We start from the raw sequence: 54756 nt of genomic DNA on the forward strand, positions 1-54756 counted from the left end.
GATCGCGCCCGTCTCCTTAAAGCTCTCGGTAAAGAAATGCGCTTCCTCAAAGGTGATACCCATCGCCGCAAAGACAACGGCAAACGGTTCGTCCGTGCCGCGCACCTTCGCCTGTCTCGCAATCTGGGCTGCCAGATTCGCATGCGGCAGACCGGACGCCGAGAAAATCGGCAGTTTCTGACCGCGGACCAGTGTATTCAGACCATCGATCGCGGAAACACCCGTCTGGATAAACTCCTGCGGATAGCTTCTCGCCGCCGGGTTCATCGGCAGACCATTGATATCGCGGCGTTCCTCCGGCAGGATCTCCGGACCGCCGTCGATTGGATTGCCCAGACCGTCAAAGACGCGTCCCAGCATATCCTCCGATACGCCAAGTTCCATCGTTCTGCCTAAAAAACGCACCTTACTATTTGAAAGGTTGATACCCGTGGAACTCTCAAAAAGCTGTACCAGCGCATTGCCGCCGTCGATCTCCAGCACCTTGCAGCGTCTCTTTTCACCGCTCGCCAGCTCAATCTCGCCTAACTCGTCATAGGTAACATTTTCCACGCCCTGCACCAGCATCAGAGGACCTGCAACCTCCTGTATGGTTCTATATTCTTTCGGCATTTAGAATGCCCCCTTTCCAGCCGCATCGGCAACCTCTTTCGCAAGTTCTTCGAGGACTGCCTGATACTCTTTCTCCACGTCTTCTGCCTTCGTATATTTAAAACGTCCGATCTGTTCGCGCACCGGCATCTTGATGAGGTTCTGGATGGACGCGCCGCCTTCCAGTGCCTTCTTCGACTGCTCATAGAACGCCAGCACCAGCTTCATCATGCGGAACTGTTTCTGCAGCGGTGTATACGTGTCAATCTCATGGAAGGAGTTCTGATGCAGGAAATCCTCACGGATCGAGCGCGCCGCTTCCATTTTCAGGCGGTCGATCGGGGACAGTGCATCCATGCCGACCATCTTTACGATCTCCTCCAGCTCTGCCTCTTCCTGCAGAAGGCTCATAAGACCCTGGCGGCAGCTCATCCACTCATCCGATACATTCTCATCAAACCATTTTCCCAGATTGTCCACATACAGGGAATAGCTGGTCAGCCAGTTGATCGCCGGGAAGTGTCGCTTGTACGCCAGCGCCGAATCGAGTCCCCAGAATACCTTGACGATACGCAGCGTCGCCTGAGAAACCGGCTCGGAAATATCGCCGCCTGGCGGAGATACGGCTCCGATCGCAGACAGCGCGCCCTCGCGTCCGTCCCTGCCAAGCAGATAACATGACCGGCACGCTCATAGAACTGTGCCAGACGGCTTCCTAAGTACGCCGGATAACCTTCCTCGCCCGGCATCTCTTCCAGACGGCCCGACATCTCTCGCAGCGCCTCCGCCCATCGGGAGGTGGAATCCGCCATCAGTGCCACCGAATAACCCATGTCGCGGAAATACTCTGCGATCGTAATACCCGTGTAAATTGATGCCTCGCGGGCTGCTACCGGCATATCCGAAGTATTGGCAATCAGCACAGTCCGCTGCATCAGGGAGTGACCGGTCTTCGGATCCTTTAGCTCCGGGAACTCATTTAAAACATCCGTCATCTCGTTGCCGCGCTCGCCGCAGCCGATGTAAACGACGATGTCCGCCTCTGCCCATTTCGCTAACTGATGCTGGATGACAGTCTTGCCGCTTCCGAACGGTCCCGGCACGGCTGCCACGCCGCCCTTGGCGATCGGGAAAAATGCGTCAACGACACGCTGTCCGGTGATCAGCGGTTTTATCGGCGGCAGCTTCGTCTGGTACGGACGTCCGCGCCGAACCGGCCATTTCTGCATCATTGTAAGCTCTTTTTCACCGTTTTCCGTCTCAATGACCGCTACAGTTTCCTCCACCGTAAATTCACCGCTCTTGATCTCTTTGACCGTACCTTTTACACCATACGGCACCATAATTTTATGCTCAATGATCAGCGTCTCCTGCACGGTACCGATGATGTCGCCTGCTTCCACGCTGTCGCCCGCTTTCACGGTCGGCACAAACTGCCATTTCTTATCACGCTTTAAGGACGGAACCTCAACGCCGCGCTTTAAGTTGTTGCTGCCCGTCTCCTTCATGATATCGTCCAGCGGTCGCTGGATTCCATCGTAGATACTCGTCAGGAGCCCCGGTCCCAGTTCAACCGAAAGCGGCACATCCATCGACTCTACCGGCTCGCCAGGTCCTAAACCGGAAGTCTCCTCATATACCTGAATCGACGCTTCATCTCCGTGAATCTCTATGATCTCGCCAATCAGACGTTCGTCGCTGACGCGGACGACGTCAAACATATTGGCATCCCGCATCCCGCTGGCGATAACCAGCGGTCCTGCTACCTTCTTTATCGTTCCTTTGCTCATTGGAAGGTTTCACCCACCTTTCTATCATGCATCTCCAAACAGAATATCCGATCCGACTGCCTGTTCCACCGAATGCTTAACCGACTCCACGCCCTTTCCCGTATTCCCGGAAATCCCCGGAATCAGGATCACGGACGGAAGCGGCTGTTCCCGGTAGCGGTCAATAGCTGTTTCAATCCCGGCAGCCGCCGCCTCGGTGATATAGATCACCGCGTAGGAACCAGAAGCCAGTTCCAGAAATACTTTCTCCGTCTCTTTTACATCGGACACCGGAAATGTCTCCAGTCCCAGCGCCGCAAATCCGTAGATGCTGTCGTAATCTCCGACTACTGCAACCTTATACATACATCTCCCTTATCCTTTCCCGAATCTGTTCCTCCTCAAGACCGTTCAGACGGGCGGTCAGGATGATACGGACCGTTTTAATCTCATTTTCCTTCGCCAGCACATAGGCAACCAGCGGTCCCGCCGTAAACGGGTTGTATTTCTGCGGCTTGATCGTCTCGATCAACTGATTGTCACACCACCGCTCAAACGCCGACGGCGATTCCTTTAATGCCTGCGCGCCGCCCGCATAGCGGGTTCCTTCCAGATACTCGCAGATCGCGCCGGCGCCGCCAAGAGCCGCCTGTGACAGGCGCTCGATATTCAAGCTATCGCACGGTGCCATCGCGCGCCGCATAAAATCCAGATGTTTTCCTGTCTTCTGGGATCGCACCGCTATCTTGATATCCGCCACCGCGACCGTCGTCTCGGCATAATCGCGGATGATCGCGTCGGACGCATTCTTTCCGCACTCATAGATAGCTGCGAGCGCCGCCCGGTCAACGATGATATCGCAGAGCTGCCCGTCGCTCGTATGCAGAAATGTCTCGCTGGCTTCCTTCGCCGCCTCCCGCATATGTGCCGGAAGCGCCTGCCAGTCCTTCTCCGCCACGATCTTCGCCATCCGCACGCCGTCCACCTCACAGTCGTCAAAATAGACATTGCCGTGGCTGCCCGGCGCCGCCGCATCCTTGATCGCCGCCTTTAAATTGTGGTAGAGATCCCCGTAGGAAAGCACTGCCAGGATCGCGTCGTCGCCCTTCAAAAGGTCGCGGACCGTCTCCCAGGTTTTCGTCTTCTCCCGGGTCAGGATCGCCTCCGCGCTGAGCGGTGTATCTGCATCCCCCCAGCCGTGTTCGGTCAGGAAACGCAGTGCCCCCTCGTAGCTTTTTACGGACAGCAGCTGTTCAATCTGTGCGGAGGAAAAAAGCCCATTTTCCAGTGCCCGGATCCGGGCGACCGCGTAGGCATATTTTGTATCAGACATATAAGCCCTCCTTACCTTCTCCCGCCGTTATCCAAACAGCATCGCATGTACCTTGTCCGCCAGCTCATCCCGCTGCGACGCAAACAACGCCCCGGCAGAACAATTTTCCTCGACACCGCCATACACCAGAACAAAGCCCCCGTCGATCTCCCTTGGTTCTTTTTTCAGTACCAGGCTTCCGCCCTTTTCCTGCGCCGTCTTCTCTATCTTTGCCGGAAAATCATCCGGCATCCGCTCTAAATCACGTTTTGAAACATAGATTTCTCCTGCCCGCTCCGTCACGAACCGGGAAAGAAGCTGCTCCATCCATGCAAAATACGCCTCATCCGGCTTTGCCAGCAGCTCCTTGTGTGCCGCCGCAAGCATTTCCTCGATGATCGCCTGCTTTGCCGCAAGGATCGCCTGGCGCTTCTTTAGCGCCGCCGAAGAACGAAGCCGTTCCTCATAGCTTTTTTCACGCTGCGCCGCCGATTTCGCCTGCTCTTCCTCCAGCTTTTTTACCTTTTCACCGGCTGCCGCAAGGGTCGTCTCCGCTTCACCGGCTGCTTTTTCCTGAATCGCAAGCGATTCCTGCTTTGCATCGTCAAGGATCTGAGCAATAATCTTATCTAATCCATTCATACGCTTCACTCCTTAACTGATTTTGATTCTTTCCGCCGTGCCAGATTACAGTGCATTGATTGCCAGAATCGAAACCAGAAGTGCCAGAATCGCATAGGTCTCAACCATCGCCGGGAACAGCATCGCTTTACCAAACTGTTCCGGTTTCTTCGCTACGATACCGATGGAAGCAACCGACGTTCTTCCCTGATGTCTCGCCGATACCAGACCAACCACGCCGATCGGAAGGCATGCTGCCAGATATAAGAGTCCCTGGGAGATCGACATGCTCATGTCAGCGCCGCCGCCAAGAAGACCAATCTTAGAAAGAGCGATGAAACCAACCAGCAGACCGTAGATACCCTGGGTACCCGGAAGCAGCTGGAGCAGAAGCACCTTCGCGAATTTATCCGGATCCTCGGTTACGACTCCGGCTGCTGCCTGACCTGCCACGCCTACGCCGTAGGCTGAACCCATACCTGCAAGAATAACCGCCACTGCAACTCCCAACAATGCAAATACAATTCCGCTCATATTTAATCCTCCTTGATTTCCACGTATTTTGTTATCTGCTTAAACGGACGGAACGCCTTTCCGCCACCCTCATAGAACTTTCCGAAAAACTCGACGTACTGCAGACGGCAGGTATGCACATACGCGCCGAGCAGGTTGATCGCCAGGTTAAACAGGTGTCCGAAGCAGAATACCAGTATAAATACAATCACGCCAAATACATTATTTCCAACCATACTTCCCATCTGGTTGATAACCGATGCGATAACGCCGGTTGCCAGTCCGAGCGCCAGAAGGCGCGAGTAGGAAAGCACATCCGACACCCATCCGGTAATATTGTACAAATCATATGCGCCAAGCGCCAGCCGCAGGAGCGGATTCTTCTTGTCGCGCGCCGACATCACCAGAATTCCCAGCGCGCCCACGATCGCCATTCCCTTTGCCAGCGAATTAAGCACCGGCGGGAATACGATATTCATCTGCGCGATGGAACCAAACAGTTCCGTCGGAAGCAGCATCAGGATCAGCCCCAGAAGCAGGAGGTACCAGAGTACCACGTCGCAGATAAAATCCACAACCTTGCCATCCTTTAAGAGCATATATCCTTTCAGTCCCAGCCCCAGGAATAAGTGAATCACGCCAAATAACATCGAATAAACCAAAAGCTTCATCGGGTCATTTAGCGGGACAAACCAGAGCGCCGGTATCGTCACCGTATGTCCAAAATATGTCCGGCTCACGATGTCCACCGCATCTCCGAAATAACCGCCGAACATGACGCCCCAGAACAGGGTCGAAAGTCCGCAGTACATAAAGAGCCGCAGTGATTTCCGCAGGTTTTCTTCCATCCTTGGGAATTTCTTAAGTGCCAGGAAGCACATCAAAAATACAATAAATCCGTATGCCGCATCTGAAAGCATCAGACCAAACAAAAATACATAGCACGCTGCCATGATGCCGGTCGGGTCCATCTCCCCCTTCGCCGGTAAGCCAAAGGACGCGGTCACGCCCTCCGCCGACGCCGCGAAGGTTCCGTTGGAGAGAAGCACCGGTGCTTCCTCATCCTCCGGCACATCCGAACTTTCCACTGCAAGTTCAAACCGGCTATTCAGCTTCTCCTCCAGTCCTTTCGCATCGCGCTTCGGGATAAATCCCGTGATCATACACGTTTTTTCCGACTGTAAGATCTCGCCGAGCGCCTCATACTTCTGTGCCCGCAGGCGGTAATAGTCGGATAACAATTTCAAATCTTCCCTCGCCGGAGCGCACTGTTTCAGTTCTTCTTCCGTCGCTGCCGCGCGTCCCTCATGCTCTGCCGCCTGCACTTTGAGTTTCTTAGCGTAAGCTGCCGGAACTTCCTCCACCGGACGCGCCGGACGGGCAAATCCAATCGACCGGAGTGCTGTCTCCAGCTTCTCCTCGTCCTCTTTCAGGCAAATTACCGCAATGCAGGTCTGGTCGGCGTCGCTTCCGACAACCTCCAGCTCCCATTTTTCAAGCTGCGGCTCCTGTTTTGCCACCGAAGCGTAAATTTCTTCCTGCGTATAAGCGCCTCCGCCGACCGCGCCGGCTAAGATAGCACACCGTTTCGTCTCCTGATACGCAAGTGGAATCTCCAGCTTCTGCCACGGTTTCAGGCTTTCCGCCTCCGCCAGCAGTCTAAGCGCCGCAGTCTTTTCCTCCGTGATCTGCTTTTGCAGGTTCAAAATGCGTTCCGCCTGACCTAAAAGCGCCTCTGCGTTCGCCTCCGTCTCCCGGTACGCGCCTGCCTTTGCAAGTGGCTTTCCGGCAATCCCAGCAAGCATCGATGTTTCCTCCGGAACCACCGCGGCAAGCACTTCCAATGCGCGGTCCGCCGTCGCCGCATTCCGCTCAAACTTCTGCCGATCCTCCAGCGTGTCCGTCCGCTTAAATACCTCGTCCGGCTCCGCCTCCGCTGTCAGCTCCAGCACTCCGGCAGCCTGCAGAAACTCCATCAGGGACTTACGGTCCTTCTTCAGGGCACAGATACATAGCTTTTGCATCTGCAATACTGCCATATCTACATCCCTCCATTCACTAGACCAGTTCCGCTATGAGCCGGTCAACCACCTCCGGTTTCCGTCTGTCCGCCGTCTCTCTGAGCGTCTGACACTCCGCCTCGGCTTCTGCCAGTGCCTGTTTTACGTACTCCTCCCCTCTGAGAGTCAGTTCTTCTTCCTGCTTCACAGCTGCTTCTTTCCCCCTTTTCTGTGCATCTGCGAGCATTCGATCCGCTTCTGCCTCCGCCTCCGCCTTAACGCGGCGTGCATCCTCCGAAGCCTGCGCGACCAGTTCCGATGCCTTCGCCTCTGCGTCCTCGACCGCCTGGATCGTCTCCTTGATCATTGAACCACCACCTTTTCCCCTAATTTTTTTTCAACAATAATGCAATATCCTTATTATGTTTCACATCCTCCCATTCCATACAATTCGCTGATTCGAAGCATCAAAAGCACATGGAAAATAAATAAGTTTTCTCGCATTTGTATACTATTATAACTTTTTCAATCAGTTTTGTCTATTAAATGTTTTAATTTTGAAAAGATTATACATACATCTTAATTTATGAAAAAAAATTTCGGTTCTCATGAAAAACAGTGTTTGTTTATACAAAAAAGCTGCCAGACAATTGTTGCTCTTCCACAAACCACTGTCTGGCAGTCCCCTATTATATATTTATTTTTATGCGAGCCATCCGATCGAATTAAGGAAATAGACCCACAAAAAGATCGTCACAACCGAGGCGACCGTGCTCAACACGACAAACTGTCCCGCCAGCTCGCCGTCGCCGCCCATGTTCTGCGCCATCGCATAGGACGCCGTCGCAACCGGAGTCGCGTACATTTCAAAGTAAACAAAACGTTCCACACCGGAAAAGCCGAGCAGCGTCGCAACCGCCAGAATCACTGCCGGCAGGATCACCATCTTGACGGTCATCGACGGAACCACATATTTCAGATTGCCGCCGATCGCATTGAAATGCAGCGTTCCGCCCAGTACGAACAGAGCCAGCGGCGTTGTCAGATTGGCAAACTGCTTGATCGGTCCTTCCACGGAAACCGGAAGTTTAATCCCCAACATATGGAAGATAAAGCCCATGAGCGCACCGCGGATCATCGGATTTTTCAGGATATTCTTAATCAAAACGAAAACCGGGACCTTGCCGCCCCGGAACAATTCCAGAATCACGACCGCCGTTATGTTGTAGACCGGAATCACGATCGCCACCATCATCGTCGCCAGCAGTGTTCCCTCCTCACCGAACACGCTGGTTGCCAGCGGAATGCCGAACAGGACGAAATTGCTGCGGTAAATCGCCTGGATGATAACGCCGCGCCGCTCATTTTCCTTTACCAGACGCGGAACCACAGCAAGCAGAACCGCCTGCAAAAGCAGCACGCTGATAATGGCGACTGCCACCAGACGCAGATTTAATGTCATTCCCTCCGGAATGGAATACAGGTTGTTAAACATCAGAATCGGAAAGAATGCCTGAAAGATCACTTTATTCAGGCGCTTCATAAAATCCTCATCCGCCAGCCCCGACATCCTGACTCCATATCCAAATGCGATATAGAGCAGAAACGGAAGGACTGTATTAAGTGCAAATAAAAAATTTTCCATATAATTCCTGCCACTTTCTTCTTAATTGCTTTGTTCTGGACGCGGTTTCTATCCAGTCAGGCCGCCCCCCTTTAATCACCAGATTTATTATATACCCCATCCAAGAAATCGACAAGAAAAATTCAAGCGCGCCAGCCTCATAAACAGTTCCGAAAAAGTTTCGAATTATGTAATACTCGTTTAGATTTATTTTAGATATTGGTCAAAATATGGACACAATTATCCAGTATTATAATGGCATAACATCAATGAGGCAGATGGCACTAAGGAATGCGCGCAATTGTTATCTGGCTCGACTAACAACAATTTCCTTTATATAGATATTTCTTCGCAGTCTTTTATCCCCCTTCGGCTGTGAAGAACACCCACCTTGGGTACAAAAAAGAGACGGTTTGACGCCGTCTCTTTTTATGTACTCTGCAAACTACCAGGAAAGCACCTCATGGCCATCCTCGGTTACCAGCACCTGAATCTCCCACTGGGCGGATGCTTTTCCATCCTTCGTGTATACACTCCAGTCGTCGTCGCCATCCACGAATACTTCCTCGGTTCCCTCGTTGATCATCGGCTCGATCGTGAACATCATGCCCGGTGCAAACATCATGCCGGTGCCTCTCTGACCAATATATCCAACCCACGGGTCCTCATGGAACTCGATGCCAACGCCGTGACCGCCGATCTCACGAACCACAGAATAGCCATTTTCTTCCGCATGCTTCTGGACCGCTTCCGCCATATCGCCCATGAAGCCCCACGGTTTTACCTGCTCCAGACCTAATTCCACACACTCTTTGACAACGTTCACCAGTTTTTTATGTTCCGGGCTGACATTTCCGATACAGAACATACGGGAAGAATCCGCATAATAGCCGTGATAAATGGTCGAAACATCCACGTTGATAATATCGCCATCCTTTAATACGACATCCGCCGACGGAATGCCATGGCAGACCTGGTCATTGATGGATGTGCACACGCTCTTCGGGAATCCTTCATAGCCAAGCGGCGCCGGAATTCCGCCCATGCGGGTCGTCTCATTGTATACCCACTGATCGATCTCCTCGGTTGTGACGCCAGCTTTGATATGCTCAGCCACATAGTCCAGAACTGCCACATTGATCTTGCAGCTCTCGCGGATCCCCTCGATCTGCTCCGGGGTCTTGATCATGTCGTGATCCGGGATCTGATATCCGGCATCCGCCGCCTCCATCAGCTTCTCATCAAATGCCTCATGGCAATGTTTGTACTTCTTTCCACTTCCACACCAGCACAGATCATTTCTTCCTAATTTTTTCATCTTATTTTCATTCCTTTCGCCCTGCACTCCGGCAGCCCGTTTGTCACTCTCTAACAGGCGGGTCAGCCTGCTTCCCTCAATCGGGAGACTGTTTGGAGTTTAACACACTGACGCTGAAAATGCAATGAAATCGCCCTTATCCAGCCAGATTCTCAATAATTGTGTTACTGTTTTTATCCCAAATTTTCACGATTTTTTCAACTTTTTAACAGTCTTCCTCTCTATTTTTCAGAAGAAACATTGTATAATAGAAGCATCCATATGAATTTTTTGAAAGGAGACTTTCTTTATTTAAATGAAACATTCAAGTAAACCTTCTGTTTCTGGAACTTCCAATGAAACTTTCCTGAAAACAGAATCAGCCAGCAGCCTTCAAGGTTCAGCCGAACCCAACTCTCCGGATACCAGCACTTCCAATGGCAGCGAAACATATCCACACAAAATTGACGCCTTAAAAAATTGGTTCCGGACCCGCCCGATCGTTGAAAAATTCTGTGCGCTTCCGACATACATACAGAGCTGGGGACTTACCCTGTTTTTCATGGGTACCGCCACGATCATCGCGTTCTGCTTTTTTCATGCGCTCAAAAATCCGACTGCCAACATCGCGCTAACATACATTCTGGCGGTCTTTTTGGTAGCGCGTTTTACGGACGGATACAGCTTCGGTCTGTTCTCCTCCTTTGTCGGCGTTGTCTGCGTCAATTTTCTGTTCACGTATCCGTATTTCGCGCTGGATTTCACGATGGCCGGCTATCCGATTACCTTCGTGGCAATGTTTTCAATTTCCAGCATTACAAGCGCCATCACAAGCAACATGAAAACACAGGCGCGCGTGCTGGCAGAACGTGAAAAGATGCTGATGGAAGCGGAAAAGGAAAAGATGCGGGCGAATCTGCTGCGGGCAATCTCCCACGACCTCCGCACCCCACTTACCAGCATCATCGGTTCCAGTACCGTATATCTGGAAAATGGAAGCAGCCTCCCGGAGGTTGAGAAAAATGCGCTGGTGCGCCATATTCTTGAGGACTCTAACTGGCTCTTAAACATGGTTGAAAACCTGCTCTCCGTCACGCGTATCAACAATGAGACGGCAAAGGTAACTAAGACCTCAGAACCGGTCGAGGAAGTTCTCTCCGAGGCGATGATCCGCTTAAAAAAGAGACTTCCAGATGCCAATATCCATGTGCGCGTGCCGGAGGAATTCCTGATGGTCCCGATGGACGCCGTCCTCATCGAACAGGTTCTCATCAACCTGCTGGAAAATGCCGTTGTCCATGCTGAAAGCACCGAGCCGATCGAGTGCTATGTGGAATCACTTTCCGACTATGCGATTTTCCACGTGCGCGATTACGGCGTCGGCATCCCGCCGGAGAAGCTGGCAACCATCTTTGACGGCTCTTCTTCCACGACCAGCACTTCGCCGGATGGACGAAAGGGCATGGGAATCGGGCTTTCCATCTGTAAAACGATCATTCTCGCCCACGGCGGCGAAATCAAGGCAATCAACCACACGCGCGGTGCCGAATTTTACTTTACCCTTCCAAAGGAGGACAAATAACATGACACATAAACTTTCTATTTTATTAGTAGAAGATGAAAAAAACATCTGCGACTTCATCTCCACCTCCCTGTCCGCACAGGATTACCGCATTTCCACCGCACACACGGGAAAAGAAGCACTTCCGATCATCACGTCCCAGTGCCCGGATCTGATTCTCCTCGACCTGGGGCTTCCAGACATGGACGGCATAGAGATCATCCGCCAGGTCCGCACCTGGTCCAGCGTCCCGATCATCGTCCTCTCCGCCCGCACGCAGGAACAGGAAAAGGTACGTGCGCTCGACCTTGGCGCGGATGATTATCTGACCAAGCCGATCGGCACCTCCGAGCTTCTCGCGCGCATCCGGACTGCCCTGCGCCACAGCAACCGCTTAAACACAGCTTCTCCGCTTTATAAGCGCCCATTCCATGCAAAGGGACTGACGATCGATTTTGAAAAACATCTGGTATCGGTTGATGGAAGGGATGTCCATCTGACGCAGATCGAGTTTAAGATTATCTCCCTGCTGGCACAGAATTCCGGCAGAGTCATGACGTATGATACGATTATTTCGAATATCTGGGGTCCCTATGCGGACGATGATAACAGTATTCTGCGCGTGAATATGGCACATATTCGAAGGAAACTGGAGCAGAATCCAGCGGAACCGCAGTATGTGTTTACGGAGATCGGGATTGGGTATCGGATGATTGAGGATGAGATGCAGTAATAGATTGATTGATTGTCGTGATGCAGAAAGAGGCGTCCGGGAATCTGCGCCGCCTGCGTCTCCAATTATCATTGTTCGCTTGCTTTCGCTACATCTGTTCGTCTGGATCGGACAAAAATGTCCGCCCCAGCCGGACAGCTGGCGTGGGATGCGTACAATCGATAATTGGAACGCTGGCTCTACAGATTCCCGGACGCCACTTTCCTCTTGTTATGTTATGGATCGCTTTTGCCTGCCAGCCTTTGCTTTGCTCGGCTGGCTTTTGATTGTCTATTTTTGTTTTTGTCTGTTTTTTATTCTACTTCGCTTTCAATGACTCCATCATATAAACCAATTAAGTCTTCATAGCCATCCGTGGATGGAAGTGTCACTACGACCGGCTCGCCCGGGTTCTGGACTTCGGTCTCCATCAGGGTGATGCAGGTCATCGGCTGGTCGAGGACTTCCATGTTGTATACGATATAGTTTGTCATATAGATAATGTAATCGTTGTCATCCAGCACGTAAGCGCCTTTCATTTCCTGGATGTTCATGTCCAGATTGACATCGGTGCCGAGTGTGTTCATCACGGTTCCGAGGGCTTCTTTGACGTTCTTGTTTAGCTTCTTTGGATTTGCCTCATATGCCAGCACACGTTTTCCATTGACCTCGTTTAAGGAAATGCCCTTCATATAGCTGGATTCCATATTGCTGGTGTTGACTCCGGTCTGGACGGAGGATATGATCTGCTCTAATGGCATCGGGTATTTCAGTTTGACACCGTTGGCATCTACGTAATAGTAGCCGTCCGTATAAAAAACCTGTGAATAGCTGTCCTGTCCCAGAATCGAGGAAGCGACCTGTGCCAGGTACTTGAGATCGGTGGTATCCTGCATATCCATCTCTGCATGCATCGCCATATCAACTTTCATCTGACCGTCCGGAATGACATCCTTTGCAAGTATGACCGAATGGACGCCGCTCTGAATCTCCGCGGACTGAATCGTATTGTTCTTCTCCATCACCCGGTCAAATACCTCCGCCGGATTTTCGGCTGCAAATGCGGTTGTTGACATCGTCATAATGGCTGCTGCACTCACAAGTGCGGTTGCTAATTTTTTCATCCCTGTTTCCTCCTGTCTGCTGCCGGGCTTATGTCGTATTTCCCTATATAACTTTCTGCCCTATCTATAACCCATTTTCGAGCTGTGTCGGCAACCCAGCTTTTGTTCCTGAAATTCACGTTTCTGGACACGAAAACCACTCCGACTTTATCTTCAGTATATATAATTTGGCATCGCTTGTAAACCATATCGGCGGATACTTTCCCTTACATTTTTATTACATCTGACGGCTCTTTCGATTCCAAAAGTGCCTGCTTTTGAGTATTCTTTCTTTTCCGGTTATTATATACAAACATGAAAATTGCCATCAGGCAGATAATTCCATATCCGAGGAAACTCCAGCCGTCCGGCACCTGCCCGAAGATAAAGAAACCGAGCATCGTCGAGAAGATCAGCTGCGAATAATCGTAGATGGAAATACGGCTCGCCGGGGCATAGCGGTATGCCGCCGTGATCGCAAACTGTCCGCCCGCCGCCACGCAGCCCGCCAAAAGCAGGATCCCCATCTGCTGCCAGGTCATCGGATGATAGTCAAAAATCAGCCACGGCAGCACAACCACACAGGAAAATACCGAGAAAAACAGCACGATCACCGGTCCCTTTTCTCCTGCCTCTCCCAGTTTCCGCACCATCGTGTACGCCGCGCCCGCGCAGATGCCGCCGAAAAAGCCCAGCAGCGACGGCACAAGTGCCAGATTGGAGAATGTCGGCTTTACCACGAATATACTGCCGAGAAACGCACCGAAGATCAGCGAAAGCTGAATTGGCATAACTTTTTCCTTTAAGATCAGCCAGCTGAACAGCACTGTAAAAAACGGCGACATTTTATTTAGAATCGATGCGTCCGCCAGCACCAGATGATCCACCGCATAAAAGTTACACAGCACTCCCATCGTGCCGAAAATTGACCGCATCAGAAAATACGGCAGATTTTCCCTGCGGATACGAAACGGCTCTCCCGCCCGCAAAAGCAAAACAACCGCTGCCAGCGCCGCCACAAGATTGCGAAAAAAACTCTTCTGCATCGACGGCAGATCGCCCGCCAAATGTACAAACATACTCATCAGCGCAAAACAGAACGCAGACAGCACCAGGCAGGCAATTCCGCGGTATTCCTGCTTCCGGGTGTCCGGATGATTTTCTACCATGTTTTCATTCCCCTTTCCGTCTTCCTATCTTCCAGTATACGCACATCCCACATTTTTGTCTATTCTTGACACAAATTTGTTTCCATACTAAAATAGAGAAACCATTAACAACACTATCTTTTGTAAGGAGCCTGTTATTTTGCTGAAATTATTCCATTCCCTCGATTTAAAACTAAAATCCTGCCTGATTGCACTGTTTGGAAGTGCATTTCTGGCATTTGGCCTGTACCATGTCCATTCCTTTTCCGGTGTCACCGAGGGCGGTGTCTTAGGAATGACGCTTCTGCTTGAGCACTGGTTCCATATCTCCCCATCCGTGTCCGGCTTCATCATGAACCTCGCCTGCTACGCGATGGGATGGAAACTTCTGGGGCGGCAGTTCATCGCCTACTCCATTCTTTCCAGCGCCAGCTTCTCCCTGTCTTACCGGATCTGTGAGCAGTTTCCGCCCCTGTGGCCGCAGCTTGCCGATATGCCGCTTGCCGCATCCCTGCTCGGCGCGGTCTTCGTCGGCGTCGGTGCCGGGCTCTGCGTGCGGATCGGCGGTGCCCCGGGCGGAGACGATGCGCTTGCGATGAGCCTTTCCCACGTGACGCACATCAAAATCCAGTGGATCTACCTCCTGTCCGATTTTGCTGTACTGGTGCTTTCACTGAGCTACATTCCGTTAAACCGCATGGTATATTCCATCCTCACGGTACTCCTGTCCGGACAGATCATCGGGTTTGTGCAGACCGCGGGAACACATCCAGTGGAAAATATGGAACTTGATCGTTTTCATACGGTTCTCCCGGTTTCAAACGTGCCTACCCGTGAACAGTAATGAATTTTCTATATTTTTTGATTTTTTTAAAAAAACGCTTGCCAAATCAACCGACCTATGATATTATATAACTCGTTGAAGCGATGCTTCAGAAATGCGCGAGTGGCTCAGTTGGTGGAGCGCGACCTTGCCAAGGTCGAGGCCGCGGGTTCGAGTCCCGTCTCGCGCTCTTTTTATTTATAGCGGAAACCTTTTCATTTTCATGAGGGTTTCCGCTATTTTCGTTACTGGTCACAGTTACACTTTTTCTTTTTCAAGGGAGTATTTTACCATGATACAAAAAGTAAGTTCTTTTCTCAAAAAGGATACCGTTTTAACCATCGCCCTGGCTCTGGCTGTCCTTTCCATGTTTATCATACCACCGTCTGCCGGATACCTGGGATATCTGGATCTGCACACACTGATCCTGCTCTTTGGCCTGATGACAGCAACCACAGGCCTCCAAAACATCGGTTTCTTTCGACAGCTCGGGGAATTACTGCTGCTTCGAATCCATTCACTCAGGCAGCTGGAACAGCTTCTGATTCTTCTGTGTTTCTTTTCCAGCATGCTGATCACCAACGATGTGGCCTTAATTACCTTCGTTCCATTCGCTCTGGAACTACTGCGGATGGTAAACCGCAAAGACCGGATCGTTCCGGTTGTCGTCTGCCAGACACTGGCAGCCAACCTCGGCAGCATGACAACTCCGGTGGGGAATCCCCAGAATCTGTATCTGTATTCCCACTTTGAGCTTTCACTTGATACATTTATCCGGAGCATCGGTCCATTTTCGCTGCTTTCATTGGTTTTGCTGCTGCTCGTCACAATGTTTACACCAAGGGAGACTATCTCACTAGATACAGCCGGTAGAGATACAACCTCCGATGAGACCTTTCCTAAACGCTGCCTTTTCTGCTGTCTGGGAATGTTTTTCCTGTGCCTTTGCACCGTAGCCGGTCTTCTGCCTCTTCCAATCCTGTTTATCTGCATTCTGGCGATTGGCTGTCTGGCAGACCCGAAGATCTTCTGTCAGGTAGATTACTCTCTCATCCTGACTTTTATCGGATTCTTCATCTTCATCGGGAATCTGAAACACATTCCTGCGGTAAGCTCCCTGCTTTCCAGTATGATCACGGGACACGAAGTGATAGTCTCCGTTCTGGCCAGCCAGGTAATCAGCAACGTTCCGGCCGCCATCCTGTTGTCCGGATTTACCGAAAAAGGAGTTTCCCTTCTGATCGGAACTAACCTCGGCGGTCTCGGCACCCTGATCGCATCCATGGCGAGTCTTATTTCTTACAAATATATCGTCCGCTCCTGCCCAGAGAAAAAAGGAATCTACTTCCGCTGGTTCACAATTGCAAATGCGGGATTTCTAGCAGTCCTGATGGCGGTATATTTTCTGGTTTTTTATAGCATCTGATAAAAAAGAATGTGCCTTGGCACATCCGGGCGTCTCGCGCGGTCGCTTGCGACATGTTTCTGCTTCGCGCGAGTGCGCATCCTCGCGGAGCGTTTTTTGTTTCATAGGACGTAATTTCCTATGAAACAAGAAAGCCCCCAGAGCGGCAACTCTGGGGGCTTTCTTAATTTTAGACAACAAAAAGCGGGTGATGGGAATCGAACCCACGTATCCAGCTTGGAAGGCTGGTGTTCTACCATTGAACTACACCCGCATGATAAATTATGAAATTGTAATGCCCAGAACCGGAATCGAACCAGTGACACGAGGATTTTCAGTCCTCTGCTCTACCAACTGAGCTATCTGGGCATCCTGAGGAATCCTGTGATTCTCATGTTCGCTTTCGTCTTTTGTTCAGCGACATGTGTTATTATACTAGAGGGTCTTTTAAATGTCAACTGTTTTTTTTATTTTTCTAAACTTTTTCAAAAACTTTTTCAACTTGCTGTTCCTGCCGCACAGCCAGCGTCCACATCTTCATCTCCAAATTTTCCGTAAACAACGGAAAAACAGACCTTTTTTCATTTTCCTGCATCTTTTTGATTTTGATGGTTGACAAATCCTTTTGGGTGTGTTTATAATGCATGTAACGAAGAACACAGATAAACCGATGAGGAAGAAGAGTATCTGACCTATGTATCGCCACAGAGAGTTCCGGATGGTGGAAACGGAACGCCTTACCGTCAGTGAATGGACTTCCGAGGGCAGCCTTGAACGATTGTGAATTGTTTCAGTAGGGGCTGACGGGACCCCACCCGTTATCCATCGGGGCACGTATGATGGTACGTGTAAGCGAGTGGACATTTTCACAAATGTCAATTTGGGTGGTATCGCAGAAGTTTACGCTTTTGTCCCATGTATAGGGACAGGGGCGTTTTTTAGTTTCTGGAAACACATTCTCAGTAAAATCTTTCATCACGGCGCGCGGCGCCAAACCAAAGAGAATCTTCTTTCCAGACACATTCTTTACTCTGCTCCGGCAAGGCAGACTGATACATCTGCCATCCAAAACAAATATCAAAATAAGAATAAAGAATGGAGAAAATGACTATGAAAAAGAATCTGAAAAAATTATTTGCACTTGGATGCACCGCAGCCCTGACACTGACAACCGCAGGATGCTCTTCCAGCACATCCAGCAACGCTTCCGAAGCAGACACCACCGCTGAAACCTCTCAGGAAGCTTCCGCGGACAAAGAAATTTATAATGTAGCGATTGTCAAACAGCTCGACCACGCTTCCCTTGATGAGATTGCAAATGCAGTCGAGGCAGAGTTAGATAAAATCGCCGAGGATAACAATGTAACCATTCACTACGAGCTGTACTCCGGCCAGAATGACCAGACAACCTTAAAGCAGATTGGTGATCAGGCGGTTGCTGACGGTGTTGACGCCATCATCCCGATTGCGACCCTGGCTGCACAGGTAGCGACCGTATCCGCACAGCAGACCCAGACACCGGTTGTCTACGCCGCTGTTTCCGATCCGGAAGCCGCTGAGCTGACCGGCATCGACTATGTAACCGGTACCAGCGATGCGCTGAACACCGAGAAAATCATGGATATGATTTTTGCCGCAAACCCAGATGTTAAAAATGTGGGGCTTTTATATTCCTTATCCGAGGCAAACTCAACCAAACCGATCGCGGATGCAAAGGCATACTTAGACGAAAAAGGCATCTCCTACACCGAGCAGACTGCAAATACCAACGACGAAGTAATTACCGCTGCCTCCTCCCTGGTTGCTGACAAAGTAGACGCTGTCTTCACTCCTACCGACAATGTCATCATGGCAGCTGAGCTGGCTATCTTCAAGGATCTGGCCGATGCAGGCATCCCGCACTATGCCGGCGCTGATTCCTTCGTCCGCAATGGTGCATTTGCCACCTGCGGCGTCAACTACACGGCTCTTGGTACACAGACCGCTGACCTTGCTTATCAGGCAATCACCGAAGGCATGGACGGCATGGAAGACTACTACACCGCAGAAGGCGGCATCGTAACCGTAAATACCGAGACTGCCAAAGCCTGAATATCGACACAGCTGTATTCAAAGATTTTGGCGATGTTGTAGAGGTTACGACCACCGAGGACTAATACCCCTCATCCGGCGGCACTTTGATTTTCATTTGACTGACTTTCATGTACTCTCAGAACCGTAAGACAGACCAGACGCCAGCCGTATCCCCCGCTTACCACGCGGCTGGCGCATCTGCCTTATGAACGTTCTGGGAGTACCGATCATTCTACGGAGGTAATTTCCCATGCTTCATATTTTACAAACCGCTCTGGAACTGGGATTTCTGTATGCGCTGGTGCCGATGGCGCTGTTCTTGAGTTTCCGCATACTGGACATCGCGGATATGACAACGGACGGCTGTTTCGTCCTCGGCACAGCGGTATCCGTCACAATGGCTGCGGCAGGGCATCCATTTCTCGCGGTTCCGGCTGCTATGCTTGCAGGCATCTGCGCCGGATTTATCACCGCATTTCAGCAAACCCGTCTCGGCGTGCCGTCCATTCTCGCCGGTATCATCACCAATATGGGGCTCTACACCATCAATCTGATGGTAATGGGCTGGAGTGCAACGTGAGTCTTTTAAAGACAGAGACCATCTTTTCCCTGCTTCAGAAAACCGGTATCGGGGGTGACTGGTATGAAGCACTTCTGGCAATCTGCGTAACTATGCTTGCGGGCGCACTGCTCGTCTATTTTCTCGGTACCCGTCTGGGACTCTCCATCCGGGCAACCGGCAACAACATTGACATGGTGCGCGCCTCCTCGATCAACCCGACATTTACCATTACGGTCGGCTTATGCATCGCCAATGCGCTGACCGCACTCTCCGGCGCAATGGTCGGTCAGTACCAGAATACCGCCGACATCAACGGCGGCACGGGTATCGTCGTGATCGGTCTTGCCTGCCTGATCATCGGTGAAACCGTCCTCGGACGCCGCGGCGTGGCAAGAGGTGTCATCGCCACCGTCATCGGTTCGATTATTTACCGTTTTATCTACGCTATCGTCCTGTATACAAAAATCATGCCTGTACAGGGGCTGAAACTGGTCACCGCTGTGATCGTAGCGCTGGCAATCGCATTTCCGACGATCCGGAAATGGGCGGCATTCCAGACACGTAAAAATGCAGCGGCACGCCGGAAGGGAGGACACGGAGCATGTTAAATATTCAGTCGATATCAAAAACCTTTAATCCGGGAACTGTCAACGCCAAACAGGCGCTCTCCGGGCTGTCCCTGCATCTGGATCACGGAGATTTCGTGACAATCATTGGCTCCAACGGCGCCGGAAAATCGACCCTGTTCAATGCGATTGCCGGCAGCTTCTACGTCGATGACGGCTTTATCGAGCTGGACGGCGAGGATATCACCTATATGCCGGAGCACAAGCGCAGCCTGATGGTCGGCCGCCTCTTCCAGGACCCGTTAAAGGGAACGGCGCCGGGCATGACGATCGAAGAAAATCTTGCCCTCGCCTATCTGCGGACTGCAAAGGGGAAATCTCCATTTTCCCGCATTTCCAAGAAAGATAAAGATGCGTTCCGCGAACGCCTCTCCCTCTTAAATATGGGGCTTGAAGACCGGATGACCCAGCCGGTCGGACTTCTCTCCGGCGGTCAGCGCCAGGCGCTCACCCTGCTCATGGCAACCCTCATCACGCCGAAGCTTCTGCTGCTCGATGAGCACACTGCCGCCCTCGATCCGGGAACAGCTGAAAAAGTACTGGAGCTGACGAAAAATATCGTTGCTGAGGAGAAAATCACCTGCCTGATGATCACCCACAATATGAACCAGGCTCTGGAGCTCGGAAACCGCACGCTCATGATGGCAAACGGAAATATCGTGCTCGACGTCGGCGGCGCAGAGCGCGCTTCCATGACTGTCGAGGATCTGATCGCCCGCTTCAAGACCGGCGCAGGCCACGCGCTGGATAATGACCGGATTTTATTGTCGGAATAATTTTAAAAAAGCAAAAAATTCAAAAAAGTCCCATCCTTTCAGATTTGAATCTGCATAAGGATGGGACTTTTTTATATTTCTCTTATCCAATTTCTATTTCCCAAGCACATCCGAAAGCGCTGCAAACTGCGCCAGCGTCAGCGTCTCGCCGCGCACGGACGGGGAAAGTCCCAGCGACTCGATTGCGGCTGCGATCTCTTCCTTGCTAAAGGAGAGATCCTGCGCGTTGGAAAGCCCGTTCTGCAGGGTTTTCCGGCGCTGGTTGAAGGACGCGCGGATGAGACGGAACATTAAATCTTTATCCTTTACCTCCACCGGCGGCTTCGCATGGCGGGTCAGACGGATGACCGCTGAGCCGACATTCGGACGCGGAATGAAACAGTTCGGCGGCACATTTGCCACGATGTATGGCTCGGCATAATACTGAACCGCCAGCGACAGCGCGCCGTAATCCTTCGAGCCCGGACCAACCTGCATCCGGTCTGCGACCTCTTTCTGCACCATAACCGTAATATTGTCGATCGGCGCACCGCTCTCAAACAGCCCCATGATGATCGGGGTCGTGATATAGTACGGCAGGTTCGCCACGACCTTAACCGGACGTCCGCCGCCTTTTTCTTCCGCCATTTTTTTTTATGTCAATCTTTAAAATATCTTCATTGATAACAGTTACATTTTCGCAGTCCTGAAGCGTATCTTTTAAGATCGGAATCAGATTTGTGTCGATCTCCACGGCGATGACCTGTCCTGCCGCCTGTGAAAGGCGCTGTGTCATCGTACCGATGCCAGGACCGACTTCCAGGACGGTGTCCTCCTTGGTCATGCCCGCCGCTGAGATAATCTTGTCCAGCACGTGCGTATCAATCAGAAAATTCTGACCGAATTTTTTCTGGAAGGCAAAATTGTATTTCTGTATTACTTCGATTGTATTCTTCGGGTTTCCAAGATCCATTCCGAAAATCCTTTCCCGGAGTCCGGAACCTGACCGAGACACCACCCAGCCAGATTCCTCCTCTCTTCTTTACATTAACCGGTACAGCCTCCGCGCATTCTCTTCAGTCGCACGGACGATCTCTTCCGGTGTACATTTCTTGATTTCTGCCAGCTTTTCCGCCACATATGGCAGGTTCAGTGAGGAGTTGCGTTTGCCGCGGTTGGGAACCGGAGCGAGGTAGGGGCAGTCGGTTTCGAGTACCAGACGGTCGAGCGGCGCCATCTCGGCTACTTCCAGAAGCTTTTTCGCGTTCTTGAAAGTCAGTACGCCGCCGATGCCTAAGTAAAAGCCCATCTTTAAATACTCTGCCGCCATCTCTTTTCCATAGGAGAAGCAATGAATCACACCGCCTATCTCCCCGGAGTGCTCCTCCTTCATGATATCGAGCGTATCCTTCGCCGCGTCGCGGCTGTGGATGATGACTGGAAGTTTTAATTCCCGCGCCAGATTTAACTGGCGGTGGAACCATTTCTTCTGGGTCCCATGATCCGGCTCTTCCCAGTAATAGTCGAGACCGATCTCGCCGATCGCCACGATCTTCCCGGACTGTGCCAGCACACGGAGTTCGGCAAATTTTTCCTCGTCAAGCTCCGCCGTGCTGCTCGGATGGACACCTGCTGCCCCATAGATAAACGGATATTTTTCCGTCAGGGCAATCGTCGTCTTCGTACTTGCCATATCTGCGCCGACATTGACGACCGTGCCGATCCCGCCTGCTGCCAGACCGGAAAGCAGTTCTTCCCGGTCCCCGTCAAAGGCTCATCATCGTAATGAGCGTGTGTATCAAATATCATATAAGTTATATTCCTTTTTTTCTTAGCAGATCTCCGCACCCGCCGGCATCTCTTTCTCCGTTGTCATCAGGGACAGCTTTCCGTCTGCATCCTCGGCACACAAAATCATGCCCTCGGAGAGCAGACCTGCCAATTTCGCCGGTTTTAAGTTGGTCACAACCATGACTCTCTTGCCGACCATCTCCTCCGGGGAGTAGGAATGCTTGATGCCGCTGATGATCTGGCGCACCTTGCTTCCGACCTGAACCTGGGAGCAGAGAAGCTTCTTGGACTTCGGAACTGCCTCGCAGGAGAGGATCACGCCAACCTGGAACTGCAGTTTTGCAAAATCATCGTAGGTAATCTCTGCTTTCGGCTCGATATCGATGCCCTCGGCTTTCTCGTCCTCTTCCTTCTCCGGCTCTGCCTTTGCAGCAACTGCCTTCTTCTGCTCTTCCTGGATAACTTTGACTTTCTTCATCACATCGTCGAGTTTCAGGCGGGCAAAGAGAACCTCCGGCTCCTCAGTCACCTTATTTCCGGACGGATAACGGCCAAATTCATCCATCTGTGGCAGTTCACGTTTTACGGTATTTAATTCTTTTAAGATCTTCTCAGAGGTCTCCGGCATGAAGGATTCAAGCAGGGACGCACCGATCGTGATAGACTCAACCAGGTTGTAGAGAACAGTCGCAAGACGATCCTGCTTGTCCTCTTCCTTTGCCAGAATCCACGGGGTTGTCTCGTCAATGTATTTGTTGCTGCGGCGGAAAATATTGAAGATCTCGGTGATCGCATCGGCAACGCGCAGCTTATCCATCTTCTCATCAACCTTGCGGACTGCTTCCAGCACTACCTTCTTCAGATCCTCGTCCACCGGCTCCGTCACGCCCTTGTCGGCTACCACGCCGCCAAAGTACTGGTTCGTCATCGATACCGTTCTCTTTACGAGGTTGCCGAGGATATTTGCCAGATCCGAGTTCAGTCTCTCTACCATCAGCTCCCAGGTAATAACGCCGTCGTTCTCAAACGGCATCTCATGCAGAACGAAGTAGCGGACTGCATCCACGCCAAAGAAATCAACCAGTGTATCGGCGTAAATCACATTTCCCTTGGATTTACTCATCTTGCCGTCGCCCTGTAACAGCCACGGATGACCAAATACCTGCTTTGGAAGCGGCAGGTCGAGTGCCATCAAAAAGATCGGCCAGTAAATGGTATGGAAACGGATAATATCCTTACCAATCAGATGCAGGTCTGCCGGCCAGTATTTCTTGAACAGCTCGCCGCTCTCGCCGTCGCAGTCATATCCAAGACCGGTGATATAGTTGGTCAGTGCATCCAGCCATACATATACAACGTGCTTCGGGTCGAAATCAACCGGAATACCCCATTTAAAGGAAGTACGGGAAACACACAGATCCTGCAGACCCGGAAGCAGGAAGTTGTTCATCATCTCATTTTTACGGGAAACCGGCTGGATGAACTCCGGGTGCTCATTGATATAATCGATGAGTCTCTGCGCATATTTGCTCATACGGAAGAAATATGCCTCTTCCTTCGCCGGCTGTACCGGGCGTCCGCAGTCCGGGCATTTGCCGTCTACGACCTGGGACTGGGTCCAGAAGGACTCGCACGGGGTACAATAAAGTCCCTCGTAGCAGCTCTTGTAAATATCGCCCTGATCATAGAGCTTCTTGAAAATCTTCTTTACCTGCGCTTCATGATCCTCGTCGGTGGTGCGGATAAATTTGTCGTAGGATGTATTCATCAGATCCCAGATCGTCTTGATCTCACCCGCCACGTTATCGACAAACTGCTTCGGCGTGATGCCAGCCTCAGCTGCCTTTAACTCGATCTTCTGACCATGCTCATCGGTGCCCGTCTGGAAACGCACATCGTAGCCCTGCGCTCTCTTGTAGCGCGCAATGCTGTCCGCCAGCACGATCTCATAGGTATTTCCGATATGCGGTTTGCCCGATGTATAGGCAATCGCAGTTGTTATATAGTAAGGTTTCTTACAGTTCTGACACATTTATCATGCCCTCCTTATTAAAATTGCGCTTTAAATTGTGTTCTTCACAAAAAAAGCCTCTAACCGCCCATGGTTTTCCATCTGCGATTAAAGGCAAGCCACCTTCTTTTCTCTGCCTTTTCTTCATATATAAATATATAGATTAAGTCTATCTGTTTTGCATCCCTTTGTCAAGTATGGTATACTTGCAGACATATATATTTGTTTTGGAGGTATTATATTATGCAGAAACGCTTTTCCTTCCCGCCCCTGCCGCGCACAGCGCTCGCGATCGCTGCAGCTGCTGCCCTGGCGCTCTCCGGATGCGCTGGTTCTTCCGGCTCAGGAACCCCCGCCGAATCCTACGCCGCTTCCGGGCAGACTGGTTCTCCTTCCAATGCATCGTCCGATGCTGCCAGCGAACAGGCGCGTTTTGATGCGTTTCTGGCACACCAATTTCAGGAAAGCGTGCAGGACGATCCGCTCTCCCTTCATTTTCTTGTCCGGAATCCGGAAAATTACGGTATCACCGAACCGGAGATGAAATTTCCAGAATATTCCCTGGAACAGCTTCAAAAAGATTCCGAAGAAAACGCGGCCGTTCTTGAGGAACTTTCTTCCTTTGATACCTCTCTCTTGACCTCCGACCAGCTCTTCACATACCGGATGATGAAGGACACACTGGAGACGGAAGCCGGCTCGAAGGGACTGGAACTCTACAATCAGCCGTTAAGCGCCCTGATCGGCACGCAGGCGGAACTTCCGACCTTATTAGCCGAATATACATTTTACAACCGTGCCGACATCGACCATTACCTGGCACTGCTTTCGCAGATCGACACATATTACAAGCAGCTCGCAGCGTATGAACAGGCGCAGGCAGACGCCGGTCTCGCACCGTCCGACGACACCATCGACCGGATTTTAAAATCCTGTAAAAGCTACCTCATCCGCCCGGAAAACAGCCTGCTGACGGAAACATTTGCCTCCCGCTTAAATGCAGTTGAGGGCTTAAGCAATGCAGAAAAGGCGTCCTATAAAGCAAAACATCTGACCATTTTAAAGGAACACTTTATCCCGGCATATACAAACCTCTCTAAAGCACTGGAATCGCTCAAGGGCTCCCATCCGGAGGCAGGAGGACTTAGCACCTACGAACACGGCAGGGAGTATTATGCCTATCTTGCGGCGGCGCTGACCGGCACAGATTCTTCGGTCGATGCGCTCAAAACGCGGATTGAGAAGCAGATGCAGGCAGATTTATCCGAAATCCGCGTCCGCTTAAAGGAACATCCGGAACTCGTCCGGCAGATGACCGACTCTGCCATCACACTCTCCGATCCGGATGAGATCCTTCAGAATTTACAGACGCAGATTCAGGATGATTTCCCGGCGCTTACAGATACCTCCTACACGCTCAAATACGTCCCGGAAGCGCTGGAATCTTCCCTGTCCCCGGCGTTTTTCCTCGTACCGCCAATCGATTCCGACGGTTCCAACACCATTTACATCAACGAAAAAGCAAGCACTGAGCAGAACCTCTACACCATGCTGGCGCACGAGGGCTATCCGGGGCATCTCTACCAGTCGGCTTATTTCAATGACCGGGAGCCGGTTCCGGTACGGCGGCTTCTTGCCTGCGGCGGCTACAACGAAGGCTGGGGACTCTACAGCGAACTGTACGCCTACTCCTTCGACAACGGACTGCCGGAAGCGGTCAAACCGCTGATGCGCTGCAGCGAAGCCAGCAGCTACGGGCTGTACGCGCTTCTCGACATCTGCATCCACTATGATGGCTGGGATCTCGCCACAACCACCAGTTATCTGGAAAATTCCTACGGATTTACGGATCCGGAATCCGCGCACGAGATATACCTGGCAATCATTGATAATCCGGGCAATTACCTGAAATACTATACCGGCTATCTGGAAATTCTGACCATGCGCCAGGAAGCCGAGGAGGTACTTGGAAACAAATTCAACGCCAAGAGCTTCCACCAGTTCATCCTGAACATGGACGGCGCTTCCTTCCGGGTCATCAAACCGTATTTTCAAACATGGCTGATGACGGAGAAATTGCACGTATAATGGAAAAAGAGCGGAGTCTCCCTGTATGCATCCGCATACTTCAGGGATCCCGCTCTTTTCGCATTTTCATGCTTTAGTTTACTTTCTTGTAATTCTTCTCAAAGCTCATCGGACCGTCGCCGATCTTCTCGCCTGCTACGCTCAACTCCAGCGTCTTTGCCTCGTAGTTCTGGATAAATGTATTGGCAATGGCCATGACAACCAGCTTGTCAGAGGACTCCTTTAAGGAGGAGAGATCCAGCGTCAGGGCGCCGTCCTTCTGCTCAAATTTATCCACGGTGATTCCCTCTTCAATGACGCCCACCTCTGCCATCTTATCAAGCAGTTCCTGTGCATCCAGCTCATCGCCGTCAATGCCATCCATATTCTGTTTTAAGCCGCTCTTATCAGATTTTACAGAATATACGCAAACGGTTACCGTCGGATCTGCATCCGTTACCACCATGCTTTCTTTCTCAGCCACGCCGTCTACAGTCTCCTGCTGCGCCGCACCTGCCGGGGCAGTTCCATGTTCGCTGGTTTCTCCTGTATTTCTTGCCGTCGGCGCACATGCGCCCAGAACAGCTGCCATCATAAGACCAGCTGCCATTACCATAAATTTCTTCATAATGTACCTCCTTGTATTCTCCTCGCAGCAGTTGCTTCACGGTTTTCGCAACCGTTTTTGTCTTTCACACCTGTTTCCATCCAGTGCAGACTACATCCATTCTTTTTACCGCTGCCCATCCTTACTCCTAAACCACTGATTCAGCTTCATCAGCGCCTTTACCAACGTCTGCATCTCATCTTCCGACAGATCGCTTGTCAGGCTCTCGATCATCTCCCGGTGGAACCGGGCGTGATGCCCATACGCTTTTCTGCCCCGCTCTGAAAGAGAAATATATACGACCCGCCGATCCTCGAGTCCCCGGCTTCGTTCCACATAGCCCTTTTTGACCAGGCTGTTCATGGCAATCGTGAGCGTTCCCACCGTAACGGACAGTTCTCTGGCGATCGATGACATATTTTTCGGTTCACCAATCCCGATCGCTTCGATCACATGCATATCGTTATTCGTGATGTCTTTAAACTCCGGCGTAATGATTACCTTCTGTTCTATGTCCATCACATCGCGGAACAGCGTCACCAGAAGCTCATTCAGCGTCTCATAATTTCCCACAGTTTTCCCTCTCATCCTTGGTTTCAGCGCGCAAAACGGCAATTTACCCTACCGATTATACAATATTCTGTGCGGCAAGACAACTAGCAAATTTCTTACATCTTCTCTTATACCATAGCACTTGTTACTGTTCACGCACACGTGCCCAGTAACGGAATTTGCCGTGGCTTCGCATTTAAATACGGCAAATTCCTGCTGCCACCACGTTTTCTTACGGCACTTTCGGTTCCAAAAGTGCCTACCCGTGAACAGTTACCATGGCACTACATAAGATACTCGCCACAAGCCCCGCGAACGTTGCAATCAGCGCCCCCGCAAGCGTCCATCGCGTCTTTGAGATCCGCACGGTCAGATAGTAGACACTCATCGTATAAAAAACCGTCTCCGTGCAGCTCTCAAGAACCGACACCATCATGCCGAGCCGCGAATCGGGTCCATACGTTTTAAAAATATCTAAGAGCAGCCCCGTCGCCGCCGAACTGGACACCAGACGCACCAGAAGCAGCGGAACCACCTGTGCCGGTATATGCAGAAATGCCGCCGGTCCCGCCAGCACCCCGGAGAGGAAATCGAGAAAACCGGAGGTCCGAAGCACGCCGACCGCCGCCATCAGTCCCACCAGCGTCGGCAGGATTCCAGCCACCGTTTTAAGCCCCGCAAGCGCCCCTTCGATAAAATCATCAAAAACCGGGCGTTTCTGAAGCACCGCAAACCCAACGATATAAAACAAAACAACCGGAACCAGGTATTCAGAGAGGTAATTGATGCAGCGCATTCGACGGCTCCCGTGTCTATACTTGTTTTATATGTATGGTTTGAATCCGCGTTCTATGATAACGGATCTGTTTCCAGAGCCCCTTATTTTAACAAGGGCATTATAGGGGATAAATTTGTTTTTTGTGTGAAATTTTCCCCCTACATGACGCCAAATTGCGTTTTCTATTTCCAGCCATCCTTTTTTATTGATTTATATTGCTTTCTCCTGCACATCACGCGGCACACCGCCACTCCCGCCAGCGTGCTGATACAGGTCGCCAGGAACGCCGGACCGGCCACTGCCAGCGGATGCGCCGATCCGTACTGGCTCCGGTAGGCGATCATATTGATAGGAATGAGCTGCAGCGATGAAATATTTACGACCAGAAACGTACACATTTCATCGCTCGCCGTTCCCTGTGTGACCGCCGCCGGATCCCCCTCCGCTCTCCGTTCCTCCTCCAGTTCTTCCAGCTCCTTCATCGCCGTAAGCCCCGCCGGGGTCGCCGCCCAGCCAAGCCCCAGCATATTGGCAATCATATTGGCGGCCATCGAAGAAAGCGCCGGATGACCCGCTGGAATGCGTGGAAAGAGGAAATGAAGCACCGGCCGCATCCCCGCCGACAACTGCTCAATCAGCCCCGCCCGCCGTCCGATCTCCAAAATTCCCGTCCAGAACGCCATCACCCCCAGCATCGTGATTCCCAGCGAGACTGCATCCCCCGCCGCTGCAAGCATTCCCTCCGTCACCGCCCCCAGCGTCCCATGCACCGCCGCCCAGCCAAGCCCCGTAAGCATCATAAACGCCCAGAGTGCATTTAACATGCATCTACCTCCCTGCTGTCATATGGTACGCTCAGAACATTTTATACTCAGACAAGTATAAAAAGACGCCAAATATACACCATCATAAATAGATACAATTATATCGTTTCTTTTCGTCCATTCCGCTTGCATTTCAGAATTTGGATCTTTAAAATAAGAACTATCATCTCCTTCACATGACAGACATTCTTTGAAAAAGGCCATTTTATATGGATTCTCCTGCCAAAAACCGTGAAGACATTGAAATATGATTTAATATTATGAAAACGAGGTATTCAAAATGAAACAATCCGCAGATTTAAAGCGTCTCCTCACCTCCATCGATCACAAAAGCTATCCGGCTTACAAGGACGTGCGCGGCGCTTATGATTTTAATACGTATATTTTATCCATCGACCATGTACAGGGTGACCCGTTTGCGTCCCCTTCCAAGGTCAGTATCCAGGTCCGCCACGCGAAAGCCGGATTTCCGGCAGAGCTCTTTGATACGCCGTGGAAAAAAACAGCGCTTGAAGATTACCTGCTCCGCTGTTTTTCCCGTGAAATCGGTCGTCTTTCTTTCAAGGCAAAAGGTTCTGGAAAAAGTGGTCTGATCGCCACCAGCCGCCCCGGTCAGGAGATCCTCTCCCGGACCGCCTGCGAGATCGGGAGAAATGAGATTACAGCCCGTTTTGAGGTTGGTTTCCCGGCATTCGGGCGCACCATCAACTCCGGTGAACTGATCCGGATTTTCTTTGATTTTCTTCCAGGCTGTGTCGAAAACGTCTTTTTCTACCGCCGCCAGAACACCGCTGAAATCAAAAAACGCATTACGCTGGCAGACGATCAGCATTTTATCCGCAATGAGCTGAAACGCTTAGACCTCATCTCCTTCGTCGCAGACGGCTCAATCCTGCCGCGTGAAACCGGCGTCTCCGACCGTCCGATGAAGGGCAGTGTGGCGTTCCATTCCCCGGATTCCTTAAGAATCACTCTGAATCTTCCGGGACACGGTCCGATCTCCGGCATGGCAATCCACCGCGGCATCACCCTGATCGTGGGCGGCGGCTACCACGGCAAATCCACACTGCTAAAAGCGCTGGAATCCGGCGTCTACAACCATATTCCAGGGGATGGACGTGAATATGTCATCACCGATGAAACCGCAGTCAAGCTGCGCGCCGAGGATGGACGCAGCATCAACCACGTTGATATTTCCCTCTTTATCCGGGATCTGCCGAACAAAAAAGACACCACCTGCTTTTCCACCGCCGATGCCAGCGGCAGTACCTCCCAGGCGGCAGCGTGATCGAAAGCATTGAAGCAGGAACCCGCGCTTTCCTGATCGACGAGGACACCTCCGCTACCAACTTCATGCTGCGGGACGACCTGATGCAGCGCATCGTCAGCCGCGATAAAGAGCCGATCACCCCGTTCATCGAACGCGCCCGCGATCTCTACAAGCAGGCAGGCATCTCCACCGTCCTCGTAGCTGGAAGCTCCGGCGCCTACTTCTTCATCGCAGACACTATTATCCAGATGGATGCATACCGCCCGTTTGATATCACGGAGATGGTAAAAAATGCCTGCGAACAGGAGGCTTCCAAACCCGCCATCCAGGCACCTGGGTTCAAGCTCCCGACGGCTGGACGGAAGCTGGCGGCTGACGGAACAGGACGGGCTGTGGGCGCGATGGCGCTGAATTTTGGCGACAACCGCGCAGAAGCAGGCGGTGAATCTCAGGAAGAGGGCGAAAACAGCGGTCGTTCCGGACGGTTTGGCAATCGCGGCGGCAGCGCCTCCGATGCAGGACGCTTTGAACGCGGTCGCGGAGGACGCCGCGAAGCTGACCGAAATTCCGACCGGAACACGCGTATCAAAGTCCGTGTCCACGACAAACACTCTTTCCAGGTTGCCAAAGAGCCGGTCGATCTGCGCTTCGTCGAACAGCTTGCCGACAGCGAGCAGACCGCCGCACTCGCCCAGATGGTGCGCTACTGCCTGGAAAAAGGGCTTCTGGAGCGCTGCACCGTACAGGAAACGGTTGCCACACTCTTAAAAGCCTATGAAGCAGACGGGCTCTCTGTGTTCAGCGATGCTTCATATGCGGTCATGGGACTGGCAATGCCGCGCGTGCAGGAAATTTATGCTTGTTTGAATCGTTTTAGGGGATGATTTTTAAGATAAATATAAAAAGAGGGCTGCATTTTGCAAACCCTCTTTTTATATTTTTGCATCTTATATCAAACTATTTGCAAGTTTCATCTTGGCTTATCCCTGAACTCTGCCAAAATCTATGGTGCCAAGATCTATCCTACCCTTCGCACAGCGCCCGCATCACGCCCTCAACCGTCTCGATTTTCTCTGCTCTCCACGCGTTTCCGCCGCAGAAAATCAACGCATGATCTTCATCACCGCGGGCGGCATTGACGAGTGCCTGCGTGATGCAGTATGGGATCTTCGCCGGATCACAGTGTTCCAGACACTGGTAACAGTGTGTCACTGCCTGTCTTCCTTTTTCCAGTTCTTTTAAGAACGCATTCTTGATCGCACGTCCCGGCATGCCGACCGGACTTTTGACAATCACGATGTCCTCTTCCTTCGCATCCAGATATGCCTGCTTATATGCCATCGGTGCATCGCATTCCTCGGTTGTCACAAAACGGGTTGCCACCTGCACGCCGTCCGCGCCAAGCTCCATTTGGTGCATCACATCCGCATGGTCGTAGATGCCGCCAGCCGTCACAACCGGAATCGATTTGCCATATTTCTGCGCGTATTTTTTAACCAGCGCGATAATTCCCCGCACTTCCTCGTCATATTCCGCCTGATGGAATGTCTCGGCTGCGTGCGGCGTGTCTACCTCCAGCTCGGTCAGCTTCTCACGGTCAAATCCCAGATGTCCGCCCGCCAGAGGTCCCTCAACGACCACCAGATCCGGTGCGGTCTGGTACTTGCGGTCCCACATCCGACAGATGACCGTCGCCGCCTTAACGGAGGAAACGATCGGCGCAATCTTCGTCGCCGTCCCTTTCACATACTCCGGCAGGGAAACAGGAAGTCCTGCGCCCGATATGATCAGGTCAGCGCCCGCCTTGACCGCCGTTTTAACGTACTCCGCATAGTTTTTCGTTGCCACCATGATATTAAAGCCCACGATGCCGCCCTTCGCGATCGCGCGCGCCTTCTGTAACTCTGAACCGATCGCGCGCAGGTTTGCCTCCTGCGGATGTTCGGCAAAATCCGGCTCCCGGAAACCGATCTGGGCAGTGGAAATAATGCCGATGCCGCCAGCCCCCGCCACGGCTCCTGCCAGCGAGGACAGGCTGATGCCAACCCCCATACCGCCCTGGATGATCGGAAGCTTCGCCGTCAGATCACCAATTTTCAGCGGTTTTAACTGTGATAAAATTGTACTCATACGATCTCCTATATTCACAAAGGGGACCGCCGCGCGGCAACCCCCTTTCAATATCTATTTTTTAGATTTTTCTAAAACGTTCATACCGCTGCTCCGCGATCTCATCCGGTGTCTTTTCCGCGCAGGACTGGAAGAACTCACGCATATGGCGGTCGATGATGCGTCCGATCTCCTCGATGTTGTCATCGGTTGCCGGCTCATCCTCGCAGATAATGCGCTCGATCATGCCAAGCTCATACAGATCCTCTGCCGTCATCTTCATGACCTTCGCCGCCTCGCTGGCTCTCTTGGCATCTTTCCACAGAATCGAAGCAAAGCCCTCCGGAGAAAGGATCGAGTAGGTCGCATTCTCCATCATCCATACCTCGTTGGAAACCGCCAGCGCCAGTGCGCCGCCGCTGCCGCCCTGACCGGTGATAATCGCCAGAATCGGCACCTTCATATCCGACATCTCAAAGAGGTTGCGGGCAATCGCCTCGCCCTGGCCTCTCTCCTCTGCCTCCATACCCGGGAATGCACCTGGCGTATCGACAAAACAGATGATCGGACGGTTAAATTTCGCCGCCTGTTTCATCAGACGGAGCGCCTTTCTGTATCCTTCCGGAGACGGCATGCCGAAGTTGTGCTTCATGCTGTCTTTCGGGGATTTACCTCTCTCCTGTCCAATGACCGTGACCGGCATTCCATAGAAGGATGCCACACCGCCGATGACCGCCATATCATCGCCATAATACCGGTCGCCGTGGAACTCGGTAAAATCGTCAAACAGGATCCGGATATAATCGCTGGCGTTCAGACGTCCGGCGCTACGGGACTGGCGTACTGCCTCCCAGGCGTCTCTCTCTCGACCTGCGATCTTATTTAAGGTCTTCTGGCGCATGATACCGGAGAACGGTGCTTTCCGGCTCTTTAACTTGCCTTCCGCCACAGAAGCTGCTTTTTCTGCCTTGGATGCAGATGCCGCTTCTGTGTGGTTCTCCGCCTCGTCGTTCCATTTCTCCCAGCCATGCTCCTGGCTGTGAAGCTTCAAAATCTGTCCCAGAACACGCTTCTGATCTTTTCTTTCCACGATCTGATCCACAAAACCGTGTGTCAGCTGGAACTCGGCTCTCTGGAAGCCCTCCGGGAGCTTCTGGCCGATCGTCTGCTCGATGACACGCGGACCCGCAAATCCAATCAGCGCTCCCGGCTCTGCCAGGATGATATCGCCCAGGGACGCAAAGCTTGCCGTTACGCCGCCGGTGGTCGGATCTGTCATAAAGCTTATGTAGAGAAGTCCCGCCTCGGAATGACGTTTTAAGGCTGCGGAAGTTTTCGCCATCTGCATCAGGGAGATCATGCCCTCCTGCATTCTCGCGCCGCCGGAAGCCGCGTAGATGATAACCGGAAGCCGTTCCTCGGTCGCACGCTCTACCGCACGAGCAATCTTCTCTCCCATGTTGTGACCCATGCTGCTCATCAGGAAACGGGAGTCGCAGACCGCAATCACAGTCTCATAACCGTGAATCTTTCCCTTACCAGTGACAACCGCCTCATTTAACTCAGTTTTCTCTCTGGCTGCCTCAACCTTGCCTCATAGCCCGGAAATGCAAGCGGATTGACCACAGACATCTCCTTATCCCACTCTTCAAAGGTACCTTCATCGATCAGCATCTCAATCCGGCGGTACGCATGCATCCGGAAATATCCGCCGCAGCGCGGGCACACATACAGGTTGTCCTTGACATCCTGCACCAGAATTGGTTTCTCACATTTATTACACTTACGCCATAAAGAACGCAGACTTTCCGGCGTCATCGCCGTCGGACGGCTCGGAATCTTCTCCGGTTTTTCCTGTGCTGCCTCTGCCGCCCTTTTATCTGCTTTCGCGCTCTCCGCACGGCTTACGCCGGCAGAACCGTGGTCGTTTGTATTGATCGAAGTATACGATTTCTTAAACAGATTTTTAAACATCTCTTATTCAACCTCACTTATTAGCCAATCATAAACGTCAGCTCTGCGGAAACAGCCAGCTTGCCATCGACGGTTGCCGTCGCACTTCCGATGCCGACCGGTCCTTTTCTCTTGATGATATGGCACTCCAGCTTTAACTTGTCGCCCGGAACTACCTTTTTCTTGAATTTTGCGTTGTTGATTGCCCCGAAATATGCCGTCCTGCCCTTATTTCCTTCTTCACTTAAAATCGCAACCGCGCCGACCTGCGCCAGCGCCTCCACGATCAGGACGCCCGGCATGACCGGCTCCTGCGGAAAATGACCTGCAAACCACGGCTCGTTGTATGTTACATTTTTATATCCAACCGCACCCTCGCCCGGTGTCACTTCCTCGATACAGTCGATCAAAAGAAACGGATGACGGTGCGGGATGATCTCCTGGATCTCTTTAATTCCCATCATAATTTCAGTTACCTCTTTCGCTTTCCCAGACATCATTTTTGTATGCTGCAAGTCTCTTCCGCCAGCTCCAGTGCGCTGCTTCCAATCATTCAATCATCCACACAAAAACGTCCTCAAATTATATTTAGTCCTCAAATTTCTTGATTACCAGGCTGGCATTGACACCACCAAATCCCAGGGAGTTGGTCAGGGCATAGTGGATATCCATCGGAACACCCTCGCCCATCGTGTAATCCAGATCGCAGCCCTCGCCTGCCTCTTTTAAACCTGCGGTTGCGTGTACAAATCCATCCTCAATGGATTTCACGCAGGCGATAAACTCAACACCGCCCGCTGCACCTAAAAGGTGTCCAATCATCGACTTAGTGGAGTTAATTTTTACCTTGTAAGCGTGGTCGCCCAGCGCTTTTTTCACTGCCATCGTCTCGAAGAGATCGTTATGGTGTGTACTGGTTCCATGTGCATTGATGTAATCAATCTTCTCCGGTGCGATACCTGCATCCTTGAGCGCCATCTCCATCGCATACGCTGCGCCGCTTCCATCCTCTGCCGGGGAAGTGATGTGGAATGCATCGTTGCTTCCGCCGTAGCCGACTACCTCTGCCAGAATCTTTGCGCCACGCTTCTGCGCGTGCTCTAAGGACTCCAGAACTACGATACCAGCGCCCTCGCCCATGACGAAACCATCGCGGTCCTTATCAAACGGACGGGATGCCGTCTCCGGGTCATCATTGGTAGAAAGAGCCGTCAGAGCCGCGAAACCTGCCATACCGAGCGGTGTGATCGCAGACTCGGTACCACCGGCTACCATCACGTCTGCCTCGCCGTACTGGATCGAGCGGAACGCCTCACCGATAGAGTTCGTACCGGTCGCACAGGCAGTTACCACGTTGATGGATTTGCCCTTTAAACCATAATGCATTGCCACATTGCCGACTGCCATGTTGCTGATCATCATCGGAACGAGCAGCGGGTTCACGCGGTTCGGTCCTTTTTCCAGCATTTTTTTGTGCTCACGTTCCATCGCCTGTAAGCTTCCGATACCGGAACCGATGCTGGTTCCCACGCGGAACGGATCCTCTTTTTCCATATCCAGACCCGCCTGTGCGATCGCCTCACCAGCTGCCGCTACCGCATACTGGGAAAACGGCTCCATACGTCTCGCTGCCTTCGGATCCATGTATTTCTTCGGATCAAAATCCTTCACCTCGCCTGCCAGCTTTGCCTTATAATCGGTTGTATCAAAATATGTGATCGGCGCGATACCGACTTTTTTATCCTTTAATCCCTGCCAGAAGCTTGCTACGTCATTTCCAATCGGAGTGATCGCTCCCAGACCGGTTACTACTACACGTGTCTTATTTCCCATCTAAAAACCTGCCTTTCTATCGTCACAGTTCACACGTTGTGCAAACTGCGACACGATTTTGCCGATGCTTCGCATTCCAAATCGGCAAAATCTGCTGCTACTACGTTATCGTACGCCACTTTCGGTTCCAAAAGTGCCTATCTGTAAAGCACCTTTTCCCTACATCGCCATTCCGCCGTCCACGCACAGAACCTGTCCTGTGATGTAGGCTGCGCGGTCAGAAGCCAGAAATACGGCTGCCTGCGCTACATCCTCGGTCGTACCGAAACGTTTTAACGGAATCTGCTCGCCCATCGCCTTCTTCACATCGTCCGGAAGAACGGCGGTCATTTCCGTATCAATAAATCCCGGTGCAATCGCGTTGACCGTGATACCACGGCTTCCAATCTCCCTTGCCACGGATTTAGTCAGTCCGATCACGCCCGCCTTGGACGCACAGTAATTTGCCTGTCCTGCATTTCCCATCACGCCGGAAACGGAGGAAATATTGATGATGCGTCCGCCCTTCTGCTTTAACATCTGGCGGGATACGTGCTTAATGCAGTTAAATGCGCCCTTTAAGTTCGTATCGATAACAGCATCAAACTCTTCCTCGCTCATCTTCATCAGAAGATTGTCACGGGTGATACCCGCATTGTTTACCAGAATATCAATTCTCTTATAGCGGCTGATAATGTCCTTTAAGAACGCCTCTGCCGCGCTGTAATCCGATACATTGCACTGAACGGCTTCCGCCTGTCCGCCTGCCTCGGTAATTTCCTTCACAACGTCCTCTGCCTTTGCCGCAGAGCCATTATAATTGACGATCACCACAGCGCCCTCTTTCGCCATCGAAATAGCGATCTGACGGCCAATGCCGCGGCTGGCACCTGTCACAACTGCTACTTTTCCATTTAACATCCAAGCGCCTCCTTTACTTTGTCGATATCTTCCAGTTTCTCTATATTGAACGCCTTCGCGTTTTTGTCGATTTTACGCATGAAACCAGTCAGGGTCTTGCCCGGTCCGATCTCAATAAATGTGTCCACACCGTCTGCCAACATCTTCCGAATCGTCTGCTCCCAGCGGACGGAGGAAGAAACCTGCTTCATCAGAAGCGGCTTTACATCGACTGCATCGGTCACATAATCTGCCGTCACATTCGCAATATACGGAATCTCCGGTGTATGGATCTCAACGGTATCGAGTACCTTTCCAAGCTTCTCGCCAGCTCCCACTAACATCTTGGAATGAAACGGTCCGCTTACCTTTAACGGAAGAACGCGTTTTGCGCCCGCTTCCTTCAATTTCTCTCCTGCCTCGGCAACCGCCTCTGTCTTACCGGAGATAACGATCTGTCCCGGACAGTTGTAGTTGGCAATCTGCACGCCGTCGATTGGCGCAATCACCTCTTCAATCTTCTCTGCATCCATCGCCAGTACAGCAGACATGGCACCCTGACCAACCGGGACTTCGCCCTGCATCAGGATACCTCTCTGCCGTACGGTACGGATGGCATCTTCGTCAGACATAACGCCTGCAGCTGCCATTGCAGGATATTCTCCCAGGCTCAGACCCGCAGCCACATCCGGGCGGATTCCAGTACGTTCCATGAATACACGCATCATCGCAAGGCTGGCGGTTACCATCGCCGGCTGCGTATACTCCGTGATATTCAGACGGTCCGTCTGCTCTGGATCAAAGCAAAGATCGGTCATTGAAAATCCAAGGATCTCACTTGCTTTCTCAAACATCCCGCGTCCCGTTTCCGTTTCCTGATAAAAATCCTGTCCCATGCCAGTGGTCTGTGCGCCCTGACCCGGAAAAATAAATGCAATTTTGCTCATAGCGTTACACTCACTCTCTACTTTCTGCCCAAAAGCGCCTCCGCCTGGGCCATCATTTCTTCAATCATTTCCTTGCAGGTCTGCTCTTTTTTCACCATACCTGCAATCTGACCAGCCATGACAGTTCCGTTGTCCACGTCGCCTTCCATGACTGCTTTCCGAAGTGTACCAAGAGTTAAATACTCCAGTTCTTCAAAGGGGCGTCCCTCTTTTTCTAACTTCAGATACTCTCTCGTCATCTTATTTCTAAGACAGCGGATCGGATGTCCGTGACTCATACCGGTTACGGTTGAATCAATATCCTTTGCCCTGATGACTCTGTCCTTGTAAGCCTGGCTTACGATGGATTCCTTAGATACGACGAAGCGGGTTCCCATCTGGACCGCCTCTGCGCCCAGCATAAATGCCGCCGCAATGCCGCGTCCATCTGCGATACCTCCGGCTGCAATCACCGGAATCGAAACCGCATCTACCACCTGAGGAACAAGCGTCATCGTCGTCGCCTCGCCGATGTGTCCACCGGACTCCATGCCTTCTGCAACGACTGCATCTGCGCCGCTCTTCTCCATCAGACGCGCCTGTGCAACCGAAGCGACAACCGGAATCACTTTAATGCCGGCTTCCTTCCACATACCCATGTATTTGCCCGGAATACCGGCGCCGGTCGTTACAACCTTGATGCCTTCTTCCACAACTACCTTTGCCACATCGTCCGCATGCGGGCTCATCAGCATGACATTGACGCCAAACGGCTTCTTTGTCAGCTCTCTCGCCTTGCGGATCTCCTCGCGGACAACCTCACCCGGTGCATTGGCGCCGCCAATTAAGCCCAGACCGCCAGCTTCAGAAACGGCTGCTGCCAGGTGATGTTCTGCCACCCATGCCATGCCGCCCTGAATAATCGGGTATTCAATCCCCAACATTTCTGTGATCTTTGTTTTCATTATGCCTCTACACCTTTTTCTTTTAAGTAGTTCATAACATCGCCTACCGTTGCCAGGTTCTGCAGATCCTCTGCCGGGATCTCTACGGAGTACTCATCCTCCAGAGCCATAACTAATTCAAACAGATCCAGGGAATCAGCGCCCAGATCATCCTTGAAAGAGGAAGCCTCGGTAATGGAATCTGCGTCTACGCTCAGCTGCTCTGCAATAATTTCTTTCATTTTCTCTAACATCGTTCATCTCCTTTTTAAATGAATTTTCTTTTTGTGACCGCAAAAATGCAATCACTGTTCTTATATTTTATCAAAAAATAGAATAATGTACATTAGTTTTGCTATATATTTTTTGCTTCTCCAGGCACCTACCAGGTCATCAATGCCGCGCCCCAGGTAAGACCCGCGCCAAAACCTGCCATCACCAGCGTATCGCCGCGTTTTAATCGTCCGTCCCGGTGCATTTCATCCAGGAGAATCGGAATAGAAGCCGCCGATGTATTGCCGTAGCGCTCGATATTGACCGGAATCTTATCCATCGGAACCTTCAGACGACGGGACGCCGCTTCCAGAATCCGGATATTCGCCTGATGCAGCAGATAATGCTGTACCGCCTCGCGGTCCGTTCCGGTCTCCTCCAGAATCGCATTCACAATCTCCGGTACTTTCTTAACCGCAAACTTGAACACCTCCTGACCGTCCATCTGCATAAAACCAAGCTCCGGTCTGCCGCCCGTCAGGCAGTTTTCAAGACTTCTCGCCTGGCAGTACAGAACGTCGTTCTTCGTTCCATCGCTGCCGACCAGCGTCTTCACCACACCCGTCTCGTCCGCCCGAACAACCGCCGCGCCCGCGCCATCGCCAAATAGGATGCAGGAACTGCGGTCCGTCCAGTCTAACACCTTGCTCAGCGTCTCCGCTCCGATGATCAGCGCCGTCTTATAGATGCCCGCCTGAATAAATCCCTGCACAATATGTAAGGCGTAAATAAATCCGGAACATGCCGCCGTGATGTCAAACGCCACCGCATGTTTCGCCCCGATGGCTCCCTGTACATCCGCCGCCGCACTCGGGAACGCCCGATCCGGGGAAGACGTCGCCACGATCACGATCTCAATCTCCTCCGGAGAAATGCCCGCGTCCGCGATCGCGCGCTTCGCCGCCTCTGTCGCCAACGCCGAGGTTCCCTCGCTCGTCGAGATATGTCTGGCTCCAATACCCGTCCGTTCCCGGATCCAGGCATCATTTGTATCAAGAAATTTCGTCAAATCCTGATTCGTCACAACCTGCTCCGGCGCATACGCGCCGATTCCAATGATTCTAGCTGTCATTTTCTCGTTTAACTCCGCTTCTTCTATAAAAGATAGTTTTAATTTCAAATGGTTTGATATTCAAATTAATTTAGAGTGTAGCGGAGAATCTGGGGTTTGTCAAGGATAACTTGTAAATGAACGGCAGGATTCTGGTGAGAAGACGCAACCCGGACAGAGAAGAGCCGCCCCCAATCTTCCGGAAAACGCTCTCGCTCTTGCACTCGCTGCAGCGGACACTAAGCTCGAAAAAACCTCGCTAAGTGCCGGCGCGAGTGATGTTTCCTACAGATTGGGGGCGGCTCTTCTCCTGAAATACGCATCACTTGAAATACATAAAAATTAGGATACCGCGGTTTCCTTTTTCGTTGTATAATTATAAGACATAGGTATCTTTATTGTATCTATACAGAAATTTGTATACTATATTATCTATATATTACCCTATTAAAAGGAGGAGTTGCTATGCAGAGTATTCTTGTATGTGACGATGACAAACAGATCGTGGAAGCGATTGACATATACTTAACCGGTGAGGGATTTGAGGTTATCAAGGCATATGACGGCGCGGAGGCACTGGAACTTTTAAAAACGCACACCGTGAATTTGATGATTCTGGACGTTATGATGCCAGGGTTAGATGGCATCCGGACGACGCTGAAGGTGCGTGAAACCAGCAGCATCCCGATCATTATTCTTTCCGCGAAGTCTGAGGATGCGGACAAGATTCTGGGCTTAAATATCGGGGCAGATGATTATATCACGAAGCCGTTTAACCCACTGGAACTGGTCGCCCGCGTGAAATCTCAGCTCCGCCGCTACACGCAGCTGGGAAATATGAACAATCAGATGGGCAACCACGTATTCAAATGCGGCGGCTTGCAGATCAACGATGAAAATAAGGAAGTAACCGTGGACGGCGAACTCATCAAGCTGACACCGATCGAGTACAACATCCTGCTTCTGCTCGTTAAAAACGCCGGAAAAGTCTTCTCCATCGACCAGATCTACGAGGCGATCTGGAATGAGGAGGCGATCGGCGCGGACAATACAGTTGCGGTTCATATCCGCCATATCCGCGAAAAGATCGAAATTAACCCGAGGGAGCCGCGCTATCTGAAGGTTGTCTGGGGTGTTGGATATAAAATTGAGAAGCAGTAAAAATGTGAATCATCCATCTAACAGAAGTTAGGAGTTGCAAAATTTATGACAAAACTCTCACATATTCCGATGCAGATCCAGAAATGGATCGCCAGCCTCGCGCATCTGTTTTTCCTGATTCTGGGACTCATCGGTATCAGCCTCATGTATATCAATGGAAATTTCGGGCTGGGGCTGACCGGCATTGGCTCGGTTCCTTATGAGGACACCGCGGAATTTAACACACAATTTAATAACGATCTGAACGATATCTTCCTATATATGGAATATCAGGACGTCTTCGGTGCCGACAGCTCGATCGACCTCTCGCGCCGGATGCTCAAAATGACCTTTGGACCAAGCGAGACCGAAAATTTCTCCCTGTCCTCCCTGATTTCCTATCTGGAATCCATGGGGTACCAGCTCGACGACGACTTTAACTGCCAGAAGGTTTCTGAACCGGCAGACGGCGTCAAGAGCCGCGAAGGCTACGTCGAATGGTCGGTTCAAGAGCCGCAGCGGATCTACAGCTACCGTTCTGCCAGCCGGAAGCGCAGCACATTGGAGGATGCGGCGGTCGAGATCATGGACACACTGCATCGTTATTACACAGTGTATAACCGTTTCGTCGCCAATCCATCCAACCTGCATTTTAAAATCCAGTACACGGAGCCAGATTCGGATCAGAGCGAAACAACCCAGTTTACAAACACCGATTCCCTGACACCGGAAAATGTCAAGGAATACGGGCGCTACGCGTACCTGCCGGGCAATTCCGTTTTCTACGACACCAACATGAAAGCGATCCCGCTCAGCAGCATTTCCGCACTGGCATCCAATAACCCGTACACCGGCAGCGACTATTATCTGCTGATCGGAATCGATACAAATTATCCAGTCACTGACCTTTACGCGCGCACGCATACCGCATACCTGCACCGGCAGCACCTGTATCTGACCGGATTTGCACTGACAATCTTTGCAACGATCGGACTGCTTTTAAGCTTCCTGTTTCTGTTCCGGGTGTCCGGCTACCAGAGTTACCGCAGCTTCGACGTGACGCTGCACGGCTTCGACAAGAGCGGCACTGAAACCGGCATCGTCTTTTTTGCCGCCATGACCGCGATCGCCCTGGTTGTAAGCGACCTGATTCTCATCCGCATCCTGCATCTGGTCATTCCATCGCAGTATTGGTACTTCTCCGATCACAGCCTGCAGGCGCTGGTCCTGTATCTGGGCGGACTGCTGCTCTTTTTCAGCCTCCTGCGCCGCTACCGCGCCGGTACCCTGTGGACCTCCAGCCTGATCTGCCGGATTCAGAAGAAAATGTTGATCCTCAAAACACGGCAGAACTTCCGCAGCCGCCTAGGCATCGGATTTGTTCTCTATCTTGCAATCAACACAGCGCTTATCAGCCTTGCCTGGTATTTCTGGGACCGCGTGTATGCAAATTTATACGTTGTTTACCTGCTGACAGGTCTGACTGTGCTGGTATTTCTGCTGTTTAACCTGTGGATCTTTTACATACTGTTCCGGCAGGCAAGCGAACAGGAATCCATCCGCGATGCCGTCCGCCAGCTCTCCGCCGGGGAGACCAGCTATCAGCTTGATCTCGATGAATTTGACGGTCCGGAGCTCACGCTGGCAGAGGGACTCAACAACATCAGTTCCGGTCTTGAAACCGCCCTTCAGGAGAAAATGAAGAGCGAACGCCTCAAAACCAACCTGATTACCAACGTTTCACACGACATCAAAACGCCGCTGACCTCGATTATAAATTATGTAAACCTAATGAAACGGGAACATATTGAAGATGCGCGGATCAACGCCTATCTTGATGTGCTCGACCAGAAATCACAGCGTCTCAAAACACTGATTGAAGACCTCGTCGAGGCATCCAAGGCAAGCTCCGGCAATGTGAAGCTTGAATTTACCGACATTGACCTCGTCCAGATGGCATTTCAGACCAACGGCGAATTTGAAGAAAAACTGGATGCCAGACATCTGCAGCTCATCATCAATGCCCCGCGGGAACCGCTGATGATCCGCGCCGATGGACGCCGCCTGTGGCGCGTACTTGAAAACCTGTACAACAATGTCTGCAAATATGCGATGGAGGGCAGCCGCGTCTACGTAGACCTCGCCCGCGTTCCCGGAAATCCAGAAACCGGTACTGCTGGCCAGGCAGTCTTCACCATCAAAAATATATCTGCCAATCCGCTCAACATCCGTGCCGACGAGCTGACCGAACGTTTCGTGCGCGGCGACGTCGCCCGCACCACCGAGGGAAGCGGGCTGGGACTATCGATCGCCAAAGATCTGACGGAATTGCAGAACGGGCAGTTTAGTTTGTATATCGATGGGGATCTGTTTAAGGCGCAGGTAACGTTTGATTTGGTGGAGAAAACGACGGAGAAGGCGGTGGAGGACGCAGAAATAATAGAAGAAACCGATGCTTCCGAAGCGGCTGAAAAGCCGAAAAAGGACGATGAACTGAAAAAAACAAATATACCGGAAGAAGCTACTATTCAAAAAGAGGTAAACGGCGAATCTTCCGAAAATGCTATCAATGAAACCATAAACACTACGGAAAATTCAAGAAATGAATAAAAATTTATGAATTGAGGACTTTATCCTATGAAACGCACTCATATCATGATCGCAGTCTTCTTCGCCTGCATCCTCTCCCCCAACCTGCTGTTTCCTATCCTGAAAACCACAGCCGATGAGGGCACCGGCGAAAACCGCAGTCTGGCGGCATTTCCAACTCTGTCGCTGGAAACCATCGATACCTTTCCATCCGGTGTTGAGGACTGGATCAACGACCACGCGGCGTTCCGCAACCGCTTCTTAAGCCTGAACGCCCGCTTAAACCTCTCCTTATTCCAGTTCGGAGACTCGCAGGACGTCATCACCGGAAAAGATGGCTGGTACTTTTACACGCTCGGAAGCTCTGTCGAGGACTTCCTCGGCACCAACCGTTTTTCCGCCGGGGAACTTCGTATGCTGGCCGAAAAACTCCAGACCGTTCACGATGCCTGGGAAAAACAGGGAACTGAATTTATCTTCCTGTGTGCGCCCAACAAAGAAGGTGTATACAGCGAATTCCTCCCGGATGGCTTCACCGCACCGGACGGACCTACCCGCCGCAGTGAACTGCTCGATTATCTGGAAATACACACAAATGTCCCAGTTGTCAATCCATACCCGGAGCTCAAAAACCGCCGGGACTATCAGTGGTATTTCAAAACCGACACCCATTGGAACGATGCTGCCGGATTTCTCGTCTCCGGGCAGATCATCGATGCCGCTGGCGGCACCTCCACGCCGATCGAGGACGTCACTGTCACCTATGAGCCACGCGATCCGGGCGATCTGGCGAACCTGTTCCACATGCCAGAATCCATGTGCGACGATACCAAAGCAGATGTATCCGGGTATCGAAACAACGTAACCATCCACTACGACAGTGCCTCTGACGATGGCAACATCGCCCACATCTCAGCAGTCCAGACGCCCGACCCGCGCCGCATCGCGATTTACCGCGACTCCTTCGGAACCGCCCTGCTGGCCGGACTGCCGAAATACTTTGCGTATACCGATTTTTACCACTGGCAGGTATTTGAGCCGGAATTTTTGAACGAAAATAAGCCGGATGTGCTGGTGTATGAGGTGGTGGAACGGGATTTGGGGAGAATGATGGAGGATTTGGAAAAATTGATGCCGAATCAATGACGTGCATAGTTTATGCATTTTCAAAAATATCATTTGCACAGTTTAGATGTGTTTTTTATTGATCTCACATTATAATTATGATAAATTAAAATTATGGAAAGTCAGAGCATATGAAAGGCGACCTGCCCCCTACTTTTGGAGGGCTTCCCCTCCAGCATCTCGTCATACCAATGACAGAAAGGAGGGCGATAACAATGTATATTACATATTCGGATTTAATTCAGTCTGGAATATTCATTGTCGCTCTCGTAGGATTGTGTTATACAATCTTCACGAGAAGAAAATAGCCGCCACTACTGCAATAGGGGCGGCTGGTCTCATAAGAGATTAGCTGTTTCATTTCGGCAGGCCGTATGTCTCTGGCTTTCCTATTTCTACTATAGCATATCTTTTATCTGTATTCAAGATGTTTTATTATGCTTTATTTTTGAAATACTAAATTTTGCAATTTTCATTTCACCATTTTATCTGAATCAGCAGATAGCTTCCCATCCATTTCATGATTCCGAAACCATCCGCCGATCCGGATAAAAATCAAAAATTCTCCTACAGCTCCTTCTTCACCAGCTCCAACGCCGAAGCAATCACCGCATCCATATCATAATACTTATACTCGCCCAGACGGCCGCCAAAGATTACCTTCTCTTCCTTCTTGGCCAGCTCTTTGTACTTCTCATACAGAGCACCATTCTTCGCATCATTGACCGGATAGTACGGCTCATCGCCTAACTTCCACTCCGAACTGTACTCACGGCTGATGACCGTCTTCGGCAGATCATTGCCATCGGCATCCTTACCAAACTCAAACCATTTATGCTCGATAATACGCGTCCACGGAGTCTCCGCATCTGTATAGTTCACTGCCGCATTGCCCTGGAAATTCGGGATATCCAGCACTTCGGTATCAAAGCGCACAGAACGATACTCCAGAACGCCCAGCGAATACTCAAAATACGCATCGATCGCGCCGGTGTAAACTACCTTCTTTGCCATCGCATCCCAATCAGCCTTATTCTCAAAATAATCCTCTTCCAGGCGAACCTCGATGCCGTCCAGCATATTGGCAACCATCTTCGTATAGCCGCCCACCGGAATTCCCTGATACAGGGCGTTAAAATAGTTGTTGTCAAAAGTCAGACGAACCGGAAGACGCTTGATGATGAAGGACGGAAGATCCTTGCACTCTCTTCCCCACTGCTTCTGGGTATAGCCCTTGATCAGCTTCTCATAAATATCCGTACCAACCAGGCTGATCGCCTGCTCCTCCAAGTTCTTCGGCTCCGTGATGCCTGCTGCCTTGCGCTGTTCCTCGATCTTCGCCGCTGCCTCCTGCGGAGTCACGACACCCCACATCTTGTTGAAGGTGTACATATTAAACGGCAGGGAATACAGCTCGCCGTGGTAATTCGCCACCGGAGAGTTCGTAAAACGGTTAAACTCCGCGAACTGATTTACATAATTCCAGACTTCCTTATTATTCGTGTGGAAAATATGCGCGCCATACTTGTGAACCTGGATGCCCTCCATCGGCTCTGTATACACATTTCCTGCAATATTCGGGCGGCGGTCAATCACCAGAACCTTCTTGCCCGCTTTCTTCGCCTCATGGGCGAATACGGCACCGTAGAGACCGGCGCCTACTATTAAATAATCGTACATGTTGGTTTTCTCCTTGTTACGTGTTGTTATACTTGTGATTTATTTATAACATACAACGACAATTTAAACAAGAATATCCCGTCAGCTTCAAGCATTCCCCAAAACAAACTCTCAATTTGGACACAATACCTTATTAATACTCCATTAGGATACATGAGTCCTATGGAGTACAGACGTAGACTTGGATTGGCTGTTTAACCTGTCCAAGAAAATGTCCGCACCCTCCCCTCTCAGGGCGAGTCCAAAATCTTCAAGAACACTTTTACTATGTATTATCCTTCAACCCATAACACTGGTACAACATATCTGTCATTTTCTTCTTATCTGTTCCTCTTATACCCAAGGACTTTAAATCCACTGTTTCATCAGCTATTTCAGATAAGAACTTTTTCATATCCTCTGCTATTTCCGGACTGAGAACTTGCCTTGTATTGGCTGTGATTAACTGTGCTAATCGGAACACATCATTTTTATGTTTCTTTATATTTTTGCTGTCAACCTGCTCTCCATTCAGCTTGCGTTTCTTTAAATCCAGCCACGCTTTCGCCTTAAATGGTATCAGACAAGTCGGACTTAATACCGGAATGCCATCAACCATCAATTGTCCGGTTTTTAGCAATTCATAATACGCTTCATTTAAAAGGATTGCCGACAAGCTGGAGATTTCATCGTCTATCGGAAGCGGTGTGAGAACTGCATCATCTTCCAATATAACAAAATCCGGATTTCTGGAAAATATTTCTATCATATATGGATATTCTTTGCTTTTCGGAGATGTGAAACGATAAAACTGTGTATTTCCGGTACTTTTATTCAAATGCTCATATCCTGCTTCCTTGACATACTCCCAGAACTGCCTACCGAACTCCGCTGTTATGGATTCGACAATCAATACAATATCTACATCTTTTGTAGCACGAAACGGTAATTCTTCATTTTCCATAATCAAATCACAAGCTGTCCCGCCGATGATAACATATTGATTTTCAAAACCCTGAAATCTTTCCTTAAATTTTGTAAATCCGCTGACCATTACTCCTTCAACCTTCTTTCCTGCAATTCATCTACTGCTTCTTCAATTCTCTCATCGTTTGTATCTCCAAAAGATAAAACAATGGAAATATCGTCAGCACTGTTATCCTCTGAAAATTGTTTCGGGTTGTATGCCCATAATTCAAGTCTTACCTGCTTATCCGGGTCTATCAATTCATCGGTCAGCAAAGTTTTATCATAATCCTTCTCACTGATTGCATAGGTAGCAACTCGGCTTGGATTTAGCATTGTTTTTTCAGAAAGTGCCGTTCCCCCTGCAAAGACCATATTTTCTGTAACTTGCGTCTTATCTATATATCCTGCTTTGCGGACAGGTGTTGTCAAATATACTTTTGCTTTTTCAAATAATTCATCTCTGTTATATTTTGACTCAATAAACTTGTTGACACCGTCTTTTGCTACAAGAAACAAATCCGTCGCTTCCAACTGCTTTACTGCTCTGGTCAAGGTCATCGCTGTAAATGGAAGCACTTTTCCGGCTTCTGAAATATACAATCGTTTTTTCTTACTATACAGATAAAACAAAAACAACTGCTGTGTTGAGCAAACAAACTTACCTGTCAGCTTTTGGGGTTCTTTCTCATCAGAAAGCATTGTCCCGATGAAAGGAAGAAAGACCTGCTTATCAGTAATAAACGGTATATTATTTTCTATAAGGCTTTTTCTTCGATAATTAGATACCGACGCAAGTTCAAATACGACTGGTACATTATCAATCTGCTGTATTTTTGTAATCTGTTTTTTCAATGCCGGAAGTGTGGCAAGTTCTTCTGTCGGAGTAAGCATTATACAGCGTCTGTTTCCAATATATGCTGTGTGAAAATTATAACTTCCTGCAATATAAACAGGCAAAGAATCCTGATGATTCCATGCTTCATATTTTATAGAAATCCCGAATACGCTTGTAAGCATATTTTCCATTCCTCCTTAACTCAATTTCTTTCATTTTAACTTAGCTAATGTTAAAAGTAAAGTTTTTGAGTTATTTTAAGTTTATTGCTAATGTGAACTTCCAGAAATTTTACAACTAATTATATGTTTCATTTTTTTCATACGTCCCCGCCTCTACATCCGCCTGCCACACTCCCATACAAGAGTATCATCCAAAACATCGGCTGCCGGTAATTCACAAGGAAAAAACTCTCCGCCAGAAGTCCAATCACAGCGCAGGTCATAGCCGCATCTATGCGTCGCAGCTTGCGTCCAAGCCAGACAACAAACAACTAGTCGGAATTAAACCATAGCAAAACATCACACTGAACAGGCAGCAATGAATCTCATTCACCTGACTTGCCAATGTAAATCGGTCAAAACCGCCCTCTCCAGCTCCATACAAAAGATACTGAGGGTACAGTACCAGCTTCTCCATTCCACGATCCAGAAAAAGTCCCAACAGGCCACCATGAGCAACCTTCCATATCTTCTCTTGAATCCGTGTCAGCATATTATAATCCACCGTCTTCACATCAAAATCCGCTGCAGGCCATATCCACCATAAAAACAAACCAAATATAAGCACTCCCATACAGATTCCCAAGATCCATACCTTCACTGATACACCCTTTTTGCATCCAATTTGATATAGCCCATACAAAACAGCCAAAATAGTAAATACAAAAACTCCCAATAAGATTCCCGTAGACTTCGATGCTGCGATCACCGGCAAGGCCAGCACATAGAACATAGGAAAGCTCCGATCCCCAAACCGGCACCGGTACAGATACAAAAGCAATATCATCATAAACAGGAAAAATGCCAGTTGGTTCGGATCATTAAAGGTTCCCTGATAGCGAACCGCTCCCCAGTACTCACGAAATATGCGTCCATGACCCGACAGATATATCAGCAGCTGCACTCCGATATTCACTTTTACCACACGATTAATCCCGGTCAAAAAAGCTTTTCCGCCATATTCCGTCAGATAGCAGAAACTCCAGATAGCACAGGCATTGAAGATCCAAAAGCAGGTATACTTAAAAAATTCACCACGTCCCAGGCGAATTCCATAATATGCATTAATCATCAAAACAGAGGCCAGAAACACATAAAACAGGCTTTCGGTCTTCAGCTGCAAGAGCCGCTCCGGTCTTCTTCTCATACAGTCACATAACAGCATAAAAAAAGAGGCGAACAGACACACATCCGCCGCCTCCATCCCCCCTGAAGGGAATAAATAAAATTGTTTCAAAAATATAAAAAGCAAAAAAAATAAGACCGCCGCTGCCGTCTCATTTCCATCCGGTATACTTCTATTCCATTTCTGCAAAACGTCCATAGATCTCCCTCATCTTCTTTTCCACCACATCTAGGCCAAACTCCCTACTTCGCATGATACAGGCTTCTCCCATCTCTTTCCAGCTGCTCCTCCTAGAAAGCATATCCCGAAGAGCTTCCGCCCAGACATCCGCATCCTGAAGATGATTCAGCATGATTCCGCCCGGGCATAGCTTCATTCTCTGATTTTCTGACTCGGTCCATCTATCTCCCATCAGATCCGTATTGCCCCGGATCTCCGAACAAATCACCGGAAGGCCACTTGCCATGGCTCCAGCATCGCCCTAGGCAATCCCTCCTGAAAGGATGGAAAAAGGAAGATATCCGAAGCTCCAAAGATCTCCAGCATATCTTCCCGGTATCCTAAAAACGATATATGATCGGCAATTCCAAGCCTGTCCGCCAACTCATGAAGATGCTCATTCAATTCCCCATGTCCGCACAAGAGCAGATGAAGCTTTTCATAAACACCATGATCCATCTCATCCCTCATCCTGGCCAGCATCCGAAACAAAACTTCCTGATTCTTCCTGGGTATCATCTCTCCGGATGTCAGAAGCACCACCTGATCCGACCGCACCCCCAGGCTTTCTCTCTTCATCTGCCTTTCCTTATCCCCAGGAAGGCGAAATTGAGAATGATCTATCCCCACTCCCGGCACATAATCTACATACTTCGCATGGAATTTCCGCTTCGCCAGTTCATAATCCTCCCGGTTAATACAGATCTGCTGATCCGTATACCTCGATAAAAACTTTTCCATCGGATAATAAAACAGCCAGTTCTTCCATGACGCCCCTTTAAAAAAATGGAATCCATGGGCCGTATAAATCACCGGGCCTGTCCCCGTCACATGTGCCGCCAGACGCGCCATCACCCCTCCCATCGGCGTGTGGCAGTGCACCAGCGAAAAATCTTCCCTGCGCATCAGCTCAACCATCTGACGATACACCTGAAAATTCCGCTTGTCAAACGGACTCCGCACAAAATCAATCGGATGCCGGACAATCCCGGTTCCATCCAGCCTGTGATTATCCGTCCCATAAGACGGCGTATTAAAATTCGAAGCATAATGAACTTCATATCCCATGCTCTGTAAAATCCGGACGTTGTTCATCTCAAACTGCGGAACGAAGCCGCTGACGTGGGTGACCAGAAGCACCTTCCCGCGCTGCTTTCCTTCCATTTCCTGTCTCTCCATTCAGACACCCCCAGACTTAATAGTGAACCTTCTTGTCAAACATGTTCCGGTACTGCAATCTCCAGTACTCCTCCAAAATCGGCTGGCTGGTGTCCAGCACTTCCCAGGTGCCATCCTTATCGCGCCATGCACCACCATCCATCGCAGGGATCTCCTCTCTCACTTCCTTCAAAAACTCCTGATACGGAAGCAATTTTATCCCCGCCTTTTCAAACATCAGTTCCGAGAGAAAATTCGCACTGGTAAATACATTTTCCTCCGCATCGATCTCATAATTCGCCCAGATAAAAAATGGGACAATATAGCGGCTCTGCGCTTCCGCAAGTGTCCACTCCGTCAGCGGCTTTCCTGCTAACGTCTCATAGAAACTTTCTTCCACCATCGGCTGATGATCCCCAAAGAATACGATCACCGTTGGATCTTCTATCTTGCTAAAATAATCAATCAACATCGGAATCGCCGCATCTGACTCACGAATCAATGTCAGATACTCTTCTGCATTTGGAAATTCTCCCTCATGCCCCGGAATCCGGACTGCATTCTCTGTAAAACATCCTGCGTCATATCCGCTGTGATTCTGCATCGTCACATTAAAAATAAACGCCGGCTGTCCACTTTGACGGATTTTTTCAAACTCTTCGATTACCTTTTTATAAGAATCCCGATCCGAAATATAACGATCTCGAATCAGCTCTGCATTTTCAAAATCAGACACATCCAGAAACGTTTCAAAGCCAATTTTGGGATACACCTGAGCGCGATTATATCCTCTCTTATCGTATGGATGAATTGCCGTAGTATGATACCCTCTGATTTTCAAAATCTGTGCAATCGAATACGTGCCATTCCGTGTGATATACTGCTGATACGGAATCGATCCTTGAAGAAATGCCATCGAATTTCCTGTCAGAAATTCATACTCTGTATTTGCCGTTCCACCTCCGATCGGATATACCTGCATATAACCTTTTACTACATTTCCCGATAAAGAATTAAAATTCGACATATACACTTCATTATCCAATTCCGGGAAAATCACACTGAGATCCGAAAAACTCTCATTCATAATCGCGATCACATTCGGACAATTCTGTTCCTTCTCATCTTCCGTTTCTACAAATTTCGAAATCATCTCTTCCGAATCTTTTGACGAATATCCCGCTGGCTCTTCCAGTTTCATATGGCGGATATCCGAAATGAAGCTAAGAGCAATCCCATACCTCTGAATGTTTATATTTTGGTTCCAAAAATCCATATCCGGGGCAAATAAAGTTCCACCCATCATAAAACTAAGCAGACATACAGACGGAAGCGACCACACTAAAACACACGAAAAAACACGTTTTTCTCTTCCATAAAAATAAAAAGTCAATACAAGAAACGCTATCAGAAGCCACAATGCCAGAAGCATCGGTCCCGTCACACTGTAGTGGTAATTCATGAACACATTTTTAGCCGTCCCCACCGCAAGAAAATCTCCCGGCACGATAGGCGAACCACGAAACGAACGCACAAACGAATTTGCTACAGAAAATATGTACATGACAAACATGACCGCCGATACCGAATAAAAAACACTTCGAACCAACATATATGCAATCAGCAGAAGCAGAAGATAAATCACGATATTTCCAAAAATATATTCTGCGCCAATATTCGCCAGGTTCTGTTCCACCAGTTCGACCATGTACAATAAAATAACAGATGACAGAATCAGCCACACGCCATCTGTCACTATCTGATAAATCTTTTTGTCACTGTCTCGCTTCTCATGCCATTCATGCACATTTGCTCCAACCGCCGATATGACTAATAATGTCAAGCTACATCGAATTCCTAAATCCAAGATGTGAAAATAACAGGAAATAACATATAAGACAGCATAAAATCCAATAAAAAATGCTACTACCTTTTTGATTCCGATCGTTTTTCTTAAATTCACAATCAACTGTTCCATCCCTGCCAAACAAAACAGTGTTATCAGGAATACTCCGTCAAACATCACTAGATTATTAAAAATAGAAACTCTGCCGATTGTTTTCCGCAAATAGTAAGACTCCCACCCAGAAGAATACAAATCTGTGCGGCTGATTCTCTTATCATTAGACCAAACTTCTGCCACACCAGAGCCATCATGCATCTGGAAATCCACCTGAAGCTCTTTCACATTTTCTGCTGTATAAGAAAGCGTAGCCGGGCTGTCCGGATTGACCACCATCCAGACACCATCTGCATGCTTCCAATCTCCCTGCTTTTCTATTGAATCAAAGGGGACTTCCTCTCCATCCAGAAGAATTCGGACAATCCTTATATCTGATCCACCTGATTTGATATTTCGCTCGGCTGTTGCTGTAATCGTCAGCCTTGCTTCTTTTACAGGACTAGCAAATATATCATTAAAAATCGTATACGAAAAGAAGAGCGAGATTACCAGTGCTGCCAGTAAACTCACTCCATATTTAAAATATAAATTCTTTTTTTTGTTTCATTGCTATAAATTCTCATTCTGAATTTTATCTTATAATCCGACTTAATATATTCATATGTATATACGAAATCAAGAAAATCACAGCTATAGTTATAACAAATGACAATGAAAACGGAATGCTTATATATGAAAAAAACGACAATAAAAATCTTCCAAATGTCATATGCATCAAATACACCGACAAACTGATCTTACAGCAAAAATCTATCATCTGACTCTTTTTGAATTGTTCTTTAAAAATTGCAAATATTATAATTAAAAAGAGAGTATCTAAATGATACAAAATAACAATATGTATCATGATACTCTCTGGCAAATACCCAAAACCATATCACCATAAGCACATAATTTACAATCAGCAATAAACTCCCATTAAAAATTGAAATTCGCCGTTCTTTTCGAAAGATTTCTCCTAAAATCATTCCCATCAGAGGCATGTAAACGAACACTAACGTTGAGGAAACCGAAAGATGAAACCCCTTTAATAAAAACATTATCAATAATACAAATAATTCTAAAAATAAAAAGTTATACTCTGGTTTTATTTTTTCATAAATCCATGCATATCCTATTCTTACTAGATAAAATAAAAACAAAGGAATTAAAAACCACGTGGTGCCATTAATGACATCTCCATGACCTGTAAAATATCCAACCAAAGTCATACTTTCAATCCATTGTTTTATCGAAAATTGACTCCAATAAGTTGTTTTTATTATCCAAGTCAATCTTTGTAGAATATAAAACAAAAAAAATGCCATTAAACATCCCACATAGGTTTTCATTGTCTTTTTAAAAGTCTTTTTTTGCTTCATTTTTATAATTTCCGTTATATGTAAACAA

Annotated in this window: 44 protein-coding genes, 3 tRNA genes, 5 pseudogenes and 1 other annotated feature (1 of these 53 running past the window's edge); of the genes and pseudogenes, 14 read left to right on the forward strand and 38 right to left on the reverse strand. The window is 49.9% G+C overall.

All coding sequences use genetic code 11. The features are described from left to right. The 10 genes and pseudogenes from DWX76_RS01215 to DWX76_RS01260 form a co-directional block, all read right to left on the reverse strand. A protein-coding gene (locus DWX76_RS01215; protein ID WP_022358662.1) for a V-type ATP synthase subunit B crosses the window boundary here: on the reverse strand, positions 1-612 show its start. Its footprint begins 762 nt before the window's first position; the window shows 612 of its 1374 coding nt (coding positions 1-612); its start codon is at positions 610-612; its stop codon lies beyond the left edge, outside the window. Continuing rightward, positions 613-2381, reverse strand: a pseudogene (locus DWX76_RS01220) (V-type ATP synthase subunit A). 24 nt (positions 2382-2405) lie between these two features. Further along, the gene (locus DWX76_RS01225) at positions 2406-2726 is read right to left on the reverse strand and encodes a V-type ATP synthase subunit F (protein ID WP_022358664.1); all 321 of its coding nucleotides are present in this window, start codon (positions 2724-2726) and stop codon (positions 2406-2408) included. After that, complete coding sequence (locus DWX76_RS01230) at positions 2719-3693, reverse strand: V0D/AC39 family V-type ATPase subunit (protein ID WP_022358665.1); 975 nt, start codon at positions 3691-3693, stop codon at positions 2719-2721. The genes DWX76_RS01225 and DWX76_RS01230 overlap by 8 nt, the downstream gene beginning before the upstream one ends. 27 nt (positions 3694-3720) lie before the next feature. Continuing rightward, positions 3721-4314, reverse strand: a complete 594-nt coding sequence (locus tag DWX76_RS01235) for a V-type ATP synthase subunit E (protein WP_118569978.1) — start codon at positions 4312-4314, stop codon at positions 3721-3723. Positions 4315-4359: 45 nt separating this feature from the next. Then, the gene (locus DWX76_RS01240) at positions 4360-4827 is read right to left on the reverse strand and encodes a V-type ATP synthase subunit K (protein ID WP_022358667.1); all 468 of its coding nucleotides are present in this window, start codon (positions 4825-4827) and stop codon (positions 4360-4362) included. Positions 4828-4829: 2 nt separating this feature from the next. Continuing rightward, positions 4830-6845 carry a V-type ATP synthase subunit I gene (locus tag DWX76_RS01245; protein WP_118569979.1) on the reverse strand — a complete coding sequence of 672 codons (2016 nt, stop codon included), beginning with the start codon at positions 6843-6845 and terminating at the stop codon, positions 4830-4832. Between the two features lie 19 nt (positions 6846-6864). Next, positions 6865-7173 (reverse strand): hypothetical protein, encoded by a 309-nt coding sequence (locus tag DWX76_RS01250; RefSeq protein ID WP_107000830.1) that lies wholly within the window; start codon positions 7171-7173, stop codon positions 6865-6867. A 336-nt stretch (positions 7174-7509) separates the two neighbouring features. Beyond that, the gene (locus tag DWX76_RS01255) at positions 7510-8451 is read right to left on the reverse strand and encodes an AEC family transporter (RefSeq protein ID WP_022358670.1); all 942 of its coding nucleotides are present in this window, start codon (positions 8449-8451) and stop codon (positions 7510-7512) included. A 424-nt stretch (positions 8452-8875) separates the two neighbouring features. Further along, positions 8876-9748: a methionyl aminopeptidase gene (locus DWX76_RS01260; RefSeq protein ID WP_118569980.1), complete on the reverse strand. Its 873-nt coding sequence runs from the start codon at positions 9746-9748 to the stop codon at positions 8876-8878. 295 nt (positions 9749-10043) lie between these two features. On the opposite strand from DWX76_RS01260, the gene DWX76_RS01265 reads away from it, so the two are divergent. Further along, on the forward strand, positions 10044-11309 hold the full coding sequence (locus DWX76_RS01265; protein WP_118469030.1) for a DUF4118 domain-containing protein: 1266 nt from the start codon (positions 10044-10046) through the stop codon (positions 11307-11309). A gap of 1 nt (position 11310) precedes the next feature. Next, positions 11311-12021, forward strand: coding sequence for a response regulator (locus DWX76_RS01270; RefSeq protein WP_118469028.1), 711 nt, complete (start codon positions 11311-11313; stop codon positions 12019-12021). 293 nt (positions 12022-12314) lie between these two features. On the opposite strand, the gene DWX76_RS01275 is transcribed toward DWX76_RS01270, so the two are convergent. Beyond that, entirely contained in the window at positions 12315-13124 is an 810-nt protein-coding gene (locus tag DWX76_RS01275) for a hypothetical protein (protein ID WP_107000835.1), read from the reverse strand. A 206-nt stretch (positions 13125-13330) separates the two neighbouring features. Then, a complete protein-coding gene (locus DWX76_RS01285; RefSeq protein ID WP_118569981.1) occupies positions 13331-14272 on the reverse strand; it encodes a DMT family transporter in 942 nt (313 codons plus the stop codon). A gap of 139 nt (positions 14273-14411) precedes the next feature. Here DWX76_RS01285 and DWX76_RS01290 point away from each other — a divergent pair, with 139 nt between their 5' ends. The 3 genes from DWX76_RS01290 (at position 14412) to DWX76_RS01300 (ending at position 16500) form a co-directional block, all read left to right on the forward strand. Beyond that, on the forward strand, positions 14412-15095 hold the full coding sequence (locus DWX76_RS01290; protein ID WP_243022418.1) for a YitT family protein: 684 nt from the start codon (positions 14412-14414) through the stop codon (positions 15093-15095). Between the two features lie 96 nt (positions 15096-15191). Beyond that, positions 15192-15264, forward strand: a tRNA-Gly gene (locus DWX76_RS01295). A 102-nt stretch (positions 15265-15366) separates the two neighbouring features. Then, positions 15367-16500, forward strand: coding sequence for an SLC13 family permease (locus DWX76_RS01300; RefSeq protein WP_118569982.1), 1134 nt, complete (start codon positions 15367-15369; stop codon positions 16498-16500). A gap of 182 nt (positions 16501-16682) precedes the next feature. Here the strand turns inward: DWX76_RS01300 and DWX76_RS01305 are convergent. Together DWX76_RS01305 and DWX76_RS01310 are read right to left on the reverse strand one after the other, a co-directional pair. Continuing rightward, positions 16683-16753, reverse strand: a tRNA-Gly gene (locus tag DWX76_RS01305). A 22-nt stretch (positions 16754-16775) separates the two neighbouring features. After that, positions 16776-16848, reverse strand: a tRNA-Phe gene (locus DWX76_RS01310). Positions 16849-17140: 292 nt separating this feature from the next. Beyond that, positions 17141-17398 (forward strand) — a binding site (T-box leader). A gap of 191 nt (positions 17399-17589) precedes the next feature. Between DWX76_RS01310 and DWX76_RS01315 the strand changes: the two genes are divergently transcribed. The 4 genes from DWX76_RS01315 to DWX76_RS01325 all read left to right on the forward strand — a co-directional run bounded on the left by DWX76_RS01315 (position 17590) and on the right by DWX76_RS01325 (position 20516). Continuing rightward, positions 17590-18570, forward strand: coding sequence for an ABC transporter substrate-binding protein (locus DWX76_RS01315; protein WP_243022419.1), 981 nt, complete (start codon positions 17590-17592; stop codon positions 18568-18570). Positions 18571-18802: 232 nt separating this feature from the next. Beyond that, positions 18803-19132 (forward strand): hypothetical protein, encoded by a 330-nt coding sequence (locus DWX76_RS14715; RefSeq protein WP_412693944.1) that lies wholly within the window; start codon positions 18803-18805, stop codon positions 19130-19132. Next, positions 19129-19722 (forward strand): hypothetical protein, encoded by a 594-nt coding sequence (locus DWX76_RS14720; RefSeq protein ID WP_412693945.1) that lies wholly within the window; start codon positions 19129-19131, stop codon positions 19720-19722. The genes DWX76_RS14715 and DWX76_RS14720 overlap by 4 nt, the downstream gene beginning before the upstream one ends. Further along, positions 19716-20516, forward strand: a complete 801-nt coding sequence (locus tag DWX76_RS01325) for an ABC transporter ATP-binding protein (protein ID WP_022358462.1) — start codon at positions 19716-19718, stop codon at positions 20514-20516. Before DWX76_RS14720 ends, DWX76_RS01325 begins: the two co-directional genes overlap by 7 nt. A 93-nt stretch (positions 20517-20609) precedes the next feature. Here the strand turns inward: DWX76_RS01325 and rsmA are convergent. The 3 genes and pseudogenes from rsmA to metG all read right to left on the reverse strand — a co-directional run bounded on the left by rsmA (position 20610) and on the right by metG (position 24318). Continuing rightward, positions 20610-21468 (reverse strand): annotated as a pseudogene (gene rsmA / locus DWX76_RS01330) (16S rRNA (adenine(1518)-N(6)/adenine(1519)-N(6))-dimethyltransferase RsmA). A gap of 69 nt (positions 21469-21537) precedes the next feature. Beyond that, positions 21538-22304: pseudogene (locus DWX76_RS01335) on the reverse strand (TatD family hydrolase). Between the two features lie 22 nt (positions 22305-22326). Continuing rightward, on the reverse strand, positions 22327-24318 hold the full coding sequence (metG, locus tag DWX76_RS01340) for a methionine--tRNA ligase (protein WP_107000844.1): 1992 nt from the start codon (positions 24316-24318) through the stop codon (positions 22327-22329). Between the two features lie 222 nt (positions 24319-24540). Between metG and DWX76_RS01345 the strand changes: the two genes are divergently transcribed. Beyond that, entirely contained in the window at positions 24541-26385 is a 1845-nt protein-coding gene (locus DWX76_RS01345; protein ID WP_118569983.1) for a DUF885 domain-containing protein, read from the forward strand. Between the two features lie 73 nt (positions 26386-26458). Here the strand turns inward: DWX76_RS01345 and DWX76_RS01350 are convergent, their stop codons facing one another. The 4 genes from DWX76_RS01350 to DWX76_RS01365 form a co-directional block, all read right to left on the reverse strand. After that, positions 26459-26992 carry a GerMN domain-containing protein gene (locus DWX76_RS01350; protein WP_022358467.1) on the reverse strand — a complete coding sequence of 178 codons (534 nt, stop codon included), beginning with the start codon at positions 26990-26992 and terminating at the stop codon, positions 26459-26461. Positions 26993-27097: 105 nt separating this feature from the next. Then, complete coding sequence (locus tag DWX76_RS01355; RefSeq protein ID WP_022358468.1) at positions 27098-27544, reverse strand: MarR family winged helix-turn-helix transcriptional regulator; 447 nt, start codon at positions 27542-27544, stop codon at positions 27098-27100. A 238-nt stretch (positions 27545-27782) separates the two neighbouring features. Beyond that, positions 27783-28319 carry a hypothetical protein gene (locus DWX76_RS01360; protein ID WP_022359373.1) on the reverse strand — a complete coding sequence of 179 codons (537 nt, stop codon included), beginning with the start codon at positions 28317-28319 and terminating at the stop codon, positions 27783-27785. Positions 28320-28483: 164 nt separating this feature from the next. After that, positions 28484-29125 carry a nucleoside recognition domain-containing protein gene (locus DWX76_RS01365; protein ID WP_118569984.1) on the reverse strand — a complete coding sequence of 214 codons (642 nt, stop codon included), beginning with the start codon at positions 29123-29125 and terminating at the stop codon, positions 28484-28486. Between the two features lie 280 nt (positions 29126-29405). Here DWX76_RS01365 and DWX76_RS01370 point away from each other — a divergent pair. Continuing rightward, positions 29406-31279, forward strand: a pseudogene (locus tag DWX76_RS01370) (ABC-ATPase domain-containing protein). A 139-nt stretch (positions 31280-31418) separates the two neighbouring features. On the opposite strand, the gene DWX76_RS01375 reads toward DWX76_RS01370, so the two are convergent. From DWX76_RS01375 to DWX76_RS01415, 9 genes and pseudogenes are all read right to left on the reverse strand, one after another. Then, a complete protein-coding gene (locus DWX76_RS01375; RefSeq protein WP_107000849.1) occupies positions 31419-32525 on the reverse strand; it encodes an NAD(P)H-dependent flavin oxidoreductase in 1107 nt (368 codons plus the stop codon). A gap of 61 nt (positions 32526-32586) precedes the next feature. Continuing rightward, positions 32587-34478, reverse strand: a pseudogene (gene accD / locus DWX76_RS01380) (acetyl-CoA carboxylase, carboxyltransferase subunit beta). A gap of 20 nt (positions 34479-34498) precedes the next feature. Next, a complete protein-coding gene (gene fabZ / locus DWX76_RS01385; protein ID WP_022359380.1) occupies positions 34499-34921 on the reverse strand; it encodes a 3-hydroxyacyl-ACP dehydratase FabZ in 423 nt (140 codons plus the stop codon). Between the two features lie 124 nt (positions 34922-35045). Further along, a complete protein-coding gene (fabF, locus tag DWX76_RS01390; protein WP_107000851.1) occupies positions 35046-36290 on the reverse strand; it encodes a beta-ketoacyl-ACP synthase II in 1245 nt (414 codons plus the stop codon). Between the two features lie 159 nt (positions 36291-36449). After that, positions 36450-37190, reverse strand: coding sequence for a 3-oxoacyl-[acyl-carrier-protein] reductase (gene fabG, locus DWX76_RS01395; RefSeq protein WP_107000852.1), 741 nt, complete (start codon positions 37188-37190; stop codon positions 36450-36452). Continuing rightward, entirely contained in the window at positions 37184-38116 is a 933-nt protein-coding gene (gene fabD, locus DWX76_RS01400) for an ACP S-malonyltransferase (RefSeq protein ID WP_118569985.1), read from the reverse strand. Before fabD ends, fabG begins: the two co-directional genes overlap by 7 nt. A gap of 17 nt (positions 38117-38133) precedes the next feature. Continuing rightward, complete coding sequence (gene fabK / locus DWX76_RS01405; RefSeq protein WP_118569986.1) at positions 38134-39060, reverse strand: enoyl-[acyl-carrier-protein] reductase FabK; 927 nt, start codon at positions 39058-39060, stop codon at positions 38134-38136. Further along, on the reverse strand, positions 39060-39293 hold the full coding sequence (gene acpP / locus DWX76_RS01410) for an acyl carrier protein (RefSeq protein ID WP_022360533.1): 234 nt from the start codon (positions 39291-39293) through the stop codon (positions 39060-39062). Before acpP ends, fabK begins: the two co-directional genes overlap by 1 nt. Positions 39294-39421: 128 nt before the next feature. Then, positions 39422-40384: a beta-ketoacyl-ACP synthase III gene (locus DWX76_RS01415; protein ID WP_118523435.1), complete on the reverse strand. Its 963-nt coding sequence runs from the start codon at positions 40382-40384 to the stop codon at positions 39422-39424. Between the two features lie 444 nt (positions 40385-40828). On the opposite strand from DWX76_RS01415, the gene DWX76_RS01420 reads away from it, so the two are divergent. The 3 genes from DWX76_RS01420 to DWX76_RS01430 are packed head-to-tail and all read left to right on the forward strand — an operon-like array spanning position 40829 to position 45238. Then, positions 40829-41524, forward strand: a complete 696-nt coding sequence (locus DWX76_RS01420; protein ID WP_022360531.1) for a response regulator transcription factor — start codon at positions 40829-40831, stop codon at positions 41522-41524. A gap of 45 nt (positions 41525-41569) precedes the next feature. After that, positions 41570-44113 carry a sensor histidine kinase gene (locus tag DWX76_RS01425; RefSeq protein ID WP_118471600.1) on the forward strand — a complete coding sequence of 848 codons (2544 nt, stop codon included), beginning with the start codon at positions 41570-41572 and terminating at the stop codon, positions 44111-44113. Between the two features lie 27 nt (positions 44114-44140). Further along, positions 44141-45238 carry an alginate O-acetyltransferase AlgX-related protein gene (locus tag DWX76_RS01430; protein WP_118569987.1) on the forward strand — a complete coding sequence of 366 codons (1098 nt, stop codon included), beginning with the start codon at positions 44141-44143 and terminating at the stop codon, positions 45236-45238. A gap of 546 nt (positions 45239-45784) precedes the next feature. Here the strand turns inward: DWX76_RS01430 and glf are convergent. The 8 genes from glf to DWX76_RS01470 form a co-directional block, all read right to left on the reverse strand. Continuing rightward, complete coding sequence (glf, locus tag DWX76_RS01435; RefSeq protein WP_107000857.1) at positions 45785-46897, reverse strand: UDP-galactopyranose mutase; 1113 nt, start codon at positions 46895-46897, stop codon at positions 45785-45787. A 265-nt stretch (positions 46898-47162) separates the two neighbouring features. After that, positions 47163-47930 carry a hypothetical protein gene (locus DWX76_RS01440; protein WP_118493614.1) on the reverse strand — a complete coding sequence of 256 codons (768 nt, stop codon included), beginning with the start codon at positions 47928-47930 and terminating at the stop codon, positions 47163-47165. After that, positions 47930-48862, reverse strand: coding sequence for a MarR family transcriptional regulator (locus DWX76_RS01445; protein ID WP_118570001.1), 933 nt, complete (start codon positions 48860-48862; stop codon positions 47930-47932). The genes DWX76_RS01440 and DWX76_RS01445 overlap by 1 nt, the downstream gene beginning before the upstream one ends. 271 nt (positions 48863-49133) lie before the next feature. Next, complete coding sequence (locus tag DWX76_RS13800) at positions 49134-49826, reverse strand: hypothetical protein (protein ID WP_147353824.1); 693 nt, start codon at positions 49824-49826, stop codon at positions 49134-49136. A 373-nt stretch (positions 49827-50199) separates the two neighbouring features. Next, the gene (locus DWX76_RS01455; RefSeq protein WP_118569989.1) at positions 50200-50493 is read right to left on the reverse strand and encodes a glycosyltransferase; all 294 of its coding nucleotides are present in this window, start codon (positions 50491-50493) and stop codon (positions 50200-50202) included. Continuing rightward, on the reverse strand, positions 50472-51425 hold the full coding sequence (locus DWX76_RS01460; RefSeq protein ID WP_118569990.1) for a glycosyltransferase: 954 nt from the start codon (positions 51423-51425) through the stop codon (positions 50472-50474). Before DWX76_RS01460 ends, DWX76_RS01455 begins: the two co-directional genes overlap by 22 nt. Positions 51426-51441: 16 nt before the next feature. Further along, positions 51442-53247 carry an LTA synthase family protein gene (locus DWX76_RS01465; protein WP_182429707.1) on the reverse strand — a complete coding sequence of 602 codons (1806 nt, stop codon included), beginning with the start codon at positions 53245-53247 and terminating at the stop codon, positions 51442-51444. Between the two features lie 899 nt (positions 53248-54146). Next, the coding region (locus tag DWX76_RS01470; protein WP_207664887.1) for a hypothetical protein at positions 54147-54756 on the reverse strand (610 nt) is incomplete at its 5' end.

This window comes from Clostridium sp. AF21-20LB (genome assembly GCF_003478795.1).
GTDB lineage: Bacteria > Bacillota > Clostridia > Lachnospirales > Lachnospiraceae > Otoolea > Otoolea fessa.

Excerpts from the sequence above, each read along its gene's own strand:
- DWX76_RS01225 (WP_022358664.1), bottom strand. The coding sequence starts at position 2,726 with ATGTATAAGGTTGCAGTAGTCGGAGATTACGACAGCATCTACGGATTT.
- DWX76_RS01230 (WP_022358665.1), bottom strand. The coding sequence starts at position 3,693 with ATGTCTGATACAAAATATGCCTACGCGGTCGCCCGGATCCGGGCACTG.
- DWX76_RS01235 (WP_118569978.1), bottom strand. The coding sequence starts at position 4,314 with ATGAATGGATTAGATAAGATTATTGCTCAGATCCTTGACGATGCAAAG.
- DWX76_RS01240 (WP_022358667.1), bottom strand. The coding sequence starts at position 4,827 with ATGAGCGGAATTGTATTTGCATTGTTGGGAGTTGCAGTGGCGGTTATT.
- DWX76_RS01245 (WP_118569979.1), bottom strand. The coding sequence starts at position 6,845 with ATGGCAGTATTGCAGATGCAAAAGCTATGTATCTGTGCCCTGAAGAAG.
- DWX76_RS01250 (WP_107000830.1), bottom strand. The coding sequence starts at position 7,173 with ATGATCAAGGAGACGATCCAGGCGGTCGAGGACGCAGAGGCGAAGGCA.
- DWX76_RS01255 (WP_022358670.1), bottom strand. The coding sequence starts at position 8,451 with ATGGAAAATTTTTTATTTGCACTTAATACAGTCCTTCCGTTTCTGCTC.
- DWX76_RS01260 (WP_118569980.1), bottom strand. The coding sequence starts at position 9,748 with ATGAAAAAATTAGGAAGAAATGATCTGTGCTGGTGTGGAAGTGGAAAG.
- DWX76_RS01265 (WP_118469030.1), top strand. The coding sequence starts at position 10,044 with ATGAAACATTCAAGTAAACCTTCTGTTTCTGGAACTTCCAATGAAACT.
- DWX76_RS01270 (WP_118469028.1), top strand. The coding sequence starts at position 11,311 with ATGACACATAAACTTTCTATTTTATTAGTAGAAGATGAAAAAAACATC.
- DWX76_RS01275 (WP_107000835.1), bottom strand. The coding sequence starts at position 13,124 with ATGAAAAAATTAGCAACCGCACTTGTGAGTGCAGCAGCCATTATGACG.
- DWX76_RS01285 (WP_118569981.1), bottom strand. The coding sequence starts at position 14,272 with ATGGTAGAAAATCATCCGGACACCCGGAAGCAGGAATACCGCGGAATT.
- DWX76_RS01300 (WP_118569982.1), top strand. The coding sequence starts at position 15,367 with ATGATACAAAAAGTAAGTTCTTTTCTCAAAAAGGATACCGTTTTAACC.
- DWX76_RS01315 (WP_243022419.1), top strand. The coding sequence starts at position 17,590 with ATGAAAAAGAATCTGAAAAAATTATTTGCACTTGGATGCACCGCAGCC.
- DWX76_RS14715 (WP_412693944.1), top strand. The coding sequence starts at position 18,803 with ATGCTTCATATTTTACAAACCGCTCTGGAACTGGGATTTCTGTATGCG.
- DWX76_RS01325 (WP_022358462.1), top strand. The coding sequence starts at position 19,716 with ATGTTAAATATTCAGTCGATATCAAAAACCTTTAATCCGGGAACTGTC.
- metG (WP_107000844.1), bottom strand. The coding sequence starts at position 24,318 with ATGTGTCAGAACTGTAAGAAACCTTACTATATAACAACTGCGATTGCC.
- DWX76_RS01345 (WP_118569983.1), top strand. The coding sequence starts at position 24,541 with ATGCAGAAACGCTTTTCCTTCCCGCCCCTGCCGCGCACAGCGCTCGCG.
- DWX76_RS01350 (WP_022358467.1), bottom strand. The coding sequence starts at position 26,992 with ATGAAGAAATTTATGGTAATGGCAGCTGGTCTTATGATGGCAGCTGTT.
- DWX76_RS01360 (WP_022359373.1), bottom strand. The coding sequence starts at position 28,319 with ATGCGCTGCATCAATTACCTCTCTGAATACCTGGTTCCGGTTGTTTTG.
- DWX76_RS01365 (WP_118569984.1), bottom strand. The coding sequence starts at position 29,125 with ATGTTAAATGCACTCTGGGCGTTTATGATGCTTACGGGGCTTGGCTGG.
- DWX76_RS01375 (WP_107000849.1), bottom strand. The coding sequence starts at position 32,525 with ATGAGTACAATTTTATCACAGTTAAAACCGCTGAAAATTGGTGATCTG.
- fabZ (WP_022359380.1), bottom strand. The coding sequence starts at position 34,921 with ATGATGGGAATTAAAGAGATCCAGGAGATCATCCCGCACCGTCATCCG.
- fabF (WP_107000851.1), bottom strand. The coding sequence starts at position 36,290 with ATGGGAAATAAGACACGTGTAGTAGTAACCGGTCTGGGAGCGATCACT.
- fabG (WP_107000852.1), bottom strand. The coding sequence starts at position 37,190 with ATGTTAAATGGAAAAGTAGCAGTTGTGACAGGTGCCAGCCGCGGCATT.
- fabD (WP_118569985.1), bottom strand. The coding sequence starts at position 38,116 with ATGAGCAAAATTGCATTTATTTTTCCGGGTCAGGGCGCACAGACCACT.
- fabK (WP_118569986.1), bottom strand. The coding sequence starts at position 39,060 with ATGAAAACAAAGATCACAGAAATGTTGGGGATTGAATACCCGATTATT.
- acpP (WP_022360533.1), bottom strand. The coding sequence starts at position 39,293 with ATGTTAGAGAAAATGAAAGAAATTATTGCAGAGCAGCTGAGCGTAGAC.
- DWX76_RS01415 (WP_118523435.1), bottom strand. The coding sequence starts at position 40,384 with ATGACAGCTAGAATCATTGGAATCGGCGCGTATGCGCCGGAGCAGGTT.
- DWX76_RS01420 (WP_022360531.1), top strand. The coding sequence starts at position 40,829 with ATGCAGAGTATTCTTGTATGTGACGATGACAAACAGATCGTGGAAGCG.
- DWX76_RS01425 (WP_118471600.1), top strand. The coding sequence starts at position 41,570 with ATGACAAAACTCTCACATATTCCGATGCAGATCCAGAAATGGATCGCC.
- DWX76_RS01430 (WP_118569987.1), top strand. The coding sequence starts at position 44,141 with ATGAAACGCACTCATATCATGATCGCAGTCTTCTTCGCCTGCATCCTC.
- glf (WP_107000857.1), bottom strand. The coding sequence starts at position 46,897 with ATGTACGATTATTTAATAGTAGGCGCCGGTCTCTACGGTGCCGTATTC.
- DWX76_RS01440 (WP_118493614.1), bottom strand. The coding sequence starts at position 47,930 with ATGGTCAGCGGATTTACAAAATTTAAGGAAAGATTTCAGGGTTTTGAA.
- DWX76_RS01445 (WP_118570001.1), bottom strand. The coding sequence starts at position 48,862 with ATGCTTACAAGCGTATTCGGGATTTCTATAAAATATGAAGCATGGAAT.
- DWX76_RS01455 (WP_118569989.1), bottom strand. The coding sequence starts at position 50,493 with ATGGCAAGTGGCCTTCCGGTGATTTGTTCGGAGATCCGGGGCAATACG.
- DWX76_RS01460 (WP_118569990.1), bottom strand. The coding sequence starts at position 51,425 with ATGGAGAGACAGGAAATGGAAGGAAAGCAGCGCGGGAAGGTGCTTCTG.